This is a genomic window from Acetatifactor muris (genome assembly GCF_024623325.1).
GTDB classification, from domain to species: domain Bacteria; phylum Bacillota; class Clostridia; order Lachnospirales; family Lachnospiraceae; genus Acetatifactor; species Acetatifactor muris.
Genome location: NZ_JANJZD010000037.1, coordinates 1 through 46,315, shown reverse-complemented (window position 1 = coordinate 46,315; position 46,315 = coordinate 1). Strand labels below are relative to the sequence as shown.

Sequence of the window (46,315 nt, the reverse complement as noted above, 5' to 3'; positions counted from 1 at the left end):
CGGCAAGACAGCTTATGCTGGCTTGAATTCTGCGAATGCAGAATCATTATACCATGTGCGCAGAAAATCAAGCGGCTCCGAAGGAGACATTTGATTTTCAAGCCATGGGGTGCCGGTATAATGCGCCGCGCAGTGGCGGCAAGACAGCTTATGCTGGCTTGAATTCTGCGAATGCAGAATCATTATACCATACCGCCGAATTCCATGTCCAGATACTTGGCGCACAGGAAAAGGAGAACTACCCTCACGGCATTTCTCCTTTTCTCGTTCTTATTTCATAACTTAATATATGATTTTCCGCATTCCTCTTTTGATAAAAATCTCTTGCGCCGGAGGCCTCTCCCCAGGATTTCTTTTCCTTCCCCCTGTTCGGAACATACATCGTCTCTCCCGACACATATTGCTGTAGTTCCCGCAGTAAATGATCCGGCAGGATATCCTGAGCATTTTTATATTTCATGCAGGAACTCCTTCTCATTGGCAAACTCCCGGATTCTCCCGCCTCCGTTTTCAATGATCTTTCGAATCAGCTGTTCCGCTTTATCGGCCTGTGCCGCCATCACCCCAGGGTTTTCCGCATCATAATACTTCATCATTTCGATTTCTTCCAACCCGAAATCTTCGCATACCTGATTCAGTTCACTTTGCAGAAAGCTCCCCCACATATACACCTTTACAGGATCTTTTATCTGCGTATTACAAGGGAATAAATTATTCTTTGCCGTTCTTTCCGGTAAATCTTCTCACGCTCTCCTCCAGACGTCTCATTCCATCCAGCAGCCGCTCCCTGGGACAGGCGGGATTCAGCCGGATAAACGCCTTCCCGCAGGCGCCGTACTCCTCGCCTTCCGTCAGATACAGGCCGCTGTCCCTCCGGATAAAAGCTGTCAGTTCTCCCGCATCTTCCGTAATGCCGCTGCAATCCAGCCACAGCAGATAGGTTGCCCGGGAGGGCACCACTTTGATTCCGGACAGATTCTTCTCTGCAAATTCCCTGACACGTCGCTTGTTTTCACTGAGATATTCCCGCAGCTCTTCCAGCCATTCCTCTCCCTTCTGAAAAGCCGCCACTGCCGCTCCCACCGCAAAAGCGTTGGGTTCCGCCACTTCATCTGTATTCAGTCCTCTGTCTAATTTATGACGGATCACCGGATTGGGGACCATCACCGCCGCGGTCTGCAGCCCTGCGATATTAAAGGTCTTCGTGGGAGCCAGACAGGTAATGCTGTTGTCTCTGCAGGCCTGGGACACGGATGCAAAAGGAACATACTCGTATCCCGGGTCCGTCAAATCGCAGTGAATCTCATCGGATAGAACCAGCACATGATGCTTCGCACACAGCTCCCCTATCCGGAACAGGGTCTCTCTGTCCCAGATTTTCCCCACAGGATTGTGGGGATTACACAGAAGCATCAGTGTAGTCTGGGGGTTCGCCAGCTTCTCTTCCAGGTCTCCAAAGTCAACGGAATATTCCCCGTCTCTGTAAACCAGCGGACTCTCCAGAATATTTCGTCCGTTGTTCCGGATGGAATTGAAGAAAATATTGTACACCGGAGTCTGCACCAGCACATTCTCCCCCACGGTGGTCAGCTTCCTCACCGCACTGGAAATGGCGGGCACAATGCCCGTACAGAAAATCAGCCATTCCTTCTCCATTTCCAGATGATGACGGCGGCTCCACCAGCTCCGGTAGGCTTCATACCAGTCCTCTGTCACCACACTGTAGCCAAAGATGCCATGCTCCACTCTCTTCTTCAGAGCCTCGATAATCTCCGGCGCGGTCTCAAAGTCCATATCTGCCACCCACATGGGCAGTTCCCGCTCCGGCACATCCCATTTCAGAGAGCCCACACCCCGCCTGTCCGTCATTCTGTCAAAATCATATTTCATCGTCAGTCCTCCCAGGATGCCCTGTCCGACTTTTTCACAATCTCTCCTGCCACAATCTGCGTCTGATCAATCTTCACCTTCCTGCCGTCCAGAATCAGCTCCCCGATTCTGTCCGCCCGGATGATTCCTCCCTTCGGATTGAACACGCTGTCCACACTTCCGATTATCTCCACATCCGCCTGAGAATACTCGAAAGCCAGATTGGTATTCATCAGCCGGCAGTTCTTCATCACCAGATTGTCGATATAGCACATTCCCTGGAGACTTTCTATGGTACAGTTGATCAATGTGATATTCCTGGAATTCCACCCCAGATATTCCCCGGAGATAAAGGAATCATACACCGTGACATTTTCCGCATTCCAGAAAGCATCCTTGGACAGCAGACGGGAATTGTGAATCTCAACATTGGAACAGCCGTCAAAGCTGTAATTCCCCACCAGATCAAAATTCTCCGCAACAATATTACTGCTGTTCATGGCAAAATAATCTCCCTTTGCCATCACCCTCTTCATCTCAATGTCCCGGCAGTTCCAGAGTGTCTCCGCCGCATTCGGCATATCCACGTTCCGCAGCCGGATTCCCTTTGTCCGCCGGAAAGTTTTGGGCGCCTCTATAATCGTGTCGGCTATGGAAATATTCTCCGTATACCAGATGCCCGCCCTCGCCATATCAAACAGGGTGGAATCCTTCATGGTCACATTTTTGCAGTACCACAGCGGATATTTCCATTTAAACAGAGTATTGTCAATCTCCAGATTGCCGCTTTCCTTTAAAGGCGATTCGCCGTCCGCAAAGGTACAGTAACTGATATGACAGTCGCTGGCCTGAAACATAGCCCTTTCACCGGTCAGAAACTGCTGATTCACTTCTCTCATAAATATTCCTCCAATTCGTTTTCTCTCTACTCTGAGTCAAAATACCGTATACAGTTTTCCCCTTTTACATCTCTCCTGCCGAAAAGAATGCCACCCCGATGGCTCCGGGCCCCACGTGGGTTCCGATGGTTCCCCCCACGCTGGAAGTCTCCAGCGCATCCACGGAAGTCTTCCAGAATGCCTCATGATCCGCTATGTACTTCTGCAGCGTCGCATCGCTGAACCCGGTATATCCCAGGAAAAAAGGCTTCTCAAAATCAATTCCCCCGGTCTGGCGAATCTGCTCTGCCAGCAGATTGTTGCCCTGTCTGGAGCCCCGGGCCTTACCCAGAATGGCCACTTCCCCTCTCTGAATGGCAATTACCGGCTTAATTGACAGAAGGTTTCCCGCCATTGCCGCCGCCCTGGAAATGCGCCCGCCCTTTTTCAGGTATTCCAGCGTATCCAGCAGAGCCACCAGTCTGATACGGCCTTTGTCCTTATCCAGCCTCTCCACGATTCTCTCGGCTTCCATACCGCTGTCCTTCAGCCGCAGCGCATACTCCACCAGCGCATGCTGTCCCATACTGGCATTCTCACTGTCCACCACCTTCACCACCACATCCCCATACTCTTCCGCGGCAATATTGGCACTCTGCCAGGTCCCTGACAGCTTCGAAGATAAGGTGATGACAATCACCTTATCTCCCTGCTCCTTTGCCCTGCGGTAAGCCTCTTCAAAAGCAAACGGCGCCACCTGGCTGGTAACCGGAAGCTCGTCACATTCTATCAGCTTTTCATAGAACATCCTGTGGGTGAGATTCACCCCGTCCTGAAACTGCTCTTCCCCAAAGGTGATTGTCACCGGGAGCACTGTCAGATCTTCCCGTGTATTATCCACAATATCCGATGCTGAGTCTGTAATAATTTTAAGCATACTTTCCTCCTGTTAAAGTCGCTGCGCCGGCAGCACCAGTCGCCCTGTCACTCCCCAGACACCAGCGGAGAATTTCCGGCGGCTTAAACTATGTCCCATAAAACAGAAATACAACAAAAAAGTGTAAAGCGATTCTTTCGACGGACTTTACACCTGCATAAAAATTATTTTAAAAGAAAAGCGACCCAGATCGGACTCGAACCGACGACCTTCGCCGTGACAGGGCGACGCTCTAACCAACTGAGCCACTGGGCCGTATATAACTTTACGGAAAATATCATGCTTTATGTACTGCGGTGGGATTACTCCCAAATGGACCTTCGGGGACTCGAACCCAGGACCGACCGGTTATGAGCCGGTTGCTCTAACCAACTGAGCTAAAGGTCCGCATACCCTCTCGGGCTTTTATATTGACTGTTCTGACAGTCAGATGACTCCAACGGGAATCGAACCCGTGTTACCGCCGTGAAAGGGCGATGTCTTAACCGCTTGACCATGGAGCCGCGTTTTCTGCCTTTCCGGCTTGTCAACGCATCTATCTTACCATAACTGTATCCTTTTGGCAAGAGAATTTTTTACTTTTTTACTGTTGCAGGCTCTCACTGTTTCCTTTCCAGGCTGACCTTCACCAGGATCTGTTCTCCTTTTCTGTCCCATTGGATAAATATTTAGGAAGAAATCCTTTCAAACACTCCTTTTCCCACCGCAAGTCCGTCACCGTATACGTCATCAAAGACGATTTCATAAATATAGGGTCTGATATCTTCTATTTTTTCTCCGTTGACCACTATATTTTTTGCATGGAGGTTTTTTACCTTACAGTCTACATAGGGATCAAAAATTTCCCAGCCATCCTTTGTCCGGATGGATTTTGGACCCACACATGCCAGGAATGACATGGGATACCTGTCCTGATATAACCTGATATTAATATTCTCAAAACTGATATTATCGATATTTGTACCGATTTCAAAGCCTGCAAAAGCGCCCCGCACCCTGTCGGATGTCAGATATTCCTCAAATTTATCCACAGGCTGGGTCAGATCAATTGTAATATCTTCAAAAAACAGATTATCACCGCTTCCCACTTCCTTACTCCCGGGTTCTTCCCCAACCCTGTGTCTGGGGGTCTGCAGATACAGCTTGAAAGTATGAATGCCTGACACATTTTTGATGATAAAATCCTCCACCGCACAGTTGATACCGGATCCATCCTCAAAATAGTACACACCCGGCGAGATTCTCAGCGCCTTATATCTGCTGTTGGGCGCAAGCCGCAGATTCTCACACAGTACGTTCCTTGCAGGGCCAAAGTTCACACTGGAATTCTTCCAGTCATACATATTCAACGCCACAAGGTCATCTCCAACCTCTCCGGCAATATTCCGTATAATGAGATTTTCAGAATTGCCGTTGATATGCAGTCCGTCCGCATAGCAATTCTCAAAAGTGATATTTTCAAAAATGGCATTCTCCATTTCCGCCGCCTGGACGGCGAACCCCGCAGTGTGGGCAAAGGTCATGTTCCGCAGACTGAGATTCTCAATATTGTTGAACAGCATACAGGTTGACACGCCATAAAAGCTTCTGTTATCATCATACATCCCGCTCTTTCCGTATCCGGCCCGCGAAGTATAAGACTCCTCCCATCTCCCTCCTGTGATGGAAATATCAGAATCCCTGTTCGCTCTGCCAGGCGGACAGTATGTCCCATCCACAGTGTGTTCATTCCGGAACATCAATACTCTGACCCCTTCCAGCTGTCGTATCACAGCGTCCTCATCCGCTCTGATGTGACGCTGTGAAGGTATGATCACAGAACCATCGATATAGTATGGCTGCTCTGCCTTGGGGATATATATGGCTTTTTCTTCCCTTAAAGCAACATTAAATGCATCCGTCCATATCTCCAGGCCCCGGCTGTCCTTCCGCACATATTGGATGTATTTATGGATATCGACATATACCTCCTCTGAAGGAAGCATATCTGCAAGAAGCTTTTCTACCCCGCTTAGCCTGTTATAAATGTTTTGTTTTACAATCTCTCTGTCCATATGATTTAAGAATCCTTTCTCAATCAAATTCCTTTCTTATCCGGACTGCCGCCCCTTACTGCCTCGGATAATACCTGTAAATCAAATCTCCTGTGATCAGCTGCACCAGCTCCCGCATTCCCGCTGTCACTTCCCGCCAGTTCTCCGGCGTCACCCTCTTCTCGCCCGCCGCAATGCAATCCAGCATATACTGATTGACTTCCGGAGAATAATGCACCAAATCCATATAATTATCCAAGTTACTGATAATCTGCACCTCATCCTGGAAATAGTACACCTCCACATTCTCATAGGCCAAAAGCACAGGTAATGTCTGCTCCAGAATATAGAATTTCTCCTCCAGCTCGCCGTTCACATACGCGCAGTCCCACCAGCTCATGGAATAGGGCGGGAAAAAGAAGCGAAATGTGGTCTCCGGATGGCTTTCAATCTGCTGTGCCAGCGCCTCCACATTTCTGCCGATGTCTTCCTTCCTATGGGAAAAATCTGCCGCTTCACATACGTCCGCAGGCTTTGCATACGCCTCCATGGCCTTCTGCGCACTGAATTCCTTTCCCTCGGACCAGTCATAGGCGTGGCCGCCCACATTCCTCCCCATTTTCTCGTATGCCAGTATGTTGGGAATGGTCACAAACAGAATATCTTTATTCCACAGGTATGTTCCGTCATCCAATATACTTTCGGTATGCAGGTAGTCAATTTCATTCCCCTGCTGAAAAGTATTCTGAGCATTTGAATTCAGCGCCGGCAGATCCAGGCACCAGAATACATTTGTCAGCTCATGTTCTTTCCATGCCATATCCAGATAATAGAGCAGATCCGCCGCCGACCCGGAAGCCCGTATTATCTTCAGCGAGCGGCATCCGAACTGCCTGTCCAGGAACTCGCTGTCACAGTTCTCAACTACAGAGGACCCCACCAGCACACTGTCATAATCCATCACTCTTATGCTTCCGGGCATCTGATTGTCCCGGTCATTGAATACCGCCTGTCGTCCCGGAAAAGGGGCATGATATTGATAAAAAGGGTCAAAGAACCACACCGCCAGCGCAATCAGGAAAAGCTCCACGGCAATGCAGCCCAAAAGCAGTATCAGACCTTTCTTCTTTTGCCTCATCCTCCATACCTCTCAGAAATTGAAATACAGGAAAATACTGACCTGTGACAGGGAAATAAATGACCATGTAAATAAAGTCGCCATACAGAAAGTCCCCCTTGCCGTCCTGCCTTTCTCCGCAATCCACACTTCTGCCTTTTCTCTGGTCACCAGTATCACACAGATTCCCAGCAGCACTGTGTAGTTCAGCATATAAAAAAGATTTACATACTGCGGAGCCGCTATCTCCAGGAATTTTCTCACGGCATAATTCTCAGCCAGCTGCAGCTGATTGCAGATTCCCGCGAACATTCCCGTGTACCCTCCCGCAAACAGTTTCCGCCACAGCAGGACGGCATCCGACAGGGTGGCACACCGAAAAGGAACCCATGCCAGCGCCAGGAAGATTCCTGTCACCAGCTGATTCACCGCCTTCCACCGAAATCGAAGCTTCGGGAATATGGTCTCCCATATGACAGCCAGACCATGGATACATCCCCATAAGACGAAGTTCCAGCTGGCTCCATGCCAGATTCCGCTGACCAGGAACACCGCCGCCAGATTCAGGCACTGTCTGGCCTTCCCCTTTCGGTTTCCCCCCAGCGGGAAATAGATATACGTCATCAGAAAACGCGACAGCGTCATATGCCATCTTCGCCAGAAGTCCTTAACAGACACGGCAGTCAGCGGCGCATTGAAATTCTCCGGCAGACGGAAGCCGAACATCCGGCCCAGTCCCCTTGCCATATCTGAGTAACCGCTGAAGTCAAAGTACAGCTCAAACACAAAAAAGAACACCACCGCCCAGGCAGACAGGGCATCCAGATACAGGATATTGTCGAATTCCGCATTCACCACAACAGCCAGCGTATCCGCCAGCAAAACCTTTTTCGCCAGCCCCAGAATGAACAGAGAAAAGCCGTCATACAGCGAGTCCCAGGAAGGTCTCCTCACACCCGGGCTCTGAAGCTGGGGTACAAACTCCTGGTACAGCACAATGGGGCCGGCAACCAGCTGCGGAAAGAAACTGATAAAGCAGCTGTAATCCCAAAAGCTTCCGTGTGCAATCGTTCCTCTGTACCGTTCCGCCAGATAGGAAAGCTGCTGAAAGGTGAAAAAGCTGATTCCCAGAGGAAGCAAAATCTCTTCCACCACAATGTTCCCGTGGAAGAAAAAATTACAGTTGTCCACAAAAAAATTAAAATACTTATAGTAAAACAGCAAACCCAGATTCCCTGCCAGCCCCATTCCAAGAAGCCGGCGTCTGCCCCCGGGCCTGTCTGTCTTCGCCAGAAGCCAGCTGACTCCGTAATTGAAAAAAATGCTGCCCAGCAAAATCCACAGATAGCTCAAATTATAATATCCATAGAACCACAAAGACATTCCTGTCAGAAAAGCTTTCGCATAGAAAGGCTTCTTCAGACGGTTCAATAAAAACCAGCCTGTCAACGCAATGGGCAAAAAGACCGCTATAAAAATAACCGAATTAAACAGCATACTCTTATCCTTCTGCTATAATTGATATAAAAAGGGCTATTTCTATATTATAACAAAGATTCTGCCGTTTGCAACTTCTCAGAACGCTTTCCTCATAAAATCAGGAACTGCGCTGAGCGCTGGGACACATACCGTAAATGGCCTTATATTTTCTTGAAAAATTGGAAATATCTGTGAAACCTGTCATCTCCGCTGTCTCTGCCACGCCATACCCCTGTTCCAGAAGTTCTCTTGCCTGGGTCAGACGGACCTGAAGCAGATATGTCTGTGGCGGTATCCCATATGCATTGCGGAAAAGTGTGGTCAGATACCTCCGGTCAATGTGCAGCACCTCCGCAATCTCCTGAATGCACACGGGCTTCGCATACATGGTTTCCAGATAATTTCTGGTATATCCGGCGTAATCGTTTACAGTTTTGTGATTTCGGGGCCTCTCCTCTGACAAATGCCATAAAACCTCATACAACAGTGTAAATACACTGCCTTCATTTTTCAGGCCCCACTGTCCCTCCCGCACCCGCTCGAACAGGCGCCTGACATCCGGCTGACGGATGACCGCACACTTCAGGAACTCCGGCGTATCCTTCGCTTCAAAGCCAATCCAGCAATACTTCCACGGCTTCTCCTCATCCGCCTGATAGGTGGTAATTTCCTCCGGCAGAATCACGAACATATCCCCCTGTTCCACCGGATATACTTTTCCGTCCTTACAGAAAGTGCCTTTCCCTGCCAGGATATAATGAAGCAGATGATACTGTCTCGCGGCAGGTCCGAAGGTATGCCCGGAACAGCATTCCTCATACCCGTAATGCAGCGGTGTAACTCCGTGCCACCACCCGGGAATAACTGAGTACTCATACACTTTTCTTCTGCTGACTTTATTTTCCATACACCTTCCCTTTTACCAAATTCTACAACCTTTATACAATTGTCATCTCGAGCTCCGGCTGGTAGACTTAAAAGACAGCAATCCACATCAGTCAAAATTATAAGGAGGTTTTACCGTATGCTGAAAATCACGTTTATGGGTGCCGGAAGCACCACATTTGCCCGCAATGTGCTGGGTGATGTCATGTGTACTCCCGCCCTTCAGGAAAGCGAAATCGCACTGTATGACATCGATGCCGCACGGCTGTCCGACAGCTTTCAGATCCTCTCCGCCATCAACCGAAAGGTCAACGAAGGCCGTGCCGCCCTCAAGACCTACCTGGGCGTTGAAAACAGAAAAGAGGCTCTGCGGGGAGCAGCCTTTGTGGTAAACGCGATTCAGGTGGGCGGCTATGATCCCTGCACCATCATTGATTTCGAGATTCCCAAAAAGTACGGCCTGCGCCAGACCATCGGAGATACTCTGGGAATCGGCGGCATCATGCGCGCGCTGCGCACCATCCCCGTGCTGGAAGATTTCACCAGGGATATGGAAGAGGTCTGTCCTGACGCATTCCTGTTAAACTACTCTAACCCCATGGCTATGCTGACCGGCTATATTCAGCGCTATTCCTCCATCAGGACCGTTGGTCTGTGCCACAGTGTCCAGAGCTGTTCCAGAAACCTTCTGTCCCGTGTGGACATGGAAGATAAAATGGAGGGTCGAAAAGAGCTCATTGCCGGCATCAATCACATGGCCTGGCTGCTGGCCATCCAGGACAGGGACGGTAATGACCTCTATCCTGAAATCCGCCGCCGTGCCGCCCTGAAAAATGCCAATGAAAAACATCATGACATGGTCCGTTTTGATTATATCGCCAGATTCGGCTATTTCTGTACGGAATCCAGCGAGCACAACGCAGAGTACAATCCGTTTTACCTGAAAAGCAAATACCCTGAGCTCATTGAACGCTATAACATTCCTCTGGATGAATATCCCAGAAGATGCGAAGAGCAGATCAGGGCGTGGGAAGAACTGCGGCAGAAAATGATGACGGAAAAAGAACTGGACCATACCCGTTCCAAAGAGTATGCATCCTCTATTATGGAGGCAATCTGTACCGGGTCTTCCATCAAAATCGGCGGCAATGTGCTCAACACAGGACATCTGATTGAGGATTTCCCCCAGCAGGCCTGTGTGGAAGTGCCCTGCCTTGTGGACGGATACGGCTTCCATCCCACCTATATCGGCCATCTGCCCCCTGTGCTGGCCGCCATGAACATGACCAATATCAATCCTCAGCTTCTGACTATCGAAGCCGCCCGCACCAAAAAGCGGGATGATATCATCAAAGCTGTCATGCTGGAGCCTCATACCGCGGCAGAGCTGTCAATCGACGACATGGTGAAAATGGTGGATGAAATGATTGAGGCACATGGTCCCTACATGTCCATGTACCACTGATTCCGATTTCCCTTTTCAGAGGAACTGTCACAGACAGCTCCTCCGGAGGCGGCCGCACAAAACGCGGCCGCCTCCTTCATTTCTTACTGCTCCCCGCTCTCCGGGTCCCATACATTCAGCATCAGATACACGCCCTGCTCCTCTTCCGGGAACAGGAAACTGTCATACCAGTAGAACACACTGTTCTCCTCAGTCCCCAGGGATACCAGTGTCTCCAGGGCCTCCCGGGAATAGGGATACAGGCGGGCGCTTCCTTCATTGGTCTCCGGATACTCGCAGCTTTTGGCATAATATTTCTTATCCTTCTGCATCGCATACACATTTCTGTCAAGCATAATGCCATACGGAGAATTTCTGTACCCCACCGAGCGGGTATAATGCAGCATCACCGCAGAATACAGCATCACATTATCCGTTATTTCCGTATCCTTAAATACTTCGTAGAATCCCTTCGCCCCCAGACAGCCAAAGCTTCCGTTCTTCACCGGCCGTTGATGACCAAACTGATAACCGGAATAGAACATATAATTATCCATAACACGCACATGCAAAAACTGATTCTCGTTCTCCGTCCCCAGCTTTTCCGGTGTATTGTTATTCCAAAGCTCGATGGGGGAATTGGAGAATGCCAGCACATTTCCGGAAAACTCAATATTCTGCATGATACATGCCGGTTCTCCGCTGATATACTGGGTGGTCAGCTGGGCGTCGTAGCATTCATATACCACACAGCTTCTGATATAAAAGCCGTCGCATTCTCCCCAGTTCTCAATGGCATTTCCATAGCGCACTGTTCCCGTCATCTCCTGAAGGCTGCCGCCTATCCAGCCCAGCTCACAGTTCTGAATCGTCACATTTTCACAGTCCACCAGGTTCATTCCGTGGGAACCGCCGTATTTTACACACAGATTGTCTACCATGATATCTGTTGACTTTACTTCGCTGCGGAGAACATTCCCCCGCCTGGAAATCATAATCTCTGAAAAATACGCACCCGGATTCCCCCTGTCAAAGTACAGATACAGGACTTCTGCCTCATAATCGTGAAAAAACTCCAGATTATTGCACAGTCCGCCCGGATTGGGAAAAAGGGTATCACCGGAATGAAATACCTCCATTTTATTTGTCACCATACCGGAATCCACAGTCTTTACACCGGGCTGGTAAGGATGATTGGGCTCATGGGGAGTCACCTTGATTCCATAGGCTTTTCCGCCGTCGCAGACGATGTTGCCCACATCCCCGTATCGGCCGCCCGCATTCCCTGTATAGGCCCATACATTTGGGTACTCCGTCTCCCGCCACTTCTCCTTTCCGCTTCCGCTCAGGCAGTTCATAAATACAGGCTTCCTGCCGGTTCCATATGCGGAATAGGTGATTCCCGGCATCAGAAGCAATGCGTAATCCCCCATTGTCTCTGTGTGGAATCGGCTGTTCCACTCACTTCCCCGCTCAAAGAAAACGCCGTCGCCCGCTGTCACCTCCTGCGTCTCAAAGGCTCTGTGGAGACGTTCTATGGTCTGCCATGCACTCTCCGGCGATCTTCCGTCGGCCTCATCGCTGCCGAAATGTGAAATGTAATAGCAGTTCCCGGGAATCTTTTCCGGGGAAATGCTCTCCGCGTCCATGATTTTATTCGCCCTCTCCCTGGCCAGCTCTGTGTAATGTCTGTGTACCTCCTCCGTCATGGGCTGAAAATTTATTTCCGCCTGTCGTCCTGCACGAATGGCAGATAATTCCTCTGATGTAACAATTGTCTCAATCCTCATCTTTTTCTTTCCTCCCGTTTTACCTTTTCTTTATACGGCGGCTCTTTTTCAGCCCTTCAGCGATCCGATCATGACTCCGGTCTGGAAATGCTTCTGCAGGAACGGATAGATCAGCAGAAACGGTACGGTTGCCACGATTACAAGCGCTGCACTCATGGAAGTATTGATTTCATCATACAAAAGCTGACTTACATAGGTCTGGGTGGAGCCCAGCATTCCTCTGGCCCCTGCGGCGTCAGTGGCAATCAGCAGTTTCCTCAGCATCAATGCCAGCGGGTGCTTCTGATTGTCCGAAAGATACAGAGATGGCTCAAACCATCTGTTCCAATGACTCAGACCATAGTACATGGCCACTACCGCCATGGCCGGCTTTGACAACGGCATATAGATTTTAAACAGAATCGTGGCATGTCCCGCCCCGTCCAGCTCCGCCGATTCATCCAGACTGTCCGGAATCGACTGGTAGAAGGAACGCAGCAGAATCGCATTGTAAGTGCTGATTGCTCCCGGAAGGATAACGGACCAGTAGCTGTTGAAAAGCCCCAGATCCCGGACCAGAAGAAACATGGGCGTCATCCCCCCGCTGAAGTACATGGTAATGATAATCATCACCGTGATCGGCTTTTTCAGCTTCACCTTATAGCTCTTTCTGGACAGGAAATACGCCAGAATCATTGTCAGCACCATATTGAGCACAAGGCCTATCGACATGATAATCATGGTGTTTTTATAACCGGTTAACACATTTGTCTCTTTAAAAAGCAGCTCGTAGGACAGGGTGGAAAATTCCCGGGTAAACCACATGATCTTCGGCGCCGTCACCAGACTTTCCGGTGTGCTCAGGGATACGGCAAGTTCGTACATCAAAGGATACAGCATGGCGATTGACAGGAAAAAAAGGATGACCGCAATCACAATATCCAGCGCATTTTTCTTCAGTTTTCTGAGTAGTTTCGTCTTCATCTTCCACCTCCCTACAGCAGACTGGTTTCCGAAACAGTCTTCGCAATCTTATTGGCAAGCAACAGCAGGATGATATTGAGCACAGAGTTCACCAGGCCCACCGCCGTGGAATAGCTGAAACTGAACTCTACCAGTCCCTTCCTGTACACATAGGTGGAAATAACATCTGCCGTCTCATAAATCGCGGGATTATATAACAGAATAATGTCTTCATGACCTACACTCAGCAAAGTTCCTATTGACATAATCAGCGTCAGCACTCTGGTAGGTGAAATCGCCGGCAGCGTAATATACCGCATCTGCTGAATACGCCCGCAGCCGTCCAGCCTGGCCGCCTCATAAATCTGCTGATCCACTCCGGACATGGCCGCCAGCATAATGATACAGTTCCATCCCATGCCCTGCCACAGATGCATAATCTGGCGTATCGGCACAAAGGCTCCCGGTATTCCCAGCAGGTTCTTCGGCTCTGCGCCGAACCAGCCCAAAATCACATTAAACAGACCATCCGTCATGCAAAACTGCATAAAGATGGTACAGGTTACTACCACTGATATAAAATGCGGGAAAATAGAAATGGTCTGTGTTATTTTTTTAAATCTTTTCCATCGAAGCTCATGGAACATTAAGGCAAGCGTAATACTGGCACATCTGCCCACCACCAGTCCCACTATGCTCATGATCATGGTATTGCGGAACAGTCTTCCCACATCCGGGTAGCTGAAAAAACTGACAAAATTCTTCAATCCCACCCAGTCACTTCCCAGAATCCCCTTTGCGGGACTGTAATCCCTGAACGCAATGGTTGCTCCATACATGGGATAATAGCAGAAAATAAGATAATAGGCGATAACCGGTAGGATGAAGAAGTACAATCCCCAGTTCTTTTTCAAGTCTTTCTTCCAGGGCGTGGTATTTGCCCTGTGCTCAATTTTGGATTCCCTCATATTCGCACGCATGCGTGCCATAAATCTGCTCATAAATCACCTCGTTATTTCAGTTCTGTCATAAAACAGCCATCTGGTATGGAGAAAGGGAGGGAAAGCCTCCCTCCCTTTGTTAGCATCTGCTTAGTTCTGGTTCATATTTCTTGTGTAAGAAGACTGAATAACCGCCAGCACTTCATCCGCATGATAAGTGTCTTTACAGGTAGCCTTGATGGTCTCCCAGTTGTCAAAGCTTTCCGTTCCCATAATCAGCCCCACCAGCTTCTCCTGACAGTAAGTATCCAGATCTGTGTAGTAACTGCCGTAAATACCGGACTCCTCGTCATTCATGGGGACGTTCACTCCCGCGTATGCGTCAAATTCAAGATAAACGTCTACGAATTCTTTCTGCACATCGTCCATGTACATCATTCCGCCGATGGCTTCGCCGGCCCACATGGTACGTTTTGCCAGGCCATCGCCCTTCTCATCCTTCCAGCGCTCCTCCTCGGGCAGAAGCTGGATATTGCCCTGGGCATCTCTCGTATAGCTCAGGCCTTCCACGCCGAAGCTGTATAAGGTCTGTCCTTCCTCCGTATAGCAGAAGTCCAGATAACGCATGGCAGCTTCTACATTTTCACAGTCTGCGGACACAGAGAAAGTAAAGTTATTGAGCATCTTCATATCTGTCAGACAGAAGTTATAGATCGGATCACTCTCTGACATTTTCAGCGCAGGAATCGCCAGGAACTCTGCACCTTCGATCTCACAGCTCTTTGCAGATGTGGCGGAATTGTCTGCTCCCTGAATGCCTGCGAACGCATCGCCGGTAGCCAGCTTACCGCGGACGCCGCCCTTATTGATGCTGGGGAAATCAGGGTCAATCAGCCCGTCATTCCACCACTGGTTCAGGCGCTGCAGGAATTCCTTGTAGCTGTCTTCATACATGGCAAACTTCACATTCTGCCCATCCACGCAATAGAAAGGATAGGAACACTGGTAAGCGTTGCTGATACAGGAAAACATATATTGCTGATGCAGCCAGCGCATCTCTGAAGAAAGAGGGGTCATGTTCGGATACTTCGCCTTCACTGCTCTCAGCACCGCTTCGAATTCATCTACAGTGGTGGGAACCTCCATCTCCAGCTCGTCCAGTATATCCTTGCGGAGGATTATCCCCCTGTCTTTCATGGTATAACTTGTGTCCTCAATACTTGCAAAGCCCCAGATTCTTCCGTCATCTGTGGTTACCTGACTCTTCACATCCGGATTCTCCTCCAGATAGGCCAGATAATTGGGCATCCATTCGGTATGTTCATTCAGGTCAATAATGTAGCCTTCGTCAATGGCCGCAGCGGGACCGCCTTTATAGGTCTTGTTAAAGCCATTCACCAGAATATCCGGCAGGTCGTGAGAAATCAGCATGTACATGAATTCTTCACTATCGCTGCTCCACGTCACGCCATTGGACTCCACATAAGCACCGGAAGCCTGGGAAATTACCCCGATCGCCCCCATCAGATACTTATCAGGATCGGAAAATGCTTCCTCCGCAGTGATACTGCCCCACTCTTTTTTATCGCCGAAATTAATGGTCAGCTTCACATGCTCCATAGGATACGTAAATTCTTCCGGCGCAGACGGCGCCTCCTCAGAGGAGCCGGACGCATCAGATGAACTGCCGGTCTCCTGGACGGTACTCTCCTGTGATGAGCCGGATGCCACACTGTCCTGGGAAGCATTTCCTTCCCCACACCCGGCAAGCATGCCCACACACAGTGCAGTTACGGACAACAGACTTAAAAGTTTCTTTGTTCGTTTTCTCATTTTGCTTTCTCCCTTACATTAAAGTAGTTTACTGGTTTCATTAACGTTACTGTATCTTGATGCCCATTATATCATTAACGTTAATATCTGTCAACATTATTTCCTCTTTTTGTTGCATTTTTGTGTAGCTTAATTACCAGATGCTTCCTGCGTATGTAAAATAACCCATTATGCCGAAAAAAACAGAAGAACTTCAACAAAATGTGCTATCCCGCTCCTGACATTGTACTATATATTTCCCACCGGTTAAACTGTTTTTTTCTTCCAATTACAGCTTCCTGTTATGGTGCTGATCCTCAAATTCCACCTCTGCCACTCTGACCACATAGTTGCATCCATAGGAGTAACCGGTGGCGTTGACCCAGAGATTCCCGCCATTCTGAACAAATTCCAGCGATTCTCCGTTGTCTGTCCATTTCACACTGCGCACTTTCCGTTCGCATCCGGCAAAATGCCGGAACCCGGGGCCGCCCTCTGACACCACTACATGGCTGCTTCCCTGCACCTTCAGATTATGGATGAACAGATAGCTCCTGTCCTCCATATCCAGAGCAAAATTCCTGTCCTCCCCAGTCATTTTGCCGGGTTTTCCCTGGTAAATTGCCCCGCCGCAGGTCTCAATCCAGCTCCCCAGAGCTTCCAGCATGGCTTTCTGCATGACCGGGACAGCGCCTTCTCCCTCAGGGCCCACATTGAGCAGATAATTCGCCCCGATTTTTCTGCAGGCACAGAGGGTCTCAATAATCTCCGGCAGGCTCTTATAATTGTAATCGTTTCTGCCGAATCCCCAGTGGTCATTCATAGTATGACACATCTCCGCCGCAACATATTTTGGCATACCGTCCCTGTCCATGGGCACTGGACGGCCCTGTTCGAAGGTCACACTGTCAATCTCGGAGTTGCCGAGCGCTCCTCTGGCACCCAGCCCTGTGTTGTTCACAATAATTGCATCCGGCTGGTGACGACGTATCACTGCATACAGCCTGTCCTCCTGCCAGTCTGTACCGGCAGGCTTAGACCAGTTCCCGTCAAACCACAGGCCTCCGATTTTTCCGTACTGTGTGCACAGAAGCTCCACACTGTCCCGCAGATACTGTAAGAAAGTGTCAAAGTCATTCTCAAAGGACTCCTGATACCAGTCATAGGTGGCATGATAGAAAAACGGTGCGATTCCCTCCCCATTACATGCATCCACAAATTCACGAACCAGATCTCTGCCGCAGGCCGAATGGGGAGCGTCATAGCCGCACAGCCCCTTCGCGTCGTACAGGCAGAAACCGTCGTGGTGCTTCGTTGTGAGCGTGATATACTTCATCCCCGCCTTTTTCGCCGTTCTCACAATCTCACCGGCATCAAACTCCCCGGCTGTGAAGGTATCCGCCAGCTTCACATACTCTTCCTTTGGGATTTTGCCCAGATGCATGATCCACTCTCCCCGTCCCAGCCGGGAATAAAGTCCGTAATGGATGAACATCCCCAGGCCCATATTTTCAAATCTCGCCACTCTTTCCTCCGGAATCGGTATTGCCATAACTCTCCTCCTGTTCCTGGTTTCGCTGCGTCTCCACACGCTCCCCATACTTCCCCGAATAAACCGAACACAATATATACAGCCCCGGATTGGTCAGCAGGCCGGCTGCGTACCTGCTCCTGCTATCCCTTCCGCCGAATCCTGATCCACAAACAGATAATAATCGCCATGCTCCTTTAACAGCGTGGCCGGAACCTGATTCGTCAGATCATTTTCCATCATCAGTCTGATGGCATTGGCCTTCACCCCATAGGGCACCGCGGAAATAATGGTTCTGCTTTCCATAATGCGGTAGGGTGTCATGGAAATGGCCTGCGCCGGCACGTCCTCCAGAGCGGCAAACCAGCCTTCCCCCACCTGCTGCATCCGGCATTTTTCATCCAGATTGACAATGATATAGGAGTCTTTTGTGTCGAAGTCCGCCGGCGGGTCATTGAATGCAATGTGGGCGTTCTCCCCTATCCCGATCAGTGCCACATCCACAGGCGCCTTCGTGATTTCCTCTGTCAAATCGTCAATGGTCTCCCGGGGGTGATTCCCATCCACCAGATATACTCTGCCGGGATGTACAATATCTATAAATCTTTCCTTTAAATACCTGCGGAAGCTGGCAGGATGTTCCTCCGATATGTCCACATATTCGTCCAGATGAAACATCTCCACTTTACTCCAGTCAATGTCCTTATCCACAAGAGCCTTCAGTGTCTCAAACTGAGAGGCCCCTGTGGACAGAATGATTCTCGCTCTGCCGTTTTTCTCTATGGCCTGGTTGATTTTCTCCGCCGTCAGAGCCGCGGCGGCCTCGCCCAGCTCCCGGGCGGTTGTGTTCTTTATTATCTTCATGCTTTACTCCTCACAACAATTCCTGCTTCTCTCACTCCACTACAATCCTGGCAGACTCGCCGCACATGCTGTCTCTGCCCACAAAAAGGATAAATTCTCCCGGTTCCACCACTTCCTTCAGATCCAGTGTCATCAGTGCCAGCCTCTCCACAGGAATCAGCATCTGCGCCTTCACCGTACTTCCCGCGGGTACCAGTATCTTGGTAAACCCGCACAGCTTCCTGTCAGGTGTGGGCAGTGAGCTCACCACATCCTGATAATATGCCTGCACAACCTCATAGGCATCCATTTCCGAATGATTGGTCAGCACCACCTCCAGCCGGATTGTCTCGTCCGCTTTCCAGCGATTCCGGGAAATGTGGACGGCATCATAGGTGATCTCCGCATAGCTGAGACCGTATCCAAAGGGATAAAGGGGACCGTTCTCCCCGTCTTTATAGCGAATCAGAGACTCTCGGCTGCGTCCGCTGGAGAGCCAGGAATGATAATAGGGCACCTGCCCTGTATAACAGGGGAAGGTAATGGGCAGCCGGCCGCTGGGGCTGTAAGATCCCAGCAGCACATCCGCTATGGAATGTCCGGCCTCCGTTCCCAGATGCCACGCCAGAACCAGGGCGTCCGAACTCTCTGCCAGCTCCTGGCAGCTCATGGCTCTCCCACACATCAGCACGGATATGATTTTCCTGCCTGTCTTCTTCAGCTCCCGCAGATACCTGTATTGCTGCTTTGGAAGGTCAATGCTGACCCTTCCTCTGTTCTCTCCGGACCAGGCGGCTTTTTCACCGCACACATAGATAATCTCGTCGCATTCCTCCGCCATTTTCAGAGCTTTTGCAAAACCACTGTCATCCTGACTGTCAAAACAGTATTTTCCCGTAAAAGGACAGCCATCGCTCTGCAGGAAGTCAAGTCCTGCCTCTTCCAGGGCCATTTTCACGGATATCACATTGGTACCAGGATGATACTGCGCCCAGGCTCCCGGCATTTCCTCCACATTGTCAGACAGAGGGCCTGTGAGGAAGTATTTTTTAGAAGGGGACAACGGCAGAATCTTCTCCTGATTTTTCAGCAATACAATGCTGTGTCTTCCCACATTGCGCGCAGCCTCCCGGGCCTCCGGCGCCAGCATATACTTTTCTGCTTCCTCCGGGAAATACGGGAATTCAAACAATCCCACGGCAAATTTCACACTTAAAATCCTGCGCACCGCTTCGTCCACTGCTTCCGCAAAGCGCTGATCTTCTTCATACAGCGCTTCACAATAGTCCGCGAAGGCATGAGAACCCATATCCTCGTCCACACCTGCCAGCAGCGCCTGTGCCGCGGCTTCCTTTCTGTCCGCCGCCACCCGATGGTGTACCAGTTCTTTTACCGCACCGTAATCGGAGCAGACAAAGCCGCGGAAACCGAACTGCTTTCTGAGCACTTCCGTCAGATAATAACGGCTTCCGGTGACTGCCTGACCGTTCAATACGCTGAATGCACTCATGGTGCTCAAAGCCCCCGCGTCCACCGCCGCCTGATAGGGTTTCATATAATCCATGAACAGCGTGCGCGGACTGGTCTCACATTCCTCATAATCTCTTCCGCCCTGAGAGAGGCCATAACCGCAGAAATGTTTGAAGCATGCCGCCACATAAGGATATCCGGTCTCCGGATTTACAGTCTGCAGTCCCCGGACCTTCGCCTGCGCGATCAGAGACCCCAGCAGCGGATCTTCTCCGGCGCCTTCCGCCACTCTGCCCCACCGGGGATCTCTGCACAGGTCTATCATGGGTGCATAGATCCAGTTGATTCCGTCCGCATACGCTTCTCTGGCGGCATATTCTTCCGCCTCTTCCAGCATCTGCGGGTCCCAGGTGGACGCGCCCCCCAGCGGAACCGGAAAGACCGTTTTATGACCGTGTATCACATCAAAGCCAAATAAAAGCGGAATGCCCAGTCTGGATTCCTCCACTGCAACCTTCTGGAAATAATTGGCTTCCTCCCTGCCTTTCATCAGCATGGTTCCCACAAGACCCCTGCGCACTTTCTCCGCTTCCGCCTCCATGGAGCTGCGCTCCCCCAGGTTGCAGTCCGTCAGGTCACCGGAGTCGGATACATGGTCCAGATTCAGCTGCCCCACCTTCTCCCGGACTGTCATTCGCTCCAAAAGCTGATTTACCTGTTCTGTGTAGCAGCCGGGGTCAAAGGGCTGCTTCACCAGTAGATTATCACGATTCATCTAAATCCTCCTCGGCTCACTTATACCTCCCGGTCCAGTGAAAACGCTGTGGTGCAGACGTCCTCTCCTCTGTCCATCCATCTTCCGTTTGTGAAATCGGGCACCGCCACAAATCCTCCGGTGGAAACGGAATCTTCACTCAGACAGGTGATTGCCGTCCACAGCGCCGCGTCATAGACGTCCACAGGAGGGATTGCATTCTTCTGCAGTGTATCCACAAATGCCCTGCCCACCAGATAATCCATACCGCCGTGGGTGCCGCTCTTTCCGGATGCCCTGAATTCCTTCCACATCTTCGGCTCATATTCGGACATGGCTTCCTCGAAATCATGCCAGCAGGCACGTTCTTCCCCCTCAAAAGCCTTTGCCCCCTCCAGATAATACTGACCCTTATCCTCCATCCAGAGTCCTTTCGTCCCCTGTACGCGTCCTGACCGGGAATAAGGCCTGGGCAGCGTACAGTCATGGGTCAGCATCACGGTCTCTCCGTTGGCCAGACGAATCACCGTATTGACGATATCTCCCTGATTTATCTGCTGGTTCGCAAAGGGGGTGTCCGGACGATGCTCCAGATACCACTCATGCTGTCCCGCCGCTTTGGAAGAAACGGAAATCAGTGAAAGCATTCTGTTTCCTCTGTTGATACCCAGTATTTTAGAGATATAGCCGATGGCATGCATGGGATACAGTTCCCCGTTTCTTTTGGTAAAGTTCAGCTGACGATAATGTCCCAGCTCATCCCCCCAGCCAATCTGCGGCCGTCTGTCATGCCCGTAACCGCCTTCGCAGTGCACCACCTGGCCGAACATGCCCTTTCTGGTCATATTGATCAGCGTCATCTCCTCTCTGCCATAGCAGACATTTGCCATGGGCATACAGAATTTCCCCGAACGCTCCGCCGCGCGGACCATATCCCAGCACTCCTGGACAGAGTTCGCACCGCCTACTTCCAGTCCCACATGCTTTCCCGCCTCCAGAGCTGCAATTGTCACCCTGTGATGCACCTGCCAGGAAGTCGCGTTGACCACTGCCTCGATTTCCGGATTCTGATACAATTCATTATAGTCCGTTGTAGTCATCACGTCACAGGTAACTCCAAGTTCCTGATAAATCTTCAGAGTCTCCTGAATCCGGTCTTCTCTGATATCACAGATGCCGATTACATCCGCATCCTTCATCTTCAGGAAAGTCTCCACCCAGCCGCGTCCGCGTCCGCCGAGTCCTACCACTGCAATTTTTACTTTTCTTCCATTTTCTGAAAACATAATTTTTCCTCCTATTCCAGTTCCGCTGCCTCCGGAACAATGCCCCCTCAGGGAAGAATTCCCGGCCGCTTCTCGTCCGTAAATTCTTCCGGCATTGTTCCGAAGGACTGCTGATTTTAGTTCCATCCCGTTCTATCCATTCTCATGTATCACCTGTGTACTTCCTTATTCCAGTTCCGCTGCCTCCAGAACAATGCCCCCTCAGGGAAGAATTCCCGGCCGCTTCTCGTCCGTAAATTCTTCCGGGCATTGTTCCGAAGGACTGCTGATTTTAGTTCTATCCCGTTCTATCCATTCTCAAGTATCACCTGTGTACCTTCCTCTTTGCACTCTGTCTGTACCTGTCCGTCATATCCATGTACGAAGACTTTCCAGACTCTTTTCTCAGGCTTGTTCTCATACCCTCCTTCCCGCCTGCCGACAGAGGCAAGTACGTTTCCCTCTTATTCCAGTTCCGCTGCCTCCGGAACAATGCCCCCTCAGGGAAGAATTCCCGGCCGCTTCTCGTCCGTAAATTCTTCCGGCATTGTTCCGAAGGACTGCTGATTTTAGTTCCATCCCGTTCTATCCATTCTCAAGTATCACCTGTGTCTCTTCCGCCGCCGTCACATGAGCGATATTCGGGTTGCTTGTCCAGTTCTTCTTATCCCTGCTGTAACAGGCCTGGAAGACATTCCCCCGTTTCACAATCCGGAGCCAGTACCCGTAATTGTTGGGAATACAGGGCTTCATGACTGTTTTCAGTTCCGTCTCTTTAACGCCCCATCTTCCACCCAGGCGAAGGGGCCTTCCTCTCTCAGGAGAATCTGACGTCCCGCCACCGCTTCCACCGCGGCAGGAGATATGAATTTATCCGTTCGGCCGATTACTCCGAAGCCGTCCTTAACCGGTGCCAGAATGTAGAGTCTGTATTCATCTATATTCTCCAGCACAACCTCCATGGATTCCCGATATCCCAGAATTCTGCACGCTCCGGAAAAATGCTCATATACCGCATAAGTCCCTTCGGCAAGCCCCTCCACATCTGACGGAGAAACGGTTCCGTTCACCCTTCCGCCATCTCCGTTCAGATTGAAGACTGCAATCACACCGCTGTCGCCGGTCTGATTCTGAACCTTGAAAATCCTGCCGCTCACCGTGGGGTCAGAGAGCAGACAGTCTCCGGAGGGCATTCCCGGCCTGTCACAGCGCAGGATTCTGCCGTCCGACAGGATAAGAGGCTCCAGAATCTCCCTCCTGCTGCGTCCCAGCTGATCGCTGACATAGATCGGACCGCCGCTCACCGCACGCAGCACACTGTTCTTCACCGCCTGCTCATCATCTGTCCACCACATATCGTAGTCACAGTAATACAGCTGCCCCTGAATCACAGAGTTAAAGGTGCACTGCAGAATATGCTTTGTGAACCACTCTCTGTTTTCCGGCAGGAAATCGTCGCTGCATCTGACAATGGGGCTCATGCTGCGATTCCACATATCCTCGCTGCCTGTCCCCATGCAGTTGATCACTGTACTGCCGAAATGCTCTCCCACAGAGGCTTCCATCCCGCTGTGAAATCCTCTGGCCGCCTCTCCCACCGGCGCAAGCCCCCGATAGAATCGTCTGGTCATGGTCTGGTTGTCAATCTTGACGAAATCTGCCCCACAGCTTCGCAGGAAATCATGAAATGTCTTATAGAACAGATATGCCTTTTCGGGCTTATAGTCATGAATGTACCTGCCGTCCTCTGTCTCTGTCAGATAGTCTTTAAACGTATGCCAGGCCGGACTTCCCTTTTCGATTCCCCGCCAGTACCCTGTGGTGGGATGCCAGATGCCAACAGCCATATGGAATTCCTTAATTCTGTCGATGGTGTGGGAGAGACCCTCCGGAAATCTGACAGGATCCGCCTCATGGGAATACAGACTGCTGCGATGCATCAAATCCACCATCTGTCTGAAGGAATCGTACGCTTCGCCCTCAAAATCCTTCACATGGGCCCACATATCATCCAGAATCACCCATTTTACCGGAATCTCCTTCTCCTGAAACTCCCGGCACTTGTCCAACACGCCATCCTCACAGACCCTTATCTGCATGGCGTCCCAGGTACACCATCCCAGATACTCAAATATCTCCGGATAAACCCGCTCCCTGCGCAGCCTGCATCGGTTGCCCAGAAGCTTTACGGCCCTGCTGAAGCAAAGTTCTGACAGTTGAAAAGGATTCTCTCCCTCGGCATACACAAAAATCAGCTCGTCGCAGGAAAGCAGCCTGTCATACCAGCTGAACACCCTTGCGCACAGCCCTGTGTCCGTCCCCTTCAGCACGCATTTATACTGCTCTCCCACCACCGGAAGAATCACCCCGTAAATGCCGTCCTTTTTCTTGTAAATCAGGCCCTGTGTCTCATCCGGCACCTCGGAAAATGCTTTTGCAAAGCAGGGGGCACACCAGTATTCCGTCAGCCGGAATACTGCCATACACATTTCTATCTCACCCTCCGGCTCAATGTCCACTTTTATGCCGAAGTCAGGATCCAGCGGCTCCCCGGAGAGGGCTTTTATATAGACAGCACTGACTCCGTGGGAAAAGGCTTCCTCCTTCACCCGCACTCTCCCGGCCGGATCCCCACCGGATATTGTCCTCATCTCAGGTACCAGTTTCATATGGGCTCCTTTCCGCGCACTGTACCGTGTCCGCACCATTCAGTGTTCTGCAGGAACTGTTGTCTCATTCTACCAATACCGCATTCCGGAAAAAGCGCTCAAACCTTTCCTCTCTGTTCCTGACCTCTCCCAGTGAAAACCGCATCCCCAGCATATCATATTTTGCCCCGGCCAGAGGATTATATTTCAACAGCTCTACAGGATTGTCTCCTGCAATCTTCGATATCTGAATCAGATTTTCGTCTGTATCCGTAATCCCGGGAATCAGCGGCACACGGAAGACAAACTGTTTCCCGCTCCTTTTTAAATACGCAATATTGCGTAAAATCAGCTCATTATCCACGCCGGCATACTTTCGGTGCATCTCAGGGTCAGCCAGTTTGATATCCTGCATGATCAGGTCAAAATGGTCTGTAACTTTCTGATAGGTTTCCTCCTCTGCATAGCCGCTTGTCTGTATGGCTTTGTGCATGCCGCCCAGCCTTTTTGCCAGGGCACAGACAAAATCAGCCTGCAGCAGAGGTTCTCCCCCTGAAATGGTCACACCGCCCTGAGACAGATTAAAAAAGTCGTTGTACTGAATGACCATCTCCGCCGTTTCCTTTTCCGTAACACGCTGACCCGAGACAGCAAGGCAGCCGTTGGCGCACGCGTGAATGCACCGCTTCCAGGGCCTGCACTCGCTGTGCCCGCAGGGTAAGAGACAGTTGCCGCAATGGGTACACAGATTCTTCCTGTAGAGAAGCTGCGCCCGGGGCTTTAGTCCCTCAGGGTTATGGCACCATATACATCTCAGCGGACAGCCCTTCATAAAGACAGTGACCCTCATACCCGGCCCGTCATGAATGGAAAATTCTTTTATATCAAATATAGTTCCTTCCATTTCCCTGTCCGCCTTTATACATTATACTGCTGACGCATTATCACATGATCCTGAAAATCTCTGTCCAACTCTACAAAATATGCGCTCCATCCCCATATTCTGACCACCAGCTGCCTGTAATTCTCCGGGTGCAGCTGCGCATCCTTCATTTTTTCTGTGTCCACCGCATTCAGCTGCAGCTGATGCCCGCCCATGGTAATATAGGCTTTTACCAGGGCCGCAATCTTTTTCACGTCATCCTCCCCATGGAACATGGAAGCGGCGAATTCCAGGGTGAGCGGTCCTCCGTTGACAGCCCTGGTAAAATCCGGCCGGGAAAAAGATTTGATCACCGAAAAGGGGCCTTTTATCTTTGTCATGAGGCTGGGGGAGAAATTCGTGCCGAAGGGTTCTCCCTTCCTCCGCCCATCCGGCGAAGCCCCCATCTCATTGGCGTGCCAGAGATAATACATCGCCGTTCCCGTACCTGCTCTGTACTTTCCTCCCCTGCAGTTGACCCGGCCCTCCAGCGCATCCGAGAACATTCCCAGAAGCCTCTCCAGAAGTTCGTTTGTGGACTCTTCATCATTTCCCAGCTTCGGCGCCTCATTCCTCAGCAGCGCAAGCAGCGTCGGATGATTCTCATAATTGGTATCTACCGCCTGAATCAGTTCTTCCCTGGAGATACGCTTCTCCTCATAGACATACTTCCGGATGGCTGCAAGAGAATCCACCGCCGTTGCAATTCCCGTGCCGTGCAGGCCGAAATTGTTATATTTCCCTCCGTCATAGATTCCTCCATCCATCATCACATTCATAAGCGGTGACGGCACAAACCAGATATCCTTTATCTTATCACAGATCTGATCGCACTCATACACAATCCTTTTTCGGACAGCCTCCAAAAATTCTTCAAAGGTTTCGCTTCTGTACAGATCCTCATGCAGGCAGCTGTCAATCACCATTGGAAAGGAAAGCGCTCCGATATTGGCCACATCGGCGCCATTGTATGGTATGATAAACTCCCAGCAGGCCGCCACCACATAATTGCGCGCATCCTCCGGTTCATACCCCAGCTTTAAAAGTCCGTCGATCACCACATCGTCATTGGAGTATTGCGGAAACCCCAGCCCCGCTTTGGTCAGTTCACTGCCCAATTCAAACACCTCAAGCGGTGTGTCCCTGTTCACACGGAGATTAATCTTCGGGTCAATCAGCATCAGTTCTCTGCTGGCGCGCAGACACAGCGCTGAAAGCAGATTGAATCGCGCCTCCTTCTCTTCATCCGTTCCTCCCAGAACCATGCTCTGGCCATTATCTCCCTGCTGTACACCCACATACAGGTCACTGTCCTTATTAAAGGAGATAAAAAAGTCCTCCAGCAGCTCCAGCGCTGTCTCCTCCGTATAGATTCCCTTCTCCATATCCGCCTTCAGATAAGGGTACATATACTGATCAAAACGTCCCACTGTGACATGATAATTTCCCTCCAGCCACAGGCTGAAATGCAGGATTCTGAAAAACTGAAGTGCTTCGAAAAAGTTGCGCGCACCCTGACGGGGAATGTGAGCCAGCGCCTCTGCTGTTTCCTTCCTGCCCTGTTTTTCCGCTTCCCGGCAATATCTGTCGGAAAGGCTAAAGACAGCATCTATCATTCTCTTCCCATATTCGTCCGCCTCGTCCCTCAGCGACATAAGCCCCCTGCGGATTGCTTTCTCATAATTTGGAGAAAGATTGGACAGATAGCCCTTTTCATGGATAAAATGCTCCCTTCTGATTTGGGCCCATTCTTCCTTCGTAAAGCAGTCCGGCATATTTTTTACCGTCCTCATATAGCAGATTCTTTCCTCCGGCAGGAATATCGGAGTTTCCAGCGTGGTCAAAAGCTCAAACCGTCTCGTCATCCTTTCCTTCGGGGAAAGCCCCTGGCGCCTGTATTCCTCGCTTATGTCGTTAATCTCGGTAAACTCTTTTCTAAATTCGTGATGTTTATGAGAAGTAATATAGTCAAGCAAAACCTGATTCATACAACACCTCCATATCAATAATCTCTCATGCGTCATGGCACCGTGCATTAACGTTAATGAAAATAGCTCATATTTCCCCCCTCATGCTCCCGCCAAAACGGCTGTACTTCAGTTATAACGGCTGATAATCTCATTCTGCGCGCTCTCGTCAAGCTGCACAAACTGAACGCTGAAGCCGCCGATGCGCACGATCAGATCTCCATGGCGCTCCGGGTGTGCTTTCGCATCCAGCAAATCCTCCAGATTCGCCGTGGTAATCTGTGCCATCTGCCCGCCGCCCAGAAGGTAGGTGCGTATTGTCGAGGCAATATGCGTGCGCAGCGTGGGGTCGGACAGCATTCTGGTGGTCAGCACAACATTTAAAGTGGTACCGCCTACCCCTTTTTCAAGCGGCAGCTTTGCCACCGAGTTCAGCATGGCTGACACTCCGTTTTTATCCGCACCGGGGCGGGGGCCTATGCTGTTGCCCAGCGGTTCACCCGCAAACCGCCCGTCGGGAAGCGCTCCTGTCTTTTTGCCGAAGCCGATGCCACCGGCCAGCAGCGAACAGGCTCCTGTGTAGACATCCCCCCGGATGGACCTGTACTTTCCGCATTCGCTCCAGAATAAATCCAGCACCCGCGCTGCCATGGCGTCGGCCTCCTGGTCATCATTGCCGAATTTGGGGGCCATATTCAAAAGCATCTGCCGTTCCTTTTCGTACCCCTCAAAGTTGGCGGCCAACGCGGAGATCAGTCTCTGCCTGGATATTTTCCCCTCCTGAAAGACCAGCCTTTTCACTGCCGTAAAGGAATCCGCCGCTGCCGCAAGACCCGCGGTTTCCACAACGCCGTAATTATATATGGGACCGCCGGCGTCATGGGGCTTTCCTTTTTCCAGGCATCCTTCCGTGAAGGGCGTTTTGACCAGCTTGGCAAAATTGGCCGCGCGTACCTCCTGCCCGCTGTCGCACAAATGGCAGAATATTCTGACAAAATGCTGAAGCTGTGTCTGAAATGCTGAAAAGAAATCCTCAAAGCATGTAAAATCTTCAAACCTTCCGGTGTCCGGGCCAACCCTGACAGCGGGATTTGAAGTGCTCATGCCTCCGTTCATGGCATACTCGAAAAGCTTGGCCAGATTAAACTGTCCATCCTCACAGCCAAAGTTGCTCTTTCCCGGTATCTCTATCTCCTGACAGCCCAGCATCGTGTAATCCAGTGCATCCTCCAGAGGCGTGCCGATCTGCATAAGGCCTTTTATTACCGTTTCATCGCTTACAACCGTGGGGTCAGACATGCCCTCCGACCAAAGCTGCACCGCAAGGGCCAGCATTTCTCCTGGCGAATTTTTATGTACGCGCACTGACATGCGGGGATGCGTATCATGAATCTCACGCAATATCTGCAGCAGCAGATAGGACAGCTCATTGGAAGCATCAGTACCGTCCGGCTTCTGTCCGGAGAGTGTTACATTGTGGGAGCCGTTTTCCCAGATTTTGAAGACAATGGAGACCATCGAATCCTCGGTTGAAATAATGTCGCCCTCTTCTTTCGACCTCTGATAGAAAGGATAAAGGTACTGGTCCATACGCCCCATACAGTCCACCCAGTCCCAGAGAGACAGACACCATATCAGCTGCACCGCCTGATACAGCTTCCGGGGCTTTCTGTGCGCCACATACCCACAGTTTTCCGCTATTTCCCGATAATATCTCCTCTGGACATCGGTGGCCTGCCCGCTTTCGGCGAGCTGTGCGGCCTTCTCGGCGTATGTTTCCAGCCAACGCGACATTCCCCGGATAATGATGCGATTTGCCTCATAGAAATCCGCGCTCTCCTGATCTCTGACATTTTCGGCAGCGTATCTGTCTATCAGCGCCAGCATGCCGTCCAGTCCGTTTTCCAGCAGCCTGGAATAGTCGGGCACAGTGTGCCCCTGGTAACCGCCCGCATGAAAAAGCGCGTCCTTTTCCAGCGCCTCGAATTCTGTCCTGCCGACAGTGCGCTCCCCCTCCTCCGCAATGTGACGCTTTGTCAGCGGAGCCAGCCTGCGGTAAAGCGCTTCAGCCTGTTCCCTGTCGGGATCCTCCAGCACGCTTTCGGCACCGCGAATGCCCAGGCTGAAATGCTCTATCATGGCATATTGAGGACGGGTGATGCCTACAACAGCTTCGTTTTCAAATATCACAAACGGGGTTTCCATCCAGGAACGCACAATACTGTTGGCAAGATTGATGACATAGGGCGCATCCGGATGCTCCGTGAACTCGGCCAGAAACGGATTCGTCATGTTGTCCACTTCCACCGGGCAGCACCAGGTCTTTTCCCGATAGGTGAATACCCGCAGCCTTTGGCTGATTTCCTTTTTTACTGCAGCCATGCGGGAGGAAAGCACAATTCTTTCCTCTGTGCTCGTGTAATCTCTCATCTGTCTTCTCCTTGTTTTTCCCGATAAATCAGGGTCTGCTCTGTACCGTTTTCTTTTCAGACATATTGCAAAGTCAGCTTACGATACATCTTTTGCCGCAAATACCAGTGATTTTCTCACAATAATGCTCTATCTCCGCCCGGGCAGGGGGCGCGGTGTCATACATGCCCTCGATTCCCAGCTTCCCCGCCTTGCCAAGGCCCAGCCTGTGAAAGGGTTCCAGCTGTACTTCATGAATACAGGTATATTTCCCCGCTGTCTCAGCGATACCCAGAATATGTTCCGGGCACAGATTCGCCCCCGGCACCATGGGACAGCGCAGGACCACCCTGGCCTGTATGGCCTCCAGCCTGGCAAGGTTCTCCAATACAGGCGTCTGAGGTCCGCCGCAGAGCTTCCTGTGCATTTCCTCCCCTGTGGCCTTGTAGTCAAAATAAAACAAATCCGTAAACCGGGCAGCCTGCATAAGCTTATCTGCATCCACCATGCCGCAGGTTTCCACACAGCTGGTCAGCCCCTGTTTCTTACACTCCTTTAAAAGCGCTATGGCAAAGTCCGCCTGCAACAGCGGTTCTCCCCCGGAAAGCGTCACACCGCCGCCGCTTTCCCGATAAAGCGGCGCATCTTTCATGACTTCCGCCATAACCTCTTCCACAGACAGCTGTCTGCCCACAAGTGACAGCGCCTGGGTACAGCAGACAGCCGCACAGGTCCCGCAGCCGGTGCACAGACTTCTGTCGTACACATGCACCCCCTGTGTAAAAGCATGAGCGCCGTTTTTGCAGACTCCGGCGCAGTCTCCGCACCCAATGCACCGGGCGGCGTCATACATTATCTGCGGCGCAGCTGAAAATCCTTCCGGATTATGGCACCACACACACTGCAGCGGACAGCCCTTCAAAAATACCACCGTCCTGACGCCAGGTCCGTCAAAAAGAGAAAATCGCTGCAGATGAAAAATACTGCCAGTCATAAGCCCCTCCTGTTCCCGTTCCGCATCTGCCCGGGCAGATACCGTCTCACAAGCCGGGAGCCATATGCCATTTCCCGCCTGTAAAATCAGGGAAAGCCACCACCGCGCCGCCTTTTGCTATGGACATCTCCGAGAGTGCGGTAACGGCCATCCAGCCTGCTGCATCGTACACATCCACAGGCATTGGCTTCTCTTCCCGGAGACTGCGGAAGAAAAACTGGAATTCCAGCCAGTCCATTCCGTCATGCCCGCCTCTGACCCCTTCTTTGATGTACGCTTTCCAGATGGGATGATCATACTCCTCCTGGTAATTTTCGGCATTGCCGACACAATGCTTCCTCCAGTCAAAATCGTGAGCGAGATCCTCTTCCCGGTCCAGGAACACAGAATCCGTAGCCTCTTCGTACATTCCCTTCGTTCCCCTGACCGTAAATCCCCGGGAATAATACCGCGGCAGAGTAGTGTCCAGTGTGAGCGTAATTGTCTCGCCCCGGGCGCATTTAATGACGGTAGTTACAATGTCTCCCTGCGCAAACGTACTGTTTTTCAGGATTTCGTCATCTTTTTTCTGTGTCAGAATATAGTCGCGCAGTCCTGCCGCTTTGGAGGCTGTGGAGGAAAGCGTCAGCATCCGGTTCCCATGATTGATATCCAGCACTTTGGCAATAGGACCCAGTTCGTGGGTGGGATAATTTTCACAATTTCTGCTCAGATAATTGCGGAGCCTGTAATGGCGGTTCTCCTTTCCCCAGGCAATCTCACTTCGCAGGTCATGGTGATAGCCCCCCGCACAGTGTACCACCTGGCCGAACAGGCCTTTCCTGACCATATTCAGCGCCATCAGCTCCCGTCTGCCAAAGCAGCAGTTTTCCAGAAGCATAAAGGGTGTGCCTGTCTTCTCATAAGCCTCCACCAGCGCAAAGCAGTGCCTCAGTTCATAGGCGCCGCCCACTTCCATGGCCGTGGCCTTACCTGCATACATGGCGTCCAGAGCGATTTCCACATGGCTTTCCCACGCTGTGGCGATAATGACAGTATTCACATTTTCATCCCTGATTACCTCCCGGTAATCGGCATAAACCGCAGGTTTCTGCTGTCCGGCGTTCACAACTGCCTCCGCTCCGGCCTGTGCTCTGTCCTCGTACACATCACAGACAGCCGTCACCTGTTCGCCCTGTCTCAGAACCACCTCTCTCAACAGGGACAGGCCGCGGCCGCCTAATCCGATAAATCCAATCTTAATCAATTCCATATTGTCAGCTCCTTTATTCCCTTCCGCAGTATGTAACGGTTCAGACAGTTCCCTGACCCGTTACACCGACGCACACCATCAGTCCGATATTACATTGCAGGTCGAAATATAACGCCATGGCCTCTTAACCTTCACCTGCAGGAGCTCCTCCTCCAGCTCAGGAATGGAAGCGCTTTCTCCTCTCAGATATTCCTCAAGCCGTTCTTTACAGCTTTCCAGTCTCTGCATCAGTCCGCCCAGCCGGATATCCTGCACATCGAATCCATGAGGTTTCTTCTCTGTCATCCACATCTTCCGACAGGCTCTGTGAAAGGCCCTGACGGCTTCAATCGCCTGCACATAATCCTCTTCTGCCAGCTTTTTCAGCCCGTCCGTGTCATTCTCCCGGTAGCAGGTTCTGGTCTTCCTGCCCAGCTCACTCTTAACCACAAGCGCTCTGCAAAGCGCCTCGTAAGAGTCAAAGAGGTACGCATACTCTCCCTTGCCCTCCGCATTGTGAAGCACTTCCGCCAGCTGTGCATAATACCCGCCATACTCACGCCCACTGTGCCGCGGCTCCTCAAACCCCATAAACACATCCACATAAAGCAGATACTTACAGAAGCTTCCGGTATTTCCTCTGTCGATGTTCAGTCTGTCCAGCAGCATAAAAGTATCGAAATCCGCCCCCACAATCTCCCGGAAATGTTCCTTAATGATACTCATATCCTCCGTTCCCCTGTCTATCTCCGCGGCATACATCAGCGCGGGAAGCACGGCGAATTTAGAGCACTCATCCCCGTCGTCTCCCCAGGCGGTCAGAAACCAGTCTTCAACGCCGCCCTCTCTGCATGCCTGCAAAGCCTCCTTTGTGGCGTTCATGCTGAATTCATTGTCCGGTGCAAAGCCTTTCCATGTCCAGGCTCCGCCCGCGAAAATCACCTTTCTTCCAAAAGCCCTGTTCAGCTCTATCATATTGGTATAGCGCTGTCTGTCTGTGGTATAATAATCCCAGTACACAAAGGACACATTCTCCGGCAGCTGTACCTTCTCCTTCAGCCATTCTGTATTGATACTTCCGCCCTGATAATAATCTGCGGTATTCAGCGCCAGTTTACAGAACATGTCGCTCCAGATCATGGGCTCGAAGCCATACCTGGCAGCCAGCTCACAGACTTTGTTCAGGTGCCTGCAAATCAGCTGAAAGCGATCCTCATATCCATGCCGCTCCAGATATTTTCCCAGGCCGACATTGTGCGCTTCATCCATCCCGACATGAATTTTTGTGGTGGAAACGCACTGCCGCAGTGTGGAAAACATCCTCTCCAGCAGCTGATAAGTCCTCTCCTCGTCAATCAGCAGGATGTCGTCGCAGTCGCGGATATCCTGGTATTCGTCCCATCTGAACATACATTTCAGGTGGGCCAGAGTCTGAATGCAGGGCACCAGCTCCACTCCATAACCTGCCAGAATTCCATCCAGCCTCTTCAGCTCCTCTTTTGTATATCTGCCTCTCATATAGCCAAAGAAAGGCTCGTTGTCCACCTCATAAGTCTCTTCCGTATAGAGCATTAATGTGTCATAGCCCATCTTCGCCATGATACCGGCATAACGCTCAATGGTCTCTGTTTTCATCACACCGTTTCTGGAACAATCCAGCATAATTCCTTTCATCTGCTCACTCCTTCCGCAGCTTCGTTTTGCCGCCTTCTCCGTTTCTCTGAAAGTTCTCTATGGAGAAAGGGAGGGAAAGCCTCCCTCCCTTTCTCGTCAGCATCTGCTTAGTTCTGGTTTATATTTCTTGTGTAAGCCGACTGAACAGCCGCCAGCACTTCATCTGCATGATAAGTGTCTCTGCAGGTAGCCTTAATCGTTTCCCAGTTGTCAAAGCTTTCCGTCCCCAGAACCAGTCCGATCACCTTCTCCTGGCAATAGGTATCCAAATCTGCAAAATAATTGCCGTAGGCAGCGGACTCTTCATCATTCATGGGAGTTTCCGCTCCCGCGCAGGCATCATACCCGATATAGACATCTGCAAATTCTTTCTGTATCTCATCCATGTACAGCCCCTGACCTATGACTTCGCCTGCCCAGCAGGTACGTTTTGCCAGTCCGTTTCCCTTCTCATCCTTCCAGCGCTCATCCTCGGGCAAAAGCTGAATATTGCCCTGGGCGTCTCTGGTGTAGCTTAAGCCTTCCACGCCGAAATTATATAAAGTCTGTCCTTCTTCCGTATAGCCATAGTCACAGAATCTCATGGCCGCCTCCACGTTATCACAGGTTGCGGAAACAGAAAAATTAAATGTATAGAGAGTCTTTATTCCTGTGGTCATATAATTAAACACAAGATCGCTCTCTTTCATTTTCAACGCGGGAATCGCTGTAAATTCCGCCCCTTCGATTTCACAGCTTTTCACGGACGTGGCAGAGTTGCCCGCCTGCTGATGTGCGGCAAACAGTTCGCCTTTGGCCAGCTTGCCGCGGACATCACCTTTGCTGGCGCTGGGGAAATCGGGATCAATCAGACCATCCGTCCACCATTGGTTCATGCGCTGCAGGAATTCTTTATAGCTATCCTCATACATGGCAAACTGCACATTTTTCCCATCCACGCAGTAAAAGGGATAAGAGCACTGATAAGCATTGCTGATGCTGGAAAGCATCGCCTGCTGATACAGCCAGCGCATCTCTGAGGAAAAGGGAATCATATTCGGATACTTCGCCTTCACTGCTCTCAGCACCGCTTCAAACTCATCTATGGTGACGGGTACCTCCATCTGCAGCTCATCCAGAATATCCTTACGCAGCACCAGTCCTCTGTCCTGCATTCCATATTCCGTGTCTTCCACATTCGCAAAGCACCAGATTCTCCCATCATCTGTGGTCACCTGACTCCTGATATCCGGATTCTCCTCCAGATAGGCCAGGTAATTAGGCATCCATTCAGGGTGCTCATTCAAATCAATAATGTAACCTTCATCAATCGCCGCCGCAGGACCGCCCTTATAGGACTTATTAAAGCAATTTACTATAATATCCGGCAGGTCGCGGGAAATCAGCATATACATGAATTCTTCACTACGGCTGTCAGAATGTATTCCATTGCTCTCAATATAAGCGCCGGAACCCTGAGAGAGTACCCCTATGCCCCCCATCAGATACTTTTCAGGATCGGAAAATGCTTCCTCCGCGGTAAGGCTGCCCCAGCTTTTCTCCTCATCGCCGTAGTTGATTGTCAGCTTCACATGCTCCATGGGATACGTAAATTCTTCCGGTGCAGACTGTGCCGCATCCGGTGTGTCTGACCCATCGGACGAGCTGCCACTCCCCTGGCCGCTGCTCTCCTGTGACGAGTCGGATGCTACACTGTCCCGAGGAGAATCACCCCCCCGCACCCGGCAAACATACCGACACACAATGCGGCTACGCAGAGCAGGCTCATAAGTTTCTTCGTGCGTTCTCTCATTTCTTTCCCTCCATACATTATTGGTTACATTTATTGCCGTGTTCTATTGCCAATTGTACCATTAACGTTAATGTCTGTCAATATTATTTTTTATTTTTGTATGGATTTTTGTGACAGTCTCCGTAATTTTAAAAAAGTGCCGGAAAACTGCCGTTTATCGGCGTGGTGCTTCTGACACTTCTTTAAACTTAAAAAGCATGCACATTTAAGGGGACTGCTTTTTTAACGTTGCAGCCGTATCACTGCCCCCTCATAAAGCCCAAGGTTCAGGCCCCTGCAGCGAATCTCATTTCCGGCAACCTCCAGTTCCCCGCCTGTGCCGTTTCCATCTGTCAGGCTGGCAGATTTCACTTTACCAGGTACGCGTATCATCATCTCATCCACCCTGTCCGCAGTCAGATTTGCCGCAAACAAAGCCATCTCATTCTTCCTCTTCTTTACACATAAAAGCATGTAAGACCCATTGTCCACAGTCACACTGCTGCCTCCGGAAAGCCGTCCGCAGATTCCTTTTAAAAGTCTCACCCGGTAATTTGTGTAAAATCCGTCTCCCACCGCTCCGTTGCCCGCATAAATGACTACTCTGCCTCCCAGTGAATTCCGGAATTCCGTAAAGCCCGGATATTCCCTTCCCCCGGGCGTCATCAGACGGCTGAGCTCCTCCGCCCCTTTCAGGAGAAGATGGCTCCACTTTCCACCGTCTATCCGGGAAGGAACACGTACAGGACTGTTGTCCTGATGCCGCATGGTACACAGCAGTTCGCTGGCACTGACGCATTCCACAGACTCTCCGACCTCCGCCCCCAGGCAGGCTCCGAAGCCTCTCCTTATCAAAATCCCGGCGGCCCCCGCATCCAGCAATACGCCCTTCGTCAGTACAAGTCGAATCTCTTCGTCCCTCAATAACGCAGCCGTACAGGCATCCAGCGCCACACAGGCAGTCTCTTCCAAATGTTCCGGCGTCACATACCTGCAGGCAATGCCGCATCTTACCAGCACCGTATCCCACATTCTTCCCTGTGCCAGCTCATCCATTTCTCTGACCTTTTTCATATTCCAGGGACTTCCGGCCCGCTCCGGCGCCGTCACCAGCGCAATTCCGTCACTCTGCCACTCCCAGAGCCCCCAGCTTCGCATGGTCCGGACAAAGGGGGCAAGCTTCATCAGCAGCTCTCCGTATTCCGGCTCCTCGGCCAACACACAGCCTTCCAGGTCATAAAGGCTCAGGGTGATTCCCGCACTTCCCAGAAATGCCGCCAGCATAATCTGATACCCGGTGGCCGCCAGAGATTTGGACCATCTGGTAAAACGGGTGTTCTCGATCTCCGGGTAAAAGGCGAATTCTTTTCGGTACTGACCGGCCACATTGACTTTCAACTGTTCAAACATCAGATAAGAAGTGAAAAAATCCTTCGGCGCCGACTCGCTGTAGGGTCCGAAATAGGGTCTGAGAAGCGGCATATCCTTTCCGCTTAAGCTTTCCAGAAAATCTCCCCAGTGGCGTCCCTCCACGCTGTGTACATCCGGTGTGGAAGTCATAATGGCAATTCCGGTCTCCGGCGAGACCTCATGAATGATATGCTCCACCCAACGGGCCGTTTCTGTCATACACTCCCCGGTAAACGCCATCCAGTCAGCTCTGGCACTGCCTTCCAGGATTTCTGTCACCAGCTCTTCCCGGGTGTAGGAAGTATGCATCCTGGCATTGTACATGGCCATATGTCTCGGACAAAAGCACCCATAATCCGTCTTCCTCCCCGAATGCTTTCCCTGCCATCGGGCTTTCACCGCCGTCCCGTGATTGTGAAATCGCATATCATCGTCTATCCAGATGACGTCCGGCCTGGTAGCCGCCCACATCCGCAGCTTTTTCCCCGCAGTTTCACGGAACTTCTCCCCCGCCATGCAGGCGACTCCTCCGGATTCCATTCCCTTCTCGTCCACGTACATTTCCCATCGGTATACATTCCGCAGATCCGCGGCACCGTCCGTGGCTCCGAACAGATTCTGGTAATTCAGCTGGTAGGATATGCCCTTTTCTCTAAGGCGTACGGCCAGCTGCCTCACCACCTCCACATAATAAGCTGTGTGTTCCGGGGTGTCAGGAAGATAGTACCAGCAGGGATTCAAATCCACATACAGCATGACGGCTGGAATCTGATACCTGACGCAGAATTCCGGCAGTCCCTCCATACGATTCCGGATGGTTTCCTCATCGAACAGAGGAGCGCAGGGCAGATAGTATCTCAAAATATAATTTGCCTGCTCCGATTTTCCCTCCCACATAGTTTCTTCCCCTCTTCCTTTTCAGGAGCCGTATTCCCTGTTACAGCTTCCGAATGGTAAAATCCTGAAATACTGCCCTGCAAACCTCATTTCTCACACTGTTGGCATAGGAGAAAACTGCCACATCCTGTGTCTTCTCCGCCGCTGTTACCCTGGCAATGTTCGGATCCATCTTCCAGTTCTCATAGTCACTGCTGTAATATGCCCGGAAGACATTTCCCCGTTTTACAATCCGGAGCCAGTAACCGTAATTGGCGGACAGACAGGTCTGCATCTCCGTCTCTCCATCCCCGTCTTCGTCTGCTCTCCAGATTCCCATGGCGCCGTACTTGGGAGCCATGGTCATGACGACCAGACTTCTGTCCTCTTCCGCCCTGGACATGTTATTGCAGATGAGCAGACCCGCCGACGCGTACTGGCCGGTAAAATCCTGGGACATTACCCGGACAGTGGCCTCAAAATCCCCCTCTGTCCTTTGATACATGGCGGCATACTCGAAAATCCTTAAATATTCCAGCTCCCCAGTATCTGAATACAGCTTTCCTCCCGCCGTAATGCTGATCCGGTTTCCCTCCATCTCATATTTTGAACAGGTGTTTGCGGCAAGTCGGAAATTCCAGTCCAGATATCCGGGAATCTGATATCTGTCTCCTTCTGTATGGGGACACTTTGAACGCAGGCAAATCTCCTTCTCTTCTCCCGGCATCAGAGCAAAGGCTGCTTCATCCAGCACCACATCATTCTTTTTCAGATACAGTGCCTCTGTCAGCTTCGTCCCGCCCAGATTCTGTGCCCGGAGAAGAAATGCAAATCCCGCCGCTTCTTCCCTGACTTCCACGGAAGGGTCTATCCACAGCTTCCCGGGTGTCTGTATGACCTCGGTCTCCCATTCCTGCCCTTCCACGCTGACCCTGCATTTTCCCGTCTCATACAAAGGGCAGGTGGTAAAGGGAATCTCCTTCGTCTCCCCCCTGTAGAGCCAGCTCTCAGCCAGGGCAGCGGGCCGTCCGTTTACAGTAACCTGTCGTCTGAACCAGCCTTCCGCCCCCTTGTTTTTCACCATCAGTTTCCCGTTGAATCCGCTTCCTGCCAAAACAGAGAGCTCTCCTTCCACAAACGAATACTCCGGGCCTGCAACCTCCGGCAGTACAGCCCTCTCCGGCACATCCTCCGCCGCAATCACTGCCTCCGGCGCAGTTGCCAGACACCCGGTATCCAGAACAATCCTCTCCGAGTCACTTCCCTCCACCTTGAGCAGCGGAGCCTTCTGACTGCTCAGTATCTTATCTGTCAGAACCTCTTTACAGTTTTTCAGGGAAATCACCGGACTATATTCCCCTTCCACGCTCCATTCGCTGACAACGGCTCTATTGACATATTCCATTTTCAACAGGGGATTCTCCGATGTCAGTACCTGTCCGGCAAAGGAAATTCCTTTCAGCGAGACATTTTCAATGGGCGCTCCGGCGTATCCCATAATACGGGAAACCCTTTTCACACTTTCCAGCCGGATATTCTCAAGTGATATGTTTCTGATGATGGGTCCGGCCACATCCACCTGGGTAATGTCCACCAGGCAATTACAGCCTTCGGCGAAAATGTTTGACATCCGCACATTCTCAATCACCCGATCCGGCGTCTCCTTCATGGTCGGACGCATCAGCTGAATGCAGCAGACGGAGTTAAAGTTTCTGAAGATACAGTCATGTACAATAATATTCCGGAATATACCCGCTGTACCTGTGCCGATTTTAAACGCAGGATGTGTGGTATCTTCAATCACCGTGTTGGATACCACAATATTCTCGCTCAGGAAACCGCAGTCCGGTCTGGTGTCATAGCGATGCCCTTCGCTCTCATTTTTAATACAGATACAGTCATCGCCGCTTCCCTTGATATAGACGCCGTCTATCTGCACATTCTGGCAGCAGACCAGATCAATACTGTCCTTACGACCGTCAATTATGCTGATTCCCAGCAGCTTCACATGAGAACAGCCGTTAAAAGTCAACGCCCAGTCCGAAGAATTCAGCACCTTCACCTGCTCCATCCGGATATTCCCTGAATTGCGGATTACCAGGGTAAACACACCTCTGCCGGGAATGAGTCTGCCGTCGATAGCACCTCTTCCCTTAATCGTTACATTTTCAATTCTTTCCCCCTGCAGGAAAACGTTTTCACCGGGCTCCGTTTTCTTCAGCAGCGTCGCCCCGGCCTCCAGCTCCAGCGTCACATTACTCTTCAGCGTCAGCCCCGCCGACACATAATTCCCCGGGGGGAAATACACTGTTCCGCCCCCATTTTCATGGCAGGCGTCAATGGCGCTCTGAATCGCTTTTGTGTCAGGCGTCTCACCATTTCCTGTGGCTCCGAACTGTATTACCGAAAATGCTCTCTCCATACCCTTTCCTCCCTGTTCCAGTTTTGTCATAAATCGCTGTACGACTGCCATCCGGTTCTACCGGTAATCTTCCTGCTGCCACTCTCTCCTGTAAGTCAGCTTCAATGTATGGTCCGCCCCAAAACAGATCGGCAGCCACACATAGGAACATTTTTCAAAGTCGTCAGTATTATGTCTCTCCGCCATAAAAATACACAAATCCGTATTCTCCACTCTGAAAATGTAAGTTCCCTGCGCCCCATAAGTGGTACCACACAGGTCGTCCTCACATGGGTCCCCCATATTCTCCCATTCGCCCATCAAATCTCCGGTTCTGAAATAGACAGCCTGATTGGGCGCCCATCCTGACAGGCCGGAAGTAATCATATAATAATATCCGTCATACAATACAAGGCACGGCGCTTCTCTCCAGTAAGCTGCCTCTATTCTTGTATACTCCCCGGAAAATCCCAGATAGTCATCCGTAAGCTTTACAATATACAGGCACCTGTCCTGCCCCACCTGTCTGTCATACAGAAAATACGCCGTACCGTCAATATCCTGAAAAACCGTGGAATCCCGTACCAGTCCCCTGTCATCAACAGGCCTGCAGACCTTTAAAAGTCTGTATTCTCCGTTTACCTTATCACAGACTGCCACCGCCGCTTCCGCCGTTCCCGGTTGCTCCCCATGATCGCCGGGATACTTCACATAATGACACCAGAGCACATACTGCCCTGTCTTCCGGTTGAACACAATTTTGGGACGTTCAAACCTCATGGGCCCAAAGCAGAGACTGTCCGGATCTTCGGAACATGCCAGAACCACTCTCTCATATCTCCAATGATATAAGTCCGCGGAAGAATACATCACCACACCTTCAACAGTGGTCTGTCCGCCCCTGCCTTCCCCTGCATAAGGAAGCGCTCTCAGCTTCTGGCCATACCAGTAATACCTGCCATCTACATAAATCATCCCGCCGTCGCTGACATTCATCACATTTCCTTCTTCGTCCGTCCACTGATAAAATTCTCCAACTTCACCGTTGATAATCCTGTTCACTGTACTCTTCCTCTCAATTCCCTTCCCCAAAGGCATGCCCTGAAATAAACCGCCTGAAATTGTATATCAATCTGAACAATATTAACGTTAATGAAAATATCTCACATTTTTCCCTCTCTGTCAAGTCTTTCATCCTGTTTCTTCAAAATATTTTCTCCAAAATAAATGAGTGAAATTTACCAGATAAGATTTAACGCATTCCTTTGAGAGCCGGGATGCTGTCATCCTGTCGGTTCAGCCAGATTGTACTTTCCCGTTCCACCAGCTTCGTGGCCAGAACATATTGCTCCGACTTACTCTGCGGCTGCTCAATCAGATTCATCAGCATATTCACCGCGTTTACCGACATTTTGGTCTTTGATGAAGTAACTGATGTAAGCATCAGCGGAAGATAAAATTTTGACACAATGTCATCGAAGCCGACTATGGAAACGTCCTCCGGAACCCTTTTACCCAGAGACTTTAAGAAATGACATATTTGAAGTGCAATATAATCGCTGAAACACAAAATGCCTGTTACATCACTGTTCTTTTTCAGCAGTTCCACAATTTCTTCCGCATTGTTCATAAGTGTAATCTCACAGATTTTCAGCAGCCCCGGATCTACGCCGTAGGCTTCAAAAGCTTTCTTCACACCCGCTTCCCTGTCACGGGAGCTGGAGACATGAGAAGGCGCATTGATAAAAAGAATATTTCTGTGATTGTATTTCAGCAGATGTTCAGCCGCCACATATCCTCCGTTCACATCGTCACAGATTACATAGCTGAGATTCCTGTCCTCGAACCGCCGTCCGATCAAAACGCAGGGAATGTGATGAACATTGCTGATAAAATCAATATTATCATGTGTTTTCTGAACCGGACACATAATAATTCCATCAACGTTTTTCGCGATCGACATCATAATCGCCCTTTTTTCCAGCTCCTCATCCTCATCTGTATTCAGCACAAACGCACTGTATCCAAAGGTTCTCAGGCACGCTTCCATCTCTTTGGTCATAATCGCAAAATGAGGGTTGGAGATATCACCTACAATAATTGCAATGCTCTTACTTCTTCCGGAGCGCAGATAGCTGGCCGCCGCATTTTCAATATACCCCATCTCCTCAGCTACCTGCAGGATATGGCGCTTTGTCTTCTCAGAGACATCCGGTTTATTTCTCAGAGCATGTGAGACAGTATTAATAGAATACCCTGTTCGTTTTGCGATATCTGCCAGCCTAGTATTACGCATTTTATTCTCCCCTCAGCTTTTCCGTTGAATTCGTTAAATTATTGCAATATAACTTCTCTTTCTCCTTAAAATCTGACGTTATTCTATCACATACGAAATATTATTGCAATCGTGTCTTTTATAACCTTCCGGTTACCGAAAGAAATAATATCACAGGAACCATCCCGGAGGTTTGACATGCCCAAGCTTCCCTGACACATAAAAATGGCGGCTTTGATTGTTATTTCAAAACCGCCGTCAGGTTCGCCATATAAAGTCTGCGACTATCTGGTTATCATATACTTAATTTTACTTAAACAGGGGTTCAACCTCTCTTTTGATGAAATCTATCCTGTCCTTAACTCCTGGAACAATCAAATACCCCGCTTCAGAGCAGCGGGGTATTTGACCCTCGCGGCATTCGTCAAATGTGCATGCAAGCATGCCCACTTGACTCATTGCTCGCGGGAATAAAGAGGAGACAGCAACCACAATTCTGTCTTTCGGATTGACATATATCACATTTCCACCGTCACCCAGAGCCGCATACGAATGTTCTGCCTCATCTATAATCCACCACAAATATCCGTACTTTAAATGGCGTGCTTTCCACACGCTTTGTACCAGCGTACTCTCGGCAATCCATTTATCGGAAATCATCTGTCTGCCGTTCCAATATCCCTCATTCAAATATAGCTGTCCTAACTTTGCCATATCCTTAGTTGTAAGGGATAATCCCCAGCCAGCCGTATTCGTTCCGTTTGGGTCGGCAACCCATCCATTTGCACCTTTTGATTTATAAAAATCCAGTTGTTCTTCTTTGCTTTGAAAATATATATTTTTGTCAGCAGAAATTTCCAACGGAGAAAAAAGGAGTTCCTGCGCAAATTTTAAAACGGATTTCCCTGTAGCCTTAATAAGTATCCCGGATAAAATATCAATTCCGATTATGGGCGCATATTTGAATTTTCCAATTTTTCCGTTTCCACCCAAAAAGTCAAGAGAGGATATTACCCAGTCCTCACTGGAAAAATATTTGGGATAAGGGTTAAATCTATACTTATAGGGGGCGGTCATTGTAAGCAGATTGCGGATTGTAATATGCTGTATTGTTTTTTCCCTTTTGCTGATTTGATAATCCGGAAAAAATCAATTACTCTTTCATCAAGGTTTTTGATGCAGCCTTTATCCATGGCAATTCCGAACAACATGGAAATGACGCTTTTTGTTACTGAAAAAACATGAATGAGGTCGCTTTCTGAACACTGATTAAAATAATTTTCGTAAACAGCAGCATCATCTTTCAGTACAATAATTCCGGCTATATTGCCATACTCTTTTTCTATTTTGATTTCTAAAGACGCTGTCTGGTCCTGTTTCATGCTACTTAGTTGACCTCCGTTTCATATCTTTCTAATTGGATAATAGACTTCAGTAATCAGTTCATCCTCCTCCGCAACTTGAGAAGGGTCTGTCACATACACTTCAAACAATGCACCGGTACATTCGTACCCGTTCTGTTCTGCCCATTTTGTCTGCTTTGCATATACAGAAGATAACATTGAATAACGCCCCTTTACAACCGTTTTCAGACATAACCCCGCCCTGAAATCTCTTGTTCCGGTTACATATTTCTCAATGGGGACAGCAAATTCCGTATCTAAACCAAACGGGCTGAATGCATTGCTGTGGAATAAGACCATTGGAGGATTTGCCATGGTTAAATTTTCTTTTCTTATCCTGTCTGATAACTTTCCAAAACAGACGCTGTATTCATCGGAAAAATTATCCTCTTGCACCATCTTGCGGACAGAAAGCAGACACATCATTGGAACCTCCATGAATTCCACATCAATATCATCTAAATATGACATAATGGGCTTCCCATTTTTCAGATTTGATATATCGCATTCCAGTTGATACAGTCTCTTTTCCTGCTCATGTAACAGCTTTTTTATATCTTCCCGTTTGTTGGTCAGGGCGACATACAGTTTTTCCCCGCACAATTCTCCCGATTCTATAGGGATCTCGTCATATGCCACTATGTCCATTGAATCAACCTCTAAAATGATGATTGCTCTCCTGCCAAGTCCGCCGGTATGCGGTGTGTTTAAGATTTTGCATACCACAAGCACTTCCTGTACTCCAGGTTTTGAAAAAGAGCCATAAAAGGTCTGCTCTATTGCCACATCGGCTGCCTCAACAGTACCTCCGGACTCATCGTTTTCCAATACCGTTTCTGTGATTCTATTATTCAGTCCGGACAATATCTGTGTACCATCTCCCTCGACGGTTGCTGCACATCCAGTCAAAACAAATAATGCAAATACTGTGAACATTGCGAGCATTTCTGCCAATAATTGTCTACATACTCAACACATAATCGGTGGTAACCGAAAGGATGCCAATGAACAACTAATTGACCAAAGCCCAGGACACAGCCTTCCACCATTTTGTCTGGCACATAACAATGGCATATAGTGTAAAAACGAACACTGCCGGTACAAAATCAGGAATCCATGCAAATGCATACTCTCGCAATGTTAAAAGGACTGTCCCAAAAACCGAGAACAAGATCATCACATATATTGTTTTACTTCCTTTTATCTTTCTTCGGAAAATACCACTGGCAAAAAAGTACGATATAAACATCTCTAAAAAACTGAATATACTCTCAGATATCACCCAGCCCATATATTCCCCCTCGTTAAATAACTCAGCATGTACGTACCCCCTTCTTTTTGGTTTTATGTCTCTATACCGCATTCTAATCCACCAAAAACCCTCCTGATCTTTCAAAACTTCCTCTTACAGTATAGCATATTTCCCAATTATAGTTATCCTGATTTTCCCATTCAGGGGAAATTATTCCCGCCTGATCCTCATCCTCGATCTCAGCCACACCTTTTAACACCGTCATCAACGCATAGACCCTCGCCCCCTGTGGAAAAGCTATCCGGAATAGTTCACAGATATCTTGTACTGCTTTATCCAATTCAGACAATAAAAAAGCGCCCGTCTTTCGATAAAACGCTTCTTTCCTTTTTGTTTTTATATACCGTTTCTTTCGTTTAAAAAAACTGCAAACGCTGATGTTTACGGGCTTTCCCAGGCGTCATCTCTTTGACACTTACCTCCCCGCGCAGAACTGGAATCTACAATAACTCGCTTAACAGCCGAGTGCTCTACCAACTTTGCCTCTCCAAATTTCTTCTCTACCATCCAATACCGCTCCAAAGTAAATTGTTATGGTCACCGAAGATATCAGCCTGTTATCATCCCAAAAAACGCTCAGGAATTCATCCGAAGTCAGGTTAACAGTCAATTGCTGTCTTTTCTTTCGGTTAACAATCGTATGAATTCCAATATTCTATCTTTCTATCTGATTTTCTCTAATAAAAAACCCGCAAACACTGATGTTTACGGGCTTTCCCTAACTCCCCGAGTAGGGCTCGAACCTACAACAACTCGGTTAACAGCCGAGTGCTCTACCATTGAGCTATCGAGGAAAAAAACTTGCCCTGCTCGTTCCTGAAAAAAGCTTCGCTTTTTCCACTCTGCTGCAGAGACTGACTTTCTAAGGACTGTACCCTCAAAACCGAACACTGTATCCAAACACTCAAAACTCTCTTCTTACCTTCCTGGTTAAGCTTTCGTCCGATTAGTAAGTATCAGCTCTGTACATTACTGTACCTTCACCTTACCCCTATCTACCCTGTACTCTCCAGGGGGACTTCCGGTATTTCT

The 46,315-nt window shown here is 50.0% G+C and carries 36 protein-coding genes, 4 tRNA genes and 1 rRNA gene; 1 reads left to right on the top strand and 40 read right to left on the bottom strand.

Annotated features, from left to right (window positions below):
* Positions 1 to 244: 244 nt before the first annotated feature.
* The 12 genes from NSB25_RS23975 to NSB25_RS23920 form a co-directional block, all read right to left on the bottom strand.
* The gene (locus tag NSB25_RS23975; protein ID WP_103241914.1) at positions 245 to 460 is read right to left on the bottom strand and encodes a CD3324 family protein; all 216 of its coding nucleotides are present in this window, start codon (positions 458 to 460) and stop codon (positions 245 to 247) included.
* Entirely contained in the window at positions 450 to 665 is a 216-nt protein-coding gene (locus NSB25_RS23970; RefSeq protein WP_103241915.1) for a hypothetical protein, read from the bottom strand. The genes NSB25_RS23975 and NSB25_RS23970 overlap by 11 nt, the downstream gene beginning before the upstream one ends.
* Before the next feature lie 46 nt (positions 666 to 711).
* A complete protein-coding gene (locus NSB25_RS23965) occupies positions 712 to 1,890 on the bottom strand; it encodes a MalY/PatB family protein (RefSeq protein WP_103241916.1) in 1,179 nt (392 codons plus the stop codon).
* Positions 1,891 to 1,892: 2 nt separating this feature from the next.
* Positions 1,893 to 2,768 carry a DUF3737 family protein gene (locus NSB25_RS23960; protein ID WP_103241917.1) on the bottom strand — a complete coding sequence of 292 codons (876 nt, stop codon included), beginning with the start codon at positions 2,766 to 2,768 and terminating at the stop codon, positions 1,893 to 1,895.
* Between the two features lie 64 nt (positions 2,769 to 2,832).
* Positions 2,833 to 3,684 carry a DegV family protein gene (locus tag NSB25_RS23955; protein ID WP_103241918.1) on the bottom strand — a complete coding sequence of 284 codons (852 nt, stop codon included), beginning with the start codon at positions 3,682 to 3,684 and terminating at the stop codon, positions 2,833 to 2,835.
* A gap of 181 nt (positions 3,685 to 3,865) precedes the next feature.
* Positions 3,866 to 3,939, bottom strand: a tRNA-Asp gene (locus NSB25_RS23950).
* A 58-nt stretch (positions 3,940 to 3,997) separates the two neighbouring features.
* Positions 3,998 to 4,071: transfer RNA gene (locus NSB25_RS23945), tRNA-Ile, on the bottom strand.
* Positions 4,072 to 4,115: 44 nt separating this feature from the next.
* Positions 4,116 to 4,187, bottom strand: a tRNA-Glu gene (locus NSB25_RS23940).
* 165 nt (positions 4,188 to 4,352) lie between these two features.
* Complete coding sequence (locus NSB25_RS23935) at positions 4,353 to 5,738, bottom strand: right-handed parallel beta-helix repeat-containing protein (protein ID WP_103241919.1); 1,386 nt, start codon at positions 5,736 to 5,738, stop codon at positions 4,353 to 4,355.
* A 55-nt stretch (positions 5,739 to 5,793) separates the two neighbouring features.
* Positions 5,794 to 6,855, bottom strand: a complete 1,062-nt coding sequence (locus NSB25_RS23930; RefSeq protein WP_103241920.1) for a hypothetical protein — start codon at positions 6,853 to 6,855, stop codon at positions 5,794 to 5,796.
* Positions 6,856 to 6,867: 12 nt separating this feature from the next.
* Positions 6,868 to 8,331: an MBOAT family O-acyltransferase gene (locus NSB25_RS23925; protein ID WP_103241921.1), complete on the bottom strand. Its 1,464-nt coding sequence runs from the start codon at positions 8,329 to 8,331 to the stop codon at positions 6,868 to 6,870.
* A 100-nt stretch (positions 8,332 to 8,431) separates the two neighbouring features.
* Positions 8,432 to 9,220: an AraC family transcriptional regulator gene (locus NSB25_RS23920; protein WP_103241922.1), complete on the bottom strand. Its 789-nt coding sequence runs from the start codon at positions 9,218 to 9,220 to the stop codon at positions 8,432 to 8,434.
* A 117-nt stretch (positions 9,221 to 9,337) separates the two neighbouring features.
* On the opposite strand from NSB25_RS23920, the gene melA reads away from it, so the two are divergent.
* On the top strand, positions 9,338 to 10,663 hold the full coding sequence (melA, locus tag NSB25_RS23915; protein WP_103241923.1) for an alpha-glucosidase/alpha-galactosidase: 1,326 nt from the start codon (positions 9,338 to 9,340) through the stop codon (positions 10,661 to 10,663).
* A gap of 83 nt (positions 10,664 to 10,746) precedes the next feature.
* Here melA and NSB25_RS23910 read toward each other — a convergent pair whose 3' ends face one another.
* The 28 genes from NSB25_RS23910 to NSB25_RS23780 form a co-directional block, all read right to left on the bottom strand.
* Complete coding sequence (locus tag NSB25_RS23910; RefSeq protein WP_103241924.1) at positions 10,747 to 12,432, bottom strand: hypothetical protein; 1,686 nt, start codon at positions 12,430 to 12,432, stop codon at positions 10,747 to 10,749.
* A gap of 48 nt (positions 12,433 to 12,480) precedes the next feature.
* Entirely contained in the window at positions 12,481 to 13,395 is a 915-nt protein-coding gene (locus NSB25_RS23905; RefSeq protein WP_103241925.1) for a carbohydrate ABC transporter permease, read from the bottom strand.
* A gap of 11 nt (positions 13,396 to 13,406) precedes the next feature.
* On the bottom strand, positions 13,407 to 14,375 hold the full coding sequence (locus NSB25_RS23900) for an ABC transporter permease (protein WP_242982590.1): 969 nt from the start codon (positions 14,373 to 14,375) through the stop codon (positions 13,407 to 13,409).
* A 90-nt stretch (positions 14,376 to 14,465) separates the two neighbouring features.
* Positions 14,466 to 16,148 (bottom strand): extracellular solute-binding protein, encoded by a 1,683-nt coding sequence (locus NSB25_RS23895; RefSeq protein ID WP_103241926.1) that lies wholly within the window; start codon positions 16,146 to 16,148, stop codon positions 14,466 to 14,468.
* A 268-nt stretch (positions 16,149 to 16,416) separates the two neighbouring features.
* Positions 16,417 to 17,679: an alpha-L-fucosidase gene (locus NSB25_RS23890; protein WP_103241927.1), complete on the bottom strand. Its 1,263-nt coding sequence runs from the start codon at positions 17,677 to 17,679 to the stop codon at positions 16,417 to 16,419.
* 93 nt (positions 17,680 to 17,772) lie between these two features.
* Positions 17,773 to 18,522 carry a 6-phosphogluconolactonase gene (locus NSB25_RS23885; protein WP_103241928.1) on the bottom strand — a complete coding sequence of 250 codons (750 nt, stop codon included), beginning with the start codon at positions 18,520 to 18,522 and terminating at the stop codon, positions 17,773 to 17,775.
* A gap of 31 nt (positions 18,523 to 18,553) precedes the next feature.
* Entirely contained in the window at positions 18,554 to 20,746 is a 2,193-nt protein-coding gene (locus NSB25_RS23880) for a glycoside hydrolase family 3 N-terminal domain-containing protein (RefSeq protein ID WP_103241929.1), read from the bottom strand.
* 20 nt (positions 20,747 to 20,766) lie between these two features.
* Complete coding sequence (locus NSB25_RS23875) at positions 20,767 to 22,011, bottom strand: Gfo/Idh/MocA family protein (RefSeq protein WP_103241944.1); 1,245 nt, start codon at positions 22,009 to 22,011, stop codon at positions 20,767 to 20,769.
* Between the two features lie 564 nt (positions 22,012 to 22,575).
* Complete coding sequence (locus NSB25_RS23870; RefSeq protein ID WP_146040171.1) at positions 22,576 to 22,743, bottom strand: DUF1349 domain-containing protein; 168 nt, start codon at positions 22,741 to 22,743, stop codon at positions 22,576 to 22,578.
* An 8-nt stretch (positions 22,744 to 22,751) separates the two neighbouring features.
* On the bottom strand, positions 22,752 to 24,659 hold the full coding sequence (locus NSB25_RS23865; protein WP_172455263.1) for a Sip1-related alpha-galactosidase: 1,908 nt from the start codon (positions 24,657 to 24,659) through the stop codon (positions 22,752 to 22,754).
* Positions 24,660 to 24,723: 64 nt separating this feature from the next.
* Positions 24,724 to 25,542 (bottom strand): glycyl-radical enzyme activating protein, encoded by an 819-nt coding sequence (locus tag NSB25_RS23860; protein WP_103241931.1) that lies wholly within the window; start codon positions 25,540 to 25,542, stop codon positions 24,724 to 24,726.
* Between the two features lie 14 nt (positions 25,543 to 25,556).
* Positions 25,557 to 27,548 carry a pyruvate formate lyase family protein gene (locus tag NSB25_RS23855; protein ID WP_103241932.1) on the bottom strand — a complete coding sequence of 664 codons (1,992 nt, stop codon included), beginning with the start codon at positions 27,546 to 27,548 and terminating at the stop codon, positions 25,557 to 25,559.
* Between the two features lie 108 nt (positions 27,549 to 27,656).
* Positions 27,657 to 29,957, bottom strand: a complete 2,301-nt coding sequence (locus NSB25_RS23850; RefSeq protein WP_103241933.1) for a pyruvate formate lyase family protein — start codon at positions 29,955 to 29,957, stop codon at positions 27,657 to 27,659.
* A gap of 73 nt (positions 29,958 to 30,030) precedes the next feature.
* Positions 30,031 to 30,930, bottom strand: a complete 900-nt coding sequence (locus NSB25_RS23845) for a glycyl-radical enzyme activating protein (RefSeq protein WP_103241934.1) — start codon at positions 30,928 to 30,930, stop codon at positions 30,031 to 30,033.
* 46 nt (positions 30,931 to 30,976) lie between these two features.
* The gene (locus tag NSB25_RS23840; protein ID WP_103241935.1) at positions 30,977 to 32,182 is read right to left on the bottom strand and encodes a Gfo/Idh/MocA family protein; all 1,206 of its coding nucleotides are present in this window, start codon (positions 32,180 to 32,182) and stop codon (positions 30,977 to 30,979) included.
* Positions 32,183 to 32,260: 78 nt separating this feature from the next.
* The gene (locus NSB25_RS23835) at positions 32,261 to 33,835 is read right to left on the bottom strand and encodes a beta-N-acetylhexosaminidase (RefSeq protein ID WP_103241936.1); all 1,575 of its coding nucleotides are present in this window, start codon (positions 33,833 to 33,835) and stop codon (positions 32,261 to 32,263) included.
* Positions 33,836 to 33,942: 107 nt separating this feature from the next.
* Positions 33,943 to 35,415 (bottom strand): extracellular solute-binding protein, encoded by a 1,473-nt coding sequence (locus NSB25_RS23830; RefSeq protein ID WP_103241937.1) that lies wholly within the window; start codon positions 35,413 to 35,415, stop codon positions 33,943 to 33,945.
* A 434-nt stretch (positions 35,416 to 35,849) separates the two neighbouring features.
* The gene (locus NSB25_RS23825; RefSeq protein ID WP_103241938.1) at positions 35,850 to 37,913 is read right to left on the bottom strand and encodes a hypothetical protein; all 2,064 of its coding nucleotides are present in this window, start codon (positions 37,911 to 37,913) and stop codon (positions 35,850 to 35,852) included.
* A 40-nt stretch (positions 37,914 to 37,953) separates the two neighbouring features.
* A complete protein-coding gene (locus NSB25_RS23820; RefSeq protein WP_172455264.1) occupies positions 37,954 to 40,314 on the bottom strand; it encodes a glycosyl hydrolase family 28-related protein in 2,361 nt (786 codons plus the stop codon).
* Between the two features lie 57 nt (positions 40,315 to 40,371).
* Positions 40,372 to 41,355 carry a family 43 glycosylhydrolase gene (locus NSB25_RS23815; RefSeq protein WP_172455265.1) on the bottom strand — a complete coding sequence of 328 codons (984 nt, stop codon included), beginning with the start codon at positions 41,353 to 41,355 and terminating at the stop codon, positions 40,372 to 40,374.
* Positions 41,356 to 41,545: 190 nt separating this feature from the next.
* Complete coding sequence (locus NSB25_RS23810) at positions 41,546 to 42,589, bottom strand: LacI family DNA-binding transcriptional regulator (protein WP_103241941.1); 1,044 nt, start codon at positions 42,587 to 42,589, stop codon at positions 41,546 to 41,548.
* Positions 42,590 to 42,877: 288 nt separating this feature from the next.
* Positions 42,878 to 43,645 carry a serine hydrolase domain-containing protein gene (locus NSB25_RS29305; RefSeq protein WP_306817694.1) on the bottom strand — a complete coding sequence of 256 codons (768 nt, stop codon included), beginning with the start codon at positions 43,643 to 43,645 and terminating at the stop codon, positions 42,878 to 42,880.
* Positions 43,642 to 43,950, bottom strand: coding sequence for a hypothetical protein (locus NSB25_RS29300; RefSeq protein ID WP_306817693.1), 309 nt, complete (start codon positions 43,948 to 43,950; stop codon positions 43,642 to 43,644). Before NSB25_RS29300 ends, NSB25_RS29305 begins: the two co-directional genes overlap by 4 nt.
* Before the next feature lie 21 nt (positions 43,951 to 43,971).
* On the bottom strand, positions 43,972 to 44,907 hold the full coding sequence (locus NSB25_RS23800; protein WP_257479320.1) for a GyrI-like domain-containing protein: 936 nt from the start codon (positions 44,905 to 44,907) through the stop codon (positions 43,972 to 43,974).
* Between the two features lie 76 nt (positions 44,908 to 44,983).
* The gene (locus tag NSB25_RS23795; protein WP_146040172.1) at positions 44,984 to 45,367 is read right to left on the bottom strand and encodes a hypothetical protein; all 384 of its coding nucleotides are present in this window, start codon (positions 45,365 to 45,367) and stop codon (positions 44,984 to 44,986) included.
* Positions 45,336 to 45,572, bottom strand: a complete 237-nt coding sequence (locus NSB25_RS23790) for a hypothetical protein (protein WP_172455266.1) — start codon at positions 45,570 to 45,572, stop codon at positions 45,336 to 45,338. The genes NSB25_RS23795 and NSB25_RS23790 overlap by 32 nt, the downstream gene beginning before the upstream one ends.
* A 433-nt stretch (positions 45,573 to 46,005) precedes the next feature.
* Positions 46,006 to 46,077, bottom strand: a tRNA-Asn gene (locus tag NSB25_RS23785).
* Between the two features lie 132 nt (positions 46,078 to 46,209).
* A 23S ribosomal RNA gene (locus tag NSB25_RS23780) occupies positions 46,210 to 46,315 on the bottom strand; the annotation flags it as partial.

Coding starts and splice junctions, on each gene's coding strand:
- NSB25_RS23975 (WP_103241914.1), bottom strand. CDS start 460: ATGAAATATAAAAATGCTCAGGATATCCTGCCGGATCATTTACTGCGG.
- NSB25_RS23970 (WP_103241915.1), bottom strand. CDS start 665: ATGTGGGGGAGCTTTCTGCAAAGTGAACTGAATCAGGTATGCGAAGAT.
- NSB25_RS23965 (WP_103241916.1), bottom strand. CDS start 1,890: ATGAAATATGATTTTGACAGAATGACGGACAGGCGGGGTGTGGGCTCT.
- NSB25_RS23960 (WP_103241917.1), bottom strand. CDS start 2,768: ATGAGAGAAGTGAATCAGCAGTTTCTGACCGGTGAAAGGGCTATGTTT.
- NSB25_RS23955 (WP_103241918.1), bottom strand. CDS start 3,684: ATGCTTAAAATTATTACAGACTCAGCATCGGATATTGTGGATAATACA.
- NSB25_RS23935 (WP_103241919.1), bottom strand. CDS start 5,738: ATGGACAGAGAGATTGTAAAACAAAACATTTATAACAGGCTAAGCGGG.
- NSB25_RS23930 (WP_103241920.1), bottom strand. CDS start 6,855: ATGAGGCAAAAGAAGAAAGGTCTGATACTGCTTTTGGGCTGCATTGCC.
- NSB25_RS23925 (WP_103241921.1), bottom strand. CDS start 8,331: ATGCTGTTTAATTCGGTTATTTTTATAGCGGTCTTTTTGCCCATTGCG.
- NSB25_RS23920 (WP_103241922.1), bottom strand. CDS start 9,220: ATGGAAAATAAAGTCAGCAGAAGAAAAGTGTATGAGTACTCAGTTATT.
- melA (WP_103241923.1), top strand. CDS start 9,338: ATGCTGAAAATCACGTTTATGGGTGCCGGAAGCACCACATTTGCCCGC.
- NSB25_RS23910 (WP_103241924.1), bottom strand. CDS start 12,432: ATGAGGATTGAGACAATTGTTACATCAGAGGAATTATCTGCCATTCGT.
- NSB25_RS23905 (WP_103241925.1), bottom strand. CDS start 13,395: ATGAAGACGAAACTACTCAGAAAACTGAAGAAAAATGCGCTGGATATT.
- NSB25_RS23900 (WP_242982590.1), bottom strand. CDS start 14,375: ATGAGCAGATTTATGGCACGCATGCGTGCGAATATGAGGGAATCCAAA.
- NSB25_RS23895 (WP_103241926.1), bottom strand. CDS start 16,148: ATGAGAAAACGAACAAAGAAACTTTTAAGTCTGTTGTCCGTAACTGCA.
- NSB25_RS23890 (WP_103241927.1), bottom strand. CDS start 17,679: ATGGCAATACCGATTCCGGAGGAAAGAGTGGCGAGATTTGAAAATATG.
- NSB25_RS23885 (WP_103241928.1), bottom strand. CDS start 18,522: ATGAAGATAATAAAGAACACAACCGCCCGGGAGCTGGGCGAGGCCGCC.
- NSB25_RS23880 (WP_103241929.1), bottom strand. CDS start 20,746: ATGAATCGTGATAATCTACTGGTGAAGCAGCCCTTTGACCCCGGCTGC.
- NSB25_RS23875 (WP_103241944.1), bottom strand. CDS start 22,011: ATGTTTTCAGAAAATGGAAGAAAAGTAAAAATTGCAGTGGTAGGACTC.
- NSB25_RS23870 (WP_146040171.1), bottom strand. CDS start 22,743: ATGAAGCCCTGTATTCCCAACAATTACGGGTACTGGCTCCGGATTGTG.
- NSB25_RS23865 (WP_172455263.1), bottom strand. CDS start 24,659: ATGAAACTGGTACCTGAGATGAGGACAATATCCGGTGGGGATCCGGCC.
- NSB25_RS23860 (WP_103241931.1), bottom strand. CDS start 25,542: ATGGAAGGAACTATATTTGATATAAAAGAATTTTCCATTCATGACGGG.
- NSB25_RS23855 (WP_103241932.1), bottom strand. CDS start 27,548: ATGAATCAGGTTTTGCTTGACTATATTACTTCTCATAAACATCACGAA.
- NSB25_RS23850 (WP_103241933.1), bottom strand. CDS start 29,957: ATGAGAGATTACACGAGCACAGAGGAAAGAATTGTGCTTTCCTCCCGC.
- NSB25_RS23845 (WP_103241934.1), bottom strand. CDS start 30,930: ATGACTGGCAGTATTTTTCATCTGCAGCGATTTTCTCTTTTTGACGGA.
- NSB25_RS23840 (WP_103241935.1), bottom strand. CDS start 32,182: ATGGAATTGATTAAGATTGGATTTATCGGATTAGGCGGCCGCGGCCTG.
- NSB25_RS23835 (WP_103241936.1), bottom strand. CDS start 33,835: ATGAAAGGAATTATGCTGGATTGTTCCAGAAACGGTGTGATGAAAACA.
- NSB25_RS23830 (WP_103241937.1), bottom strand. CDS start 35,415: ATGGAGCATGTGAAGCTGACAATCAACTACGGCGATGAGGAGAAAAGC.
- NSB25_RS23825 (WP_103241938.1), bottom strand. CDS start 37,913: ATGTGGGAGGGAAAATCGGAGCAGGCAAATTATATTTTGAGATACTAT.
- NSB25_RS23820 (WP_172455264.1), bottom strand. CDS start 40,314: ATGGAGAGAGCATTTTCGGTAATACAGTTCGGAGCCACAGGAAATGGT.
- NSB25_RS23810 (WP_103241941.1), bottom strand. CDS start 42,589: ATGCGTAATACTAGGCTGGCAGATATCGCAAAACGAACAGGGTATTCT.
- NSB25_RS29305 (WP_306817694.1), bottom strand. CDS start 43,645: ATGACCGCCCCCTATAAGTATAGATTTAACCCTTATCCCAAATATTTT.
- NSB25_RS29300 (WP_306817693.1), bottom strand. CDS start 43,950: ATGAAACAGGACCAGACAGCGTCTTTAGAAATCAAAATAGAAAAAGAG.
- NSB25_RS23800 (WP_257479320.1), bottom strand. CDS start 44,907: ATGTTCACAGTATTTGCATTATTTGTTTTGACTGGATGTGCAGCAACC.